A 56,615-nucleotide genomic window follows, 5' to 3' on the forward strand; every position below is an offset into this window, starting at 1 on the left:
GGGGCGTGCGCACCCGGACGTACCCTGGGGGCGTGGACCAACTCGCCGCACTGCTGCCCCCCGCGGGGCTGGCGCTCCTGTTCGTGCTGCTCATGCGCGCGATCCTGCACGCCGACCGCCGGGAACGGGCCGCCGCTCGGCGGGTGGAGGCCGAGCGCCCCGGTTCCGGGCCGCGTCCGGGGAGCGTTCCCGGGGGTGTTCCCGGGGAAGGGGCGGCGGAAAGCGGGCGCGACGACCGCCCGGCGTGAAGGGGCGACACGAAAAGCGGGATTCCGAGGGATTTGACCTGATCCCTGGAAAGCGTCAGAGTGTTCCCGACCGGCGCACCAGCGAATCGGTCGACCACGTCCTTCGAGAGGAATACCCGGAATGGCGCAGAAGGTTCAGGTCCTGCTCGTCGACGACATCGACGCCAGCGAGGCCTCGGAGACGGTGACCTTCGCCCTCGACGGGGTCAACTACGAGATCGACCTCTCGGACGAGCACGCCGCGGCCCTGCGCGACGCTTTCGCCCCGTGGGTGGGGCACGCCCGCCGCGTCGGCGGCCGCGCCAGCTCCGGTCGGCGTTCATCCGGCGCGTCCCGCCCGGCGGCCAAGTCCTCGGACGGGCCCGAGCGCGACACGGGCGAGGTCCGCACCTGGGCCCGCGAGAACGGCTACACGGTCTCCGACCGCGGCCGCATCTCCGCCGAGATCCTCCAGGCGTTCGACGCCGCCCACTGAGGCGGACCCCGCCTCGCAGGATGCAGGGCCCGACCACCGCACCGGTGGTCGGGCCCTGCGTCGTCCCGCCGGTGCTGCGGGTGGACGCGGGACCGGGCGGGACCATCCCTCCGCCCGAGGGCCGGTGCACCCATCGGTGGATGCGCCCGGGCGTGACGGTGCGTGAGGATCGAGGCGTTCGGCTGCGGTGGTCCCCGGCGACGGGGGCCGCCGGGCGACCCACCCGTCCACCACCCGCCACCACGAAGGGGCACCCCATGATCGAGGCGGTCGGCCTGCGCAAGGTCTACGGCAAGAAGGTGGCCGTGCACGACCTCAGCTTCACCGTGCGCCCGGGCATCGTCACCGGGTTCCTCGGGCCCAACGGGTCCGGCAAGTCGACGACGATGCGGATGATCGTCGGCCTCGACCGCCCGACCGCCGGTCAGGCGCTCGTCGACGGCAAGCCGTTCGCCGCCCACCGCGCCCCGTTGTCGACCGTCGGGGCCCTGCTGGACGCCAAGGCCGTCCACACGGGGCGCTCGGCCCACAAGCACCTGCTCGCGATGGCCGCCACCGCCGGCGTCCCGCGCTCGCGCGTCGACGAGGTCGTCGACCTCGTCGGTCTGCGCGAGGTGGCCCGCAAGCGGGCCGGCGGGTTCTCCCTCGGGATGGGGCAGCGCCTCGGCATCGCCTCCGCCCTGCTGGGGGACCCCTCGACCGTCCTGTTCGACGAACCCGTCAACGGCCTCGACCCCGACGGCATCCTCTGGATCCGCAACCTCATGAAGGAGCTCGCCCGCCAGGGCCGGGCCGTGTTCGTGTCCTCGCACCTCATGAGCGAGATGGCGCTGACGGCCGAGCACCTCGTCGTCATCGGCAAGGGGCGGCTCATCGCCGACGAGTCCGTCAAGGCCTTCGTCGACCGCGTCCAGCCGCGCGGGGTGACCGTCCGGTCCCCGCAGGTCGAGCAGCTGCGCGAGCTCGTCGCCGCCGAGGGCGGTCAGCTGGCCGCGATGGACGACGGCAGCTTCGACGTCCGCGGCCTGAGCGCCGAGAGCATCGGGGACGCCGCCGCCCGTCGCGGCGTGGCCCTGCACGAACTGACCACCGTCAAGGCGTCGCTGGAGGAGGCCTTCATGGAACTGACCGCGAACGCCGTCGAGTACCAGGCGCAGGGGCCGGCCGGGGGTGGACCGCTCACGGTCCCCGAACCGTCCGGTCGCGCCCGCGAGGAGGTCGCCCGATGAGCACCGCGACGTCGTCGGCGCAGCCGCTGGAGCAGTACCGCGCACCCGAGCACCGGGTGACGTTCGGCGGGCTGGTCCGCTCGGAGTGGATCAAGTTCTGGAGCGTGCGCTCCGTCGTCGTGACGATGGTCGTCTCCTTCGCCGCGATCGTCGGCATCGGCGTCCTGACGTCGTTCGCGACGCGGGCCGTGCTGTCCTCCGCCGAGGGCGGGCAGGCGATGGCCGCGCAGGGGTTCGACGGGGTCGGGGCCAGCCTCACCGGTGCCCAGCTGGGCACGCTCGTCGTCGCCGCGGTCGGGGTCATCGTCATCGCGGGGGAGTTCTCCACCGGCATGATCCGCACGTCCGTGGTGACCGCCCCGCGCCGCCTGGGGATCATCGGGGCGAAGGCCGTGGTGCTCGCCGTGAACGTCGCCGTCGTCACCGGGGTGGCCGTGCTCCTGGCGTTCCTGCTCGGTCAGGCCGTGCTGGACACCCGCGACCTCGGCGTCTCCCTCGGGGACGACGGGGTGGCCCGGGCCCTGCTGGGCAACGTCGCGATGCTCGTCGGGGTCGCGCTCGCCGGCCTCGGGGTCGGCGCGCTCATCCGGAACGCGGCGGGCGGCATCTGCACCGTGGTCGCGGCCGTCTTCGTGGTGCCGCTGCTGCTCCTGCCGGTCCCGGAGTCCTGGGGCGGGGACCGCATCCGCGAGTTCTGGTTCAGCAACACCTACCTGAACGCCACCACCGTCACCCAGAGCGACGGCTACCTGTCGGCCGGGACCGGGTTCGGCGTGTTCGTGATCTGGGTCGCGGTCCTGCTGGGCCTGGGGGCCCTCGCCCTGCGCAGCCGGGACGTCTGAGCGGGCCCCGTCAGGCCGAGGAGGCCCGGACGACGAGTTCGGGCGGGTAGACGACCTGCCGGTCGGGCAGCACGACCGGCGGGTCGTCCCGCACGTCCACCGTGCGCACCCCCGCGACCCCCTCGGTGGCCCGTCGCAGCAGCAGCTCGACGGCCGACCGGCCGAGCAGGCCCGTCGGCTGCCGCACGGACGTCAGCGGCACGGTCGCCGCCGCCGCGAAGTCGATGTCGTCGTAGCCGACCAGGGCCAGGTCCCCGGGGACCCGCATCCCCCGCCGCGCGACCTCCTGCAGCACCCCGAGCGCCAGCAGGTCGTTGAGGCAGAACACGGCGGTGGGCCGGTCCGGCCGGCCCCAGGAGTCGAGGGTGGCCCCGACCGCCCGCCCGTTCTCCAGGTGCATGGCGGGGACCTCGACCTCCACGAGCGTCCCCGGTGGCAGGCCGGCCTCGGCCACGGCCCGGCGGGCGCCGGTGATCCGGTGCTCCACCTGCACGAACCCGCGGGGACCGCCGACGACGGCGATGCGCCGGTGGCCCGCCGCGAGCAGGTGCGCCACGGCCAGCCGGCCGCCCTCGACGTCGTCCACCGACACCGACGGGGTCGCCCCGTCCGGGTCGCTGCGGTCGAGCAGCACGAGGGGCACCTCCAGGCGGCGCAGCTCGGCCAGCCGCTCCTGCGAGGTGTCGACGGGGGACAGGGCGATCCCCGCCACGCGCTGCTGGCGCAGCACCTCCAGGTGCCGGCGCTCGCGGGCGAGGTCCTCGGCGCTGCTGCACAGCAGGAGCGTGTGCCCGCCGGCCTCGGCCGTCAGCTCGGCGCCGCGGGCCAGTTCGGTGAAGAACGGGTTGGCGATGTCGAGCACGACGAGGGCCAGGAAGCGGCTGCGGCCCATCCGCAGCTGCCGGGCCGACTCGTTGCGGACGTAGCCCAGCGCCTCGATGGCCTCCTGCACGCGGAGGCGGTTGACCTCGGTGACGGTCTCGGGACGGTTGAGGACGTTGCTCACGGTCCCGATGGAGACACCGGCCCGGGCGGCGACCTCCTTGATGCTCACTGCGGTCACGGTCGGATGCTAACCCAAAAGTTCTAGATACATCACGGTCCGTGAAGGCCGCGGACACGGAACCGCAGGGCCGGGGCGCGGTACTCCTCCAGGGCGTGCGCGACCCACCCGGCCGTCCGGGCGACCGCGAAGACGAGCTCCCCGGCGTGCGGCGGCAGCCCCCGGCTCAGGGCGTGCGCGGCCAGCGCCAGGTCGACGTTCGGGTAGGCACCCGCGCCGTGGGTGCGCAGCACGTGCACGAGCAGGACCGGCAGGGCCCGCGCGACCTCCCCCGGGGGCAGGGCGTCCAGCAGGGCGTCGGCCCGCGGGTCGGCGCTCGTGTGCACGACCGTCCCGAACCCCGGCGGCACCCGGCCGTCCAGCCCGGCGAGCACCGCCGCGGGGCCGTCCTGCAGCACCCGGTCGAGGAACCGGTGGGCTCCCACCGGGGCGCCGGCGTGCAACGGCCCGTCCGCCGCCCCCAGCGCCGCCGACAGCACGGCCGGCAGCGGCGCCCGCGCGCTGGCCGCGACCCGCGCCGCCACCGTCGAGACCGCGAGCCCGTGGTCGGCCAGCAGGACCAGCGCCGGTCCCCAGCCACCGGGCGCGCCCAGCACCTCGTCGAGGGTCGCGGCGACCCCGCCCCCGCGGTCCAGGACGGCCGAGAGCAGCGGTTCGGGGTCGAGGTCGGGGTCCGGGCGGGAGGGGAGCAGGGCCCCCGCCGCGGCGACGGCCACGCGCAGCCGCGCGGCCGGCCGGGTGCCCGTCGGCAGCGCCCGCAGGACCGCGTCGACCCCGGCCGCGAGGGCCGGGTCGGGCGCGAACGGGCCCGGGTGCGCCGTCCCCGTCCACAGCAGGCGGGCGACGGCCTCGAAGGAGTGCGTGCGGGACAGCGCGACCGCGTCCTGGCCGCGGTAGCGCAGCCGGTCGTCGTCGAGGGAGGTCAGCTCGCTGCGGACCGTCTCCACCGCCCCCAGCGGGCGGCCCCGGCCCCGGGCGGCGAGGGCCTCGACCTCGGCGGCCTCGAAGAGGCTGCCGCCCGGCGTGCGGTGCGCGTGCAGCAGCCCGCGGCTGACGTAGGCGTACAGCGTCGCGCGCCGCACCCCGAGCCGGTGGGCCGCCTCGGCCGACGACAGGGTGGGGGCGGGTGACGGCGCGGGTGGGGCCACGGTTGATCGGATCAACGTTGACCCGCACCGGTCAAGGTCCGGACGCTCCGGGCATGGACGCACCCACCACCACCACCTCCGCCGGCGACGTGCCCGCGGGTCTGCGCGGCGTCGTCATCACGACCACCGAGCTCGGCGACGTCCGCGGCGAGGAGGGCTTCTTCCACTACCGGCAGCACTCCGCCGTCGACCTCGCGCGGACGCGGACCGTCGAGGACGTCTGGTTCCTGCTGCACCGCGGGCACCTGCCCTCGGCCGCCGAGCTGGCCGCCTTCCGGGCCGAGGTCGCCCCGCTGCGGGTCCTGCCCCCGGCGCTCGCCGACGTCCTGCCGGCGCTCGCGGCCGCGGGCGGCTCGCCGCTGGCCGGGTTGCGGACGGCGCTGTCCCTGCTGGGGGCGGCCGAGGGGGCCGGCCCCGTCCTGGACCTGACCCCGGAGCAGCGGGCGGCCGACGCGCTGCGGGTCTGCGCGCTCGTGCCCACGGTGCTCGCCGCGCTGCACCGGACCCGGGCCGGGCTGCCGGTCGTGGCCCCGCGGGACGACCTGGACGCGGCGGGGAACTGGCTGTGGATGCTCACCGGGACCCCGGCGCCGCAGGCCCACGTCCGGGCCCTGCGGCGCTACCTCGTCGCCACGGTCGACCACGGCTTCAACGCGTCCACCTTCACCGCCCGCGTCGTCGCCTCCACGGGCGCCGACGTCGTCGCGGCGGTCGTGGCCGCCCTCGCCGCCTTCTCCGGCCCGCTGCACGGCGGGGCGCCGGACCGGGCCCTGGCCGCCCTCGACGAGATCGGCCACCCCGACCGCGCCGCGGGCTGGGTGCGCGACCAGCTCGCGGCCGGGCGCCGGGTCATGGGCTTCGGCCACGCCGTCTACCGCACGGCCGACCCGCGCTCGGTGCTGCTGCGCGAGACGGCCCTGGAGCTGGGCGGGGAGCTGGCCGAGCGCGCCGTGGCGGTGGAGGATCGGGTCGTCGCGGCGCTGGCCGAGCTCAAGCCGGGCCGGGCGCTGCACGCCAACGTGGAGTACTACGCCGGGGTCGTGCTGGCCACGTGCGGGGTCGAGCCGGGGCTGTTCACCCCCACCTTCGCCACGAGCCGGGTCGTCGGCTGGTGCGCCCACGTCCTGGAGCAGGCCGCGGACCCGCGCATCATCCGGCCCTCGGCGCGCTACACCGGGCCCGCCGCCCCGGTGCCCGTGCCCTGAGCCGGCGCCGCGGACCGTTGCGCCGACGGCGAACGAAGTGGCGGAACACCCCGTCCGGAGCGCAGGTTGGTCAGGACAACCGGGTCAGGACCAGTTCACGACCGCCGTCAGGTGCCCTCCGGCGCCGCCGGTGGGAGTGAGAGTGTCACAGCTCGGGACTAGCATCGGAATGGTCCGGTCGGGGGACTCCCCCCCGAGCAGTCCGGACTCGACCACCCGCGAGGAGCGCCGCATGTTCGAGAGGTTCACCGACCGCGCCCGACGGGTCGTCGTCCTGGCCCAAGAAGAGGCCCGGATGCTCAACCACAACTACATCGGGACCGAGCACATCCTGCTCGGCCTGATCCACGAGGGTGAAGGCGTCGCCGCCAAGGCCCTCGAGTCGCTGGGCATCTCCCTGGACGCCGTCCGCGAGCAGGTCCAGGAGATCATCGGCCAGGGCCAGCAGGCCCCGTCCGGTCACATCCCCTTCACCCCCCGCGCCAAGAAGGTCCTCGAGCTGTCGCTGCGCGAGGCGCTGCAGCTGGGCCACAACTACATCGGGACCGAGCACATCCTGCTCGGCCTCATCCGCGAGGGTGAGGGCGTCGCCGCCCAGGTGCTCGTCAAGCTCGGCGCCGACCTCAACCGGGTGCGTCAGCAGGTCATCCAGCTGCTGTCCGGGTACCAGGGCAAGGAGCCCGCGACGGCCGGTGGCCCGCAGGAGGGCACCCCCTCGGGGTCGCTGGTCCTGGACCAGTTCGGCCGCAACCTCACCCAGGCCGCCCGCGAGGGCAAGCTGGACCCGGTCATCGGCCGCGACCCGCAGATCGAGCGCGTCATGCAGGTCCTGTCGCGGCGCACCAAGAACAACCCGATCCTCATCGGGGAGCCGGGCGTCGGCAAGACCGCCGTCGTCGAGGGGCTCGCGCAGTCCGTCGTGCGCGGCGAGGTCCCCGAGACGCTCAAGGACAAGCAGATCTACACGCTCGACCTCGGCGCCCTCGTCGCCGGCTCGCGCTACCGCGGCGACTTCGAGGAGCGCCTGCGCAAGGTCCTCAAGGAGATCCGCACCCGCGGCGACATCATCCTGTTCATCGACGAGATCCACACCCTCGTGGGTGCCGGTGCCGCCGAGGGCGCGATCGACGCCGCGAGCATCCTCAAGCCGATGCTGGCCCGCGGTGAGCTGCAGACCATCGGGGCGACGACCCTCGACGAGTTCCGCAAGCACATCGAGAAGGACCCGGCGCTGGAGCGGCGCTTCCAGCCCATCCAGGTCCCCGAGCCGACGCTGCCGCACGCCATCGAGATCCTCAAGGGCCTGCGCGACCGGTACGAGGCGCACCACCGCGTCTCCATCACCGACGCCGCCCTGGTGGCCGCCGCGACGCTGGCCGACCGCTACGTCAACGACCGGTACCTGCCGGACAAGGCGATCGACCTCATCGACGAGGCGGGCGCGCGACTGCGCATCCGCCGCATGACCGCACCGCCGGACCTGCGCGAGTTCGACGAGCGCATCGCCGACGTCCGCCGCGAGAAGGAGAGCGCGATCGACGCGCAGGACTTCGAGAAGGCGGCCTCCCTGCGCGACAAGGAGAAGAAGCTCCTGGCGCAGAAGGGCGAGCGCGAGAAGCAGTGGAAGTCCGGTGACATGGACGTCGTCGCCGAGGTGGACGAGGAGCTGATCGCCGAGGTGCTGGCCACCGCGACGGGCATCCCCGTCGTGCGCCTCACCGAGGAGGAGTCCTCGCGCCTGCTCAACATGGAGGCCGAGCTCCACAAGCGCGTCATCGGGCAGAACGACGCGATCAAGGCGCTCTCGCAGGCCATCCGCCGCACGCGGGCCGGCCTGAAGGACCCCAAGCGCCCCGGCGGGTCGTTCATCTTCGCCGGCCCCACGGGCGTCGGGAAGACCGAGCTGGCCAAGGCCCTCGCGGAGTTCCTCTTCGGCGAGGAGGACGCGCTCATCCAGCTCGACATGAGCGAGTTCTCCGAGAAGCACACCGTCTCGCGCCTGTTCGGCTCCCCCCCCGGTTACGTCGGGTACGAGGAGGGCGGCCAGCTCACGGAGAAGGTGCGCCGCAAGCCGTTCTCCGTCGTCCTGTTCGACGAGGTCGAGAAGGCCCACCCGGACATCTTCAACTCGCTCCTGCAGATCCTGGAGGACGGTCGCCTGACCGACTCCCAGGGCCGCATGGTCGACTTCAAGAACACCGTCATCATCATGACGACGAACCTGGGGACGCGGGACATCTCCAAGGGCGTCGGCACCGGGTTCGCCGCGGGGTCGCAGACCTCGCAGACGAACTACGACCGGATGAAGTCGAAGGTCAACGAGGAGCTGAAGCAGCACTTCCGCCCGGAGTTCCTCAACCGCGTCGACGACATCGTCGTGTTCCCGCAGCTCACCCAGGAGGAGATCGTCCAGATCGTCGACCTGTTCGTGAAGCGGGTCGACGAGCGCCTCAAGGACAAGGACATGGGCATCGAGCTCACCCCGACCGCGAAGGTGCTGCTGGCCACCAAGGGCTACGACCCGGTCCTGGGGGCGCGTCCGTTGCGGCGCACCATCCAGCGCGACATCGAGGACGTCCTGTCCGAGAAGATCCTGTTCGGCGAGCTGCGCGCCGGCCAGATCGTCTCGGTCGACGCCTCCGGCGAGGGCAAGGACGCGACCTTCACGTTCGAGGGGACGTCCAAGGAGGACCTGCCGGTGACCGTCCCCATCGGTGACGGCGGCACGAGCGCCGACGACTGACCCACCCGGTCCGCACGCGCGACGGCCCGGCACCCCTCGGGGTGCCGGGCCGTCGCGCGTTCCCGACCGGCTCCGTCACGGGCTCCCGCGGGTGCGCCGGGCCCGTCTGGGAGGATCACCGGGTGCCGAGCTCCGAGGTCCACCCCCAGGTCCGGGTCCGTCCCGCCCGGACGGGGGACGTCCGCGCCGTCCGCGACCTCGTGGAGCAGTACGCCCGCCAGCGCATCCTGCTGGGCAAGGAACTCATCACCCTGTACGAGGCCGTCCAGGAGTTCGTGGTCGCGGAACTGGACGGCCGCGTCGTCGGCTGCGGTGCCCTGCACGTGCTGTGGGAGGACCTGGGGGAAGTGCGCACCCTCGCCGTCGACCCCGCCGTCCGGGGCGCCGGCGCCGGGCACCACATCCTCGCGGCGCTCCTGCGACGGGCCGACGACCTGGGCCTGACCCGGCTGTTCTGCCTGACGTTCGAGAAGGCCTTCTTCGAACGGCACGGGTTCGTCGAGATCGAGGGGACCCCGGTCGAGCCGGAGGTCTACGCCGAGATGCTGCGCAGCCACGACGAGGGGGTCGCGGAGTTCCTCGACCTGGCGCGCGTGAAACCGAACACGTTGGGCAACAGCCGGATGCTACGTCTGGCAGGAGGAGGGGCATGAGCACGACCGTCATCGTCATGGGGGTCTCGGGCAGCGGGAAGACGACGCTGGCCCAGGACCTGTCCACGGCCCGGGGCTGGACGTACGCCGAGGGCGACGACTTCCACAGCCAGGCCAACGTCGAGAAGATGCGGTCGGGGCACCCCCTGACCGACGAGGACCGCTGGCCGTGGCTGCGCTCCATCGCCGCCTGGATCGGTGAGCGCGAGGCGGCGGGGGAGTCGGCCGTCGTCACCTGCTCCGCGCTCAAGCGCGCCTACCGGGACCTGCTGGCCGAGGGCAACCCCTCCGTCGTCTTCTGCGAGCTGAAGGTGCCCGACGAGGTGCTCCAGGACCGGCTCACCCACCGCGAGGGCCACTACATGCCCGCCTCGCTCCTGCGCAGCCAGCTCGACACCCTCGAGGACCTGCAGCCCGACGAGCAGGGGTTCCGGGTCCAGGTGCAGGACGGTCCCGCCCAGGTCCTCGACGAGGTGCTGAGCCACCTGTGAGCCACCTGTGAGCTGGCGGTCGCCCGCGGTGCCGGTCGTCGGCGTGAGGACGGCGTAGGCGCGGCCGTGGACCTCGTCGTCAACCGCCGCCTCACCGTGCCGGAGGCCGAGCTGCACGAGCGGTTCTCCCGGTCCTCCGGCCCCGGTGGGCAGGGCGTCAACACGACCGACTCCCGCGTGGAGCTGTCCTTCGACCTGCTCCGCTCGCCGTCGGTGCCCCACGACCTGCGCGTCCGCGCCCTCGAACGGCTCGAGGGGCGGCTCGTCGACGGCGTCGTCACCGTGGCCGCCTCCGAGCACCGCGCGCAGCTGCGCAACCGCGCCGCCGCCGCCGAAAGGCTGCGTTCCCTGCTGGCGCTGGCCGTCGCCCCACCCCCGGCCTCGCGCCGCGCCACCCGCCCCACCCGCGGTTCTGAGCGCCGCCGCCTCGACGCCAAGCGCCGGCGCGGGCAGACCAAGCGGCTGCGCCGCTCCTGCGAGGACTGACCCGGCCCGTCCCGGGGGCCGGCTCAGGTGCGGGGCAGGCAGTAGCGGCCGTCGTCGAGGGGCTCGACGAGGCCGTCGGCGACGAGGCCGTCGAGGCAGCGGGCGCGCTGCGGCGCGTCGGGCCAGCACGCCGCCAGCTCCTCGGCGGTGACGGGGTCGGCGCCGGCGCGCAGGACGGCGAGCAGCCTGCCGCGCACCTGGCGGTCCGTCCCCGCCCACGCCTGGCCGCGGCGGGCGGGCCCGTCGTGGGCGGGGCGCCCGGCGAGCACCCAGGCGCACCGGTCGAGCAGGGGGCAGTCGTCGCAGCGCGGTGATCGGGCCGTGCAGACGAGGGCGCCCAGCTCCATGACGGCCACGCCCCACCGGGCGGCCGTGGGCGCCTCGTCCGGCAGCAGGGCGACGGCGAGCCGCTGCTCGGCGGCGGTGAGCGCGGGCGCGGGTTCGGCCGCGCCCGTCACGGCGCGGGCGTGGACGCGGCGGACGTTGGTGTCCACGACGGCGTGCCGTCGGCCGAAGGCGAACGAGGCCACGGCCGCCGCCGTGTAGCTGCCGATCCCGGGCAGGGCGAGCAGCCGGGCGTGGTCGTCGGGCACCTCGCCGCCGTGCTCGTCGCGCAGCGCGACGGCGGCGGCGTGCAGGCGCAGCGCGCGGCGGGGGTAGCCGAGCCGGTCCCACGCCCGCACGGCCTCACCCGGCGCCTCCGCGGCGAGGTCCGACGGCGTCGGCCAGCGCTGCACCCACTCCAGCCACCGCGGCAGGACCCGCGCGACCGGCGTCTGCTGCAGCATCACCTCGCTGACGAGGACGCCCCACGGGGTGCGGTCGGGGGCCCGCCACGGCAGGTCGCGGGCGTGGTCGTCGTACCAGGCCAGGACGCGGGCGTGCAGGTCCCGCAGCGAGGCGGCGCCCAGGGGGGAGGCGGGGGTGGTGCTCATCGCGGTGGATCGTCGCACGGCGGCCGCGGCGCGCCTCCACCACCGTGCCCGGGTCCACGCCTACCTTCGCCCGGTGAGCAGCGTCCTGCACCCGGTCGGACCGGAGGACAAGGGCACGTACTGGCGACGACGCCTCGTGGTCGTGCTCGCACTCGTCGTGGTCGCCGTGCTCGTGGCCCTCGGCGTCCGGGCGCTGACGACCTCCGACGACGCGCAGGCGCAGGGCCCGACGAAGCTGGACCCCAGCACGGTCGCGACCACCGGCGCCACGGCCGACGCGACGACGCCGGGGGCCACCCCGACGGGCACGCCCGGCGCCACCCCGTCCGGCAGCGCCACCGCGCCGACCGCCACGACCGCGGCGGGCGCCTGCTCGGACCAGTCGCTCGCGGTCACCCTCACGACGGCGGCGACGACCTACGGCCCCGGGAAGGCGCCGAACCTCGTCCTGACGGTGGAGAACACCTCCCAGACGCCCTGCACGGTCGAGACCAGCAGCGCCGTGCGCGTCCTGACGGTCACCGACGCGAGCGGGGCGCAGGTGTGGTCCAGCGCCCACTGCCAGACCAGGGGCGAGAGCGTCACCGACCAGCTCGCCCCGGGGCAGACGCGGTCGAAGACGACGACCTGGTCGCGCCAGCGCTCCGAAGCCGGGTGCCCGACCGGTCAGCCGGCCGTGGAGCCGGGGACCTACACGGTGAACGGCACCTGGGACGGCGTCGCGGCCGCGCCCATCACCCTCGCCCTCACGGGCTGACCCGCGGCGGGCCGCCCGGCCTCAGACGTAGCGTTCGAGGATCGAGCTCTCGGCCAGCCGCGAGAGCCCCTCGCGGACGGCGCGGGCCCGCTGCTCGCCGACACCGTCGACGGTCATGAGGTCGTCGATGCTGGCCGCCAGGAGCTTCTGCAGGTCCCCGAACTGGTCCACGAGGCGTTCCACGATCGCCCCGGGCAGGCGCGGGACGCGGTTCAGCAGGCGGAAACCCTTCGGGGACACCGCCGAGTCGAGGGAGTCCCCGCCCACGGAGAAACCCAGGACGCGGGCCACCGAGGCCAGGTCCACGAGGTCGGCCGAGTGCAGGCCGGCGAGGGATTCCAGGACGACCTGCAGCGGCCCCTCGTGGCGGGAGGCCTCGAGGTAGTCGCGGACGACGAGTTCGCGGTCCGGCCCGACACCGCCCACGAGTTCGTCGAGCTGCAGGGACAGCAGCCGGCCGTCGACGCCGAGCTCCACGACGTAGCCGGAGATCTCGTCGGCGATGCGGGAGACCATCTCGATGCGCTGCACGACCGAGCAGACGTCGCGGACGGTCACCAGGTCCTCGATCTCGAGGGCGGACAGCGTGCCCGTCACCTCGTCGAGGCGGGCGCGGTAGCGCTCCAGCGTCTGCAGGGCCTGGTTCGCCCGGCCCAGGATCGCGTCGGAACCCTCCAGGACGTACCGGCGGTTGCCGGTGTAGACGGCGACGATCCGCATCGACTGCGAGACCGAGATGACGGGGAAACCCGTCTGCTTGGCGACGCGCTCGGCGGTGCGGTGGCGGGTCCCGGACTCGCTGGTCTCGATCGAGGAGTCGGGGACCAGTTGCACGGCGGCCCGGACGATGCGCGAGACGTCGCGGTCGAGGACGATCGCGCCGTCCATCTTCGCCAGTTCCCGCAGACGCGTCGCGGAGAACTCCACGTCGAGGGCGAAACCCCCGGTGGACAGGGAGTCCACGAGCCGGTCGAACCCGAGGACGATGAGCGCGCCGGTGCGGCCGCGGAGGATGCGTTCGAGCCCGTCGCGCAGCTCCGTCCCCGGCGCCACGATCGCCAACGTCGCCCGGAGGACGTCCTCGGGGGTGCGGTCCACCACCGGCCACCTCCGAACCTCGCACGTCACGGCCACGAACTCAGGCGGAGTCTAGCGGTGCGACCCGCCGGACACGGCCCACCCCGCGGGAAGAGGTTTTACGAGCGCACTTCACGGGCTCACGAGCCGGGCGGCCACGCAGGCGTCGAACAGCGTCTCGACCTCGTGGACCCGCAACCCGGCCGGCGCGGCGCCGTCGCCCAGCGACCCCTTCGGGACGATCGCCGTGGTGAAGCCCAACCGCGCGGCCTCGCTGAGCCGCCGGGGGACCCCCGTCACCCGGCGCACCTCCCCGGCCAGCCCGACCTCGCCGAGGGCGATGGTGCCCGCGGAGATCGGCCGGTCCTTCGCGGCGCTCGCCACGGCCAGCGCCACGGCCAGGTCCACCGACGGTTCCGTCAGCTTCACCCCGCCGACGGTGGCGACGAAGGTGTCGCGGTTGCCGAGCGCGACGCCGAGGCGGCGCTGCACCACGGCCAGGACCATGGCCATCCGGCTCGACTCCAGCCCGCTGGTGACGCGGCGGGCGTTGCCGGGCGTGGTGTCGGTGGACACCAGCGACTGCAGCTCCGCCAGCAGCGGCCGGCGCCCCTCCAGCGTCACCGTCACGCACGTGCCCGCCACCGGTTCCGGTGTGCCGGAGACGAACAGCCCGCTCGGGTCGGGCAGGCCCACGATGCCGTCCTCGCCCAGGTCGAAGCAGCCGACCTCGTCGGTGGGGCCGTACCGGTTCTTCACCGCGCGCAGCAGCCGCAGCCGGGAGTGCCGCTCGCCCTCGAACTGGCACACGACGTCGACGAGGTGCTCCAGGGTCCGCGGGCCCGCGATCGAGCCGTCCTTGGTCACGTGGCCCACGAGCAGCGTCGCCAGCGCCCGCCGCTTGGCCACCCCGATGAGCGCACCGGCGACCTCCCGCACCTGCGAGACCCCGCCGGCCGCCCCGTCGACCTCGCCCGAGGCGACCGTCTGCACCGAGTCGACGATCAGCAGGTCCGGGTCCGAGCGCTCGACGTGGCCCAGCACCGTCGCCAGGTCCGTCTCCGAGGCCAGCAGCAGCCGGGGTCGCAGCGCCCCGATCCGCTCGGCCCGCAGCCGGACCTGCGCCGCGGACTCCTCGGCCGTCACGTAGAGCACCGTGCGGCCCGTCGCGGCCGCGCGGGAGGCGGCGTCGAGCAGCAGCGTCGACTTGCCCACGCCCGGCTCGCCCGCCATGAGGACGACCGCCCCGGGCACCAGCCCGCCGCCGAGGACGCGGTCGAACTCCTCGACCCCCGTCGGCGTCGCGCGCGCGGCCTCGACGTCGACCTCGGCGATGGGCCGGGCCGGTTCGCGCACGGGGGCGGCGACCGTCGTGCGCACCGGCGCCGTCCCGACCTCCTCGACCGTGCCCCACGCCTGGCACTCCCCGCAGCGGCCGACCCACTTGGCCGTCGTCCAGCCGCACTCGGCGCACTTGTAGGCGGGGCGGGACTTCGCGGACGGGCGGGCGGAGCTCTTGGCGGGCACGTGCTGCACGGTAGGGGCCGGGTACGACACGACCCCCGCACCGGGGCCGGTGCGGGGGTCGGGACGGAGCGGAGGTCACCGGTCGCTCGCCGGTCAGGTGCCGTAGAGGACCTTCATGGTCGTCATGAGGATGCCGAGCGTGGCCATGACGAAGCTGGGCACGAAGGCGAGGATGGCCGCGCCGATGCTGCCGCTCTTGCGGTACAGCAGGTAGGCCGAGAACACCATGACGAGGGCGCCGACGAGGGTGAACGTCAGACCCACCGCGATCCGGCCGCCGGGGGCCGCCTCGTACGGGTCCGACCCCAGCAGCAGCAGCGGCACGACGCCGGACAGGACGAGGCCGACGACCCAGATCGCCAGCGCCGCGACCGTGCCGGCGTTGGGCTTGGGCCACCTGACGGGGTTCAGGGCCCGCTGCTCCTCGTGCTGGACCGGCGGGGTGGCGTGCGCGCTCATGCCTCCATCATCCACGCTCGGACCCCCCGGGGGCGACCCAGGTGCCGCGCGCGCCGCGCCGGGTCGTCTACGCCGCGCGGGTGAGCGGGCTCCGGAAGCCGCCGCGGACCGCCGACACCTCCACCGTGAGCCGACCGCGCCGAGCAGGCAGCCTGCTGTCCCGGCCCTTCGAGGCGCCCCTGGAGCGGGAGTTCCAGGTGGCCCGCAACGCGTCGCGGTCGCGGTGGTTCGTCCCGACGGCCCTGCTCGGCCTCGTCTTCTTCGACTTCTACGTCCTCCTCGACCTCGTGCTGGCCCCGCAGGTGCTCGAGCTGTCCCTGTGGCTGCGCCTGGGACTGGTGACGCCCCTCACCCTCGCGGGGCTGGGGCTGCGCAGGTGGTGGATCGCGGCACGCCCCGGGTCCCGGATCGACGTGCCCCTGGTCGCCGGCGCCGCCTCGCTCGTCGTCGGGACCCTCGCCGTGCTCCAGCGCAGCGCGCCCGAGGCCCTCGGCGGGGCCTACTTCGCCGGTGCCCTCGTCGTCGTCGTGTTCTTCGGCACGCTGCTGCGCAACGACGTGCGGGGAGCGGCGGGCGTACTGGTGACGATGGTCGCCGCGTTCGGGTGCGGTCAGTGGTACGTGGGGTCCGACCCCGTCGCGATCCAGACCACCGCGCTGCTCGCGGTCGCCGTCAGCGGCCTGTTCGGGCTCGTCCTGGCCGGCACCCTCGAGGAGAGCGAACGGGCGCGCTTCCTCGCCGAGCGGCGCGAGCGCCGGCTCGCCGCCGAGCGCGAGGAGCTCATCGCGGCGCTGGCCCGGGCCGCCGTCCGCGACGAGCTGACGGGCCTGCTCAACCGGCGCGGGCTGCTCGAGCACGTCGCGGCGCACCCGCGCAGCGCGGGCCGCGGGGGCGTCCTGCTCGTCGACGTCGACCACTTCAAGGAGCTGAACGACCGGTTCGGCCACCTCGAGGGGGACCGGTGCCTCACGCTGGTGGCGGACGCCCTGGCCTCGGCGTGCCGTCCCACGGACGTGGTGGCGCGCTTCGGCGGGGAGGAGTTCGTCGTGGTGCTCGACGGTGCCGTCGGGGACGACCCGGAGGAGGTCGACGTGCACGTGGCCGCGGAACGAGTGCGCACCGCCGTGCGCGAGCGCCGCCTGCCCCACCCCCGCGGCGGGGTGGTGACGGTGAGCGTCGGCGCCGCCCGCGGGGACTGGGCGGCGGCGCTCGCCGCCGCCGACGAGGCCGTCTACGCGGCCAAGACGGCCGGGCGGGACACCGTCGTCGTCGTCCCCGCCGCCCCCTCCGCGGCAGCGGCCTCGTGAACGGCCGGCCCCTGCTCCGGCTCGGGGAGCGGCTGCGCCGGATGGGGCTGCCCGTCGTCTCGCCCAGCTACGAGGCGCTGGCCCGGCAGGCCGCCGACGAGGTGCTGGTGACCGACCTCGAGGGCACCATCGCCTTCCTCAGCCCCTCCTTCAGCCGTCGCTGGAACCTCGACCGGTGGGCGCTGCTGGGGCTCGACGCCTTCGCCTGGGTCCACCCCGACGACCGCGACCGCGCGCGCGAGCTCCTGCGGCAGGCGTGCCTGCCGGGCGCCGGTCCCGTCGACACCGAGCACCGCTACCTCGTGCGCGCCACGGGGGAGGTGCGCTGGGTCCGGGTGCGGTTCAGCGACGCCCGGCACGAGCGCGGCGTGCGGGGGGTCATCTGGAACTGCGTCGACTCCACCGACGAGCGGCGCGCGCTGGAGGCGCTGCGCTTCACGGCCAGCCACGACCGGCTCACCGGTCTGCCCAACCGGCGCAGCCTGTTCGAGTCCCTCGCCGCCGGGGCCGGGACGACCTGCGGGCTGGTGCTGCTGGGGCTGGACGGGCTGAAGGCCGTCAACGACCGGGTGGGTCACTCCGCCGGTGACGACGTCGTGCGGCGCACCGCCGAACGGCTCACGCAGGTGGCCGGCGGGGACGCGGTCGTCGCCCGTCTCGACGGCGACGAGTTCGCCCTGCTCGTGAGGGGGGAGGAGCGGGCCGTCGGGCAGGCCGTCGCCGTCCTCGCGCAGCGGTGCGTGCGCGCCGTCCGCGAACCGGTCGCCGTGGGCGGGCGGTCCGTCGTCGTGACCGCGGGCGCCGGGACGGCGCTCTCGCCGCCGGGCGCGGCGGGCGCGGCGGGCGCGGCCGACGACGCGCAGGACCGGGTCCGTGCGCTGTTCCAGCACGCCGACGTCGCCCTGTCCGCGGCCAAGGCCGCCGGCGGCGACCGCGTGGTCCCGTTCTCGCGCGGCCTGCTCGACGCCCGGCACGAGCGTGCCGAGCTCGCCGCCGACCTGCGCCAGGCCGTCGCCGCGGGGCAGCTGGACGTCGTCTACCAACCCCTCGTCGACCTCGCCGCGGGGTCCACGGTGGGGGTGGAGGCCCTCGTCCGCTGGCAGCACCCGCGCCGCGGCGCCGTGCCGCCGGACGTCTTCGTGCCCCTGGCGGAGGAGTCCGGCACGATCGGGGACCTCGGGGCGTTCGTGCTCGACGAGGCCCTGGGCGCCGTCTCCCGGCTCCACGCCGCCGCGGGGGCCGGGGTGCTGGTCAGCGTGAACCTCTCGGGCCACCAGCTGCTGCAGCCCGACCTCGTCCCCCTCGTGGCCGACACCCTGGCCCGGCACGGCGCGGCCCCGTCCGCGCTGTGCCTGGAGGTCACCGAGAGCGCCGTGGTCGAGGACCTGTCCGCCGCGCGCGAGACGCTGCTGCGCCTGCGGTCGCTGGGGGTCCGGACGGCGCTGGACGACTTCGGGACGGGGTACTCCTCGTTGTCCTACCTGCGCCGGCTGCCCGTCGACAAGCTGAAGATCGACAAGTCGTTCCTCGACGACGTCGCCGACGAGCAGGGGGTCGCCGTGCTGTCCGGCATCGCGGCGCTGGCCACCGGGCTGGGGCTGACGACGGTGGCCGAGGGCATCGAGACCGACCAGGTCGCCCGGCTCGTCGCGCGGGCCGGCTGCACGTGGGGGCAGGGCTACCACTTCGCGCGGCCGCTGCCGGAGGCGGCGGCCCGCGAGCACCTGGCCCGGCAGGCGGCTCGGGGTGGGGCTCAGAACCCCTTGTGGCGCAGCACGACGGCGTAGTCCACCCGCGTCCCGGCGTGGCTCGCGAGGAACGCCTCGGCCAGCCGGGGGGCGAACTCGACGCGCACGACGGCCTCGAGGTCGGCCCGGGAGTCGAACTCCCACGCGACGTCGAGCCGTTCGACCGCCCAGCCGCGGCGGGCGAAGAACCGGTCGACGGCGACCGGGTCGTACGAGGGCAGCGACGTCGCGAACCAGCGGCCGACCGTCGAGCGGGTGGCGTCGTTGTCGACGACGAACGCCCGCCCGCCCCGGCGCACGACGCGGTCCAGCTCGGCCAGGCCCGGTTCGCAGCCGGGGCCGAAGAAGTAGGCCCACCGGGCGTGCACCACGTCGACGCTCGCGTCCGGCAGCGGCAGCGCGCCCGCCTCCCCCCGCAGCACGCGCACCCCCGGCGTCCCCCCGGTGCGCCGGCGGGCCCGCTCCACGAGCGGGGGGTGCGGTTCCACCCCGGTCACCGAGCGTGCCGTCGCCGCGAACCGGGGCAGGTGGAAGCCCGCGCCGCAGCCGACGTCGAGGACGTCCAGACCCGCCCAGTCGTGGATCGCGCGCATGGCGCCCTCGAGGAGGCCGCCGCGGTCGACGGCGAGGTTCTCCAGCTCGTAGACGTCGGGGGAGTCCCAGATGTTCGGGCTGGGGACGACCCCGCTCACCGGCGGTGGTCGGCCGGGTGCACGGTCAGCGGCAGCAGCCGCCGGTGCGCCGACCCCGCCCGCGTCCGCTTCACGAGCGCCTCGCAGTGCCGGGCCAGCTCCTCGTAGGGCGCGTCGCCGATCATCTCGCGCAGCTCGTTCTCGCAGCTGAGGAACACGGGTCGTTCCCCGACGTGCGCGGCGGGGTTGCCGGTGCAGTACCAGTCGAGGTCGTGCCCGCCCTCGCCCCAGCCGCGCCGGTCGTACTCGGCGATGCTGACCTCCAGGTACGTCGAGCCGTCCCCGCGGGTGACGGTCCGGTAGGAGCGCTTCAGCGGCAGCTGCCAGCAGACGTCGGGCTTGTGGGTCAGCGGGTCGACGCCCTCGCGCAGGGCCTGCAGGTGCAGCGCGCACCCCGCCCCGGCGGGGAACCCCGGCCGGTTGGCGAGGATGCAGCCGCCCTCGTGCACGCGCGTCTTGCGCTCGCCGTCCTCGACCTCCGTCCAGCCGCCCGCGCGGGCCTCGTCGTGGAACTGCCACACCTCCGGCGTCAGCCGCCGGACGACCTCCGCGACGCGCTCCTCGTCCGCCGCCTCCGTGAAGTGCGCCCCCAGCGCGCAGCAGCCGACGTCGGGCCGGTCGGCGTAGATCCCCGGGCAGCCGTCGCCGAAGATGCACGTGTAGTCGCTCGTGAGCCAGGTCAGGTCGACGCGGTACACCGTGTCCGGCTGGTCCTCGGGACCGGTCGCGGCCGCCACGTCCTGCGGGTCGGGGAACTCCAGCCACAGGCGGGCCGTGTCCAGCGGGGTCTCGACGTCCACCGCTGCAGCGTAGGCGGGTCCTGCGGGGCCCGGACCACCCGCCGCCGTCCACTAGGGTCGCCGCGTGCGCTTGGGTGTCCTGGACGTGGGCAGCAACACCGTCCACCTGCTGATCGTCGACGCCCACCCCGGGGCCCACCCGCTGCCGGCGCACTCGACCCGCCGGCTGCTGCGCCTGGCCGAGCACCTGACCCCCGCCGGCGCCGTCGACGACGCCGGGGTCGCAGCGCTCACCGACGCCGTCGCGGCGGCGGCCGCCGCGGCCGAGGACGCGGGCGTCACCGAGATGCTCGCCTTCGCCACGTCGGCGGTGCGCGAGGCCGTCAACGGCGAGGACGTCCTCGACCACGTCGAGCGGGCCACGGGTGTGCGGTTGCAGGTGTTGCCCGGCACCGCCGAGGCCGACCTGACGTTCCTCGCCGTGCGCCGCTGGTTCGGGTGGTCGGCGGGCCGGTTGCTCGTGCTCGACATCGGCGGCGGGTCCCTCGAGGTGGCCACGGGCCTGGACGAGGCGCCCGACGTGTCCTTCTCCCTGCCGCTGGGCGCCGGCCGGCTCACCCGCGACCGCCTCGCCGGCGACCCGCCCCCGCCCGAGGCCGTCCGGGAGGTGCGCCGCTCGGTGCGCCAGCAGGTCGCGGCCCGCGTGCGCGACGTGGCCCGCGCGGGCGCCCCCGACCGCGTCGTGGTGACGTCCAAGACCTTCCGCAGCCTCGCCCGGCTCACCGGCGCGGCCCCCGCGGCGGAGGGCCCGTCGGTCCGCCGCGTCCTGCGCCGCGACGACCTGGCGGCCTGGGTGCCGGAGCTGGCGGGCATGAGCGCCCGCCGGCGGGCCGAGCTGCCGGGTGTCAGCGCCGAGCGCGCGGGGCAGGTGCTCGCCGGCGCCCTCGTGGCCGAGGCCGCCTTCGAGCTCCTCGGCGTCGAGGAGGCGCTCGTGTGCCCCTGGGCGTTGCGCGAGGGCGTCATCCTGCGCCGCCTGGACGCCATCACCGCGGGGGCTGTGGACGGCGACCACGGCGTGGTCGGTGCGGGGAACTAGCGTGGGCGCCGTGGAAGCGACGTCCCCGGCTGCCGGGAACCTGCCCGAGGGCCCGATCCGGGTGGGTCTGTCGACGACGTGCTCCTACCCGGAGTCGACGACGGCCGCGTTCGAGATCGCCGCGCGCCTGGGCTACGACGGCGTCGAGGTCCTCGTGTGGACCGACCCCGTCAGCCAGGACGCGACCGCGCTGCGCCGCCTCGCCGAGCACTTCGACGTGCCCGTCCTGTCGGTGCACGCCCCGACGCTGCTGCTGACGCAGCGCACGTGGGGCCGCGGGGACCCGTGGGGCAAGCTCGAGCGCTCCGCGGAGCTGGCCGCGACCCTGGGGGCGGGCACCGTGGTCGTGCACCCGCCCTTCCGCTGGCAGCGCGAGTACGCCACCGGTTTCGTCGCCGGGATCGAGGCGCTCGAGGCGCGCACGGGCGTGACGATGGCCGTGGAGAACATGTTCCCCTGGCGCGCCCGCGGCCGGGAGCTCGTCGCCTACGCCCCCGGCTGGGACCCGACCGGCCTCGGGTACCGCCACCTCACGCTGGACTACTCCCACGCCGCGACGTCCGGGCAGGACTGCCTGGAGCTGACGCGCGCCTTCGGCGCCCGGCTCGCCCACGTGCACCTGTGCGACGGCACCGGTTCGGCCAAGGACGAGCACCTCGTGCCCGGCGACGGCACCCAGCCCGTGGCCGCCGCCCTGGCCGAACTGGCCCGCAGCGGGTTCGGCGGCACGGTCGTCGCCGAGGTCAACACCCGGCGGGCCCGCGGCCGGGCCGCGCGGGAGGAGTCGCTGGCCCGCACGCTGGCCTTCGCGCGCGAGCACCTCGCGCGGACGCCGGAGGTCACGGCGTGACCGGGCGCGGCGGGACGAGGGTCCGGACGGACGAGGGGGGACGCGCGTGACGCTGGCGCTGGTCGGTGCGGGGGTGATGGGCCAGACCCTGCTCGGGGGTCTGCTGCGCGCGGGACGGTCCGCGGACGACGTGCTCGTCGTGGACCGCCGGGCCGGCCGCGGCCGTGAGCTGCACGAGCGCTTCGGCGTCCGCGTGACGGGCGACGTCGCCGCGGTCCGGGGCGCGCGGACGGTGCTGCTGGCCGTCAAGCCGCAGGACCTGCCCGCGCTGCTGGACTCCCTGGCCCCGCACCTGGACCCCGACGCGCTCGTCGTCTCCCTCGCTGCCGGGGTCACGACCGCGGCCGTCGAGGCCCGGCTCCCGGCCGGGACGTCCGTCGTGCGGGTCATGCCGAACACGCCCTCCCTCGTCGACGAGGGGATGGCGGCGCTCGCGGCCGGGTCCTCGTGCGCCGACGCGCAGCTGGCCGAGGCCGAGGACCTGCTGCGCTCCTGCGGTCGCACGGTCGTCCTGGCCGAGAAGCACCTCGACGCCGTCACCGCGCTGTCCGGGTCCGGTCCCGCCTACGTCTTCTACGTGGTGGAGGCGATGGTCGAGGCGGGGGTCCTGCTGGGCCTGCCGCGCGCCACCGCGACCGAGCTCGTGGTCCAGACCGTCGTCGGGGCCGGGGCGATGCTGCGCGAGACCGGTCAGCACCCGACCGTGCTGCGCGAGCAGGTGACGTCCCCGGCGGGCACGACGGCCGCCGCGCTGCGCCAGCTCGACGACTCCGGTGTGCGGGCCGCGCTGGTCTCCGCGGTGGAGGCCGCCGCGGCCCGCTCCCACCAGCTGTCGGGGGGCTGAGCCGTGGGGGGCGTCGCGGGGGACGCGGCGGGCAGGGACGAGGTGCGCGTCGTCTGGGACCAGGCGTTCACGCGCTACGACTTCGGCCGGTGGCACCCGATGGCCCCCGTCCGGCTCGACCTGACGGCCCGGCTGTGCGCGGACCTGGGCCTGTTCGACCGGCCCGGGGTGAAGGTGGTCGGCGCCGAACCCGCGGACGACGAGCTGCTGCTCTCCGTCCACGACCGCGCGTACGTCGACGCGGTCAAGGCCGCGTCGGCCGACCCGCGGCGGGCCCAGCCGGTCTTCGGCCTCGGCACCGAGGACGACCCGGCCTTCCCGGGGATGCACGAGGCCGCCGCCCGCATCGTCGGCGGGTCCGTCGACCTCGGCCGTGCTCTCGTCGCGGGCCGGACCCTGCACGGCGTGAACTTCTGCGGTGGCATGCACCACGCGAAACCGGGCTGCGCCAGCGGGTTCTGCGTCTACAACGACGCCGCCGCCGCCATCGTCGCGATGCTGCGCGAGGGGGCCGAGCGCGTCGTCTACGTCGACCTGGACTGCCACCACGGCGACGGCACCGAGGCCGTCTTCTGGGACGACCCGCGCGTGCTGACGCTCAGCGTCCACGAGTCCGGGACGACCCTCTTCCCGGGCACGGGGTTCGCCGACGAGCTCGGCGGGCCCGACGCGCTGGGCGGCGCCGTGAACCTCGCGCTGCCGGCCGGGACGGGGGACGCGGGCTGGCTGCGGGCCGTGCACGCCGTGGTCCCGCAGCTCGTGCGCGCCTTCGCGCCCGACGTGCTCGTCACCCAGCACGGCTGCGACACCCACGCCCTGGACCCGCTGGGTCACCTGGCGGTCTCCGTCGACGCCCAGCGGGTGGCGTCGGCGGCGATGCACGCGCTCGCCCACGAGGCGTCCGGGGGCCGCTGGCTCGCCCTCGGAGGCGGGGGGTACGAGGTCGTGGACGTGGTGCCGCGGACGTGGGCCCACCTCGTCGCGGAGGCGTCCCAGCAGCCGCTGGACCCGGCGACGCCGCTGCCGGCGTCCTGGCGCGCGCACGTGGAGGCGGTCCTCGACCGGCGGGCCCCCGCGACGATGACCGACGGTGAGCCCGCCACCTTCACGGGGTGGGAGTCGGGGTACGACCCGGACGACGCCGTGGACCGCGCGATCCTGGCCACGCGGCGGGCCGCGTTCCCCTTGCACGGGCTCGACCCGGACTTCGACTGATCTCCCAGAGAGTTTTTACCGAGCGTAAGTCCTGGTCACAGGCTGTCTAAGTCACTCTGTGTGACTCCATAGACACGCAGACCTTCCACCCGCGTCACACCTGCCCCTACAGTGGTCAGTGAACGCGCCCCCACCGGGCCGTCCGCGGGGGACGGTGCGCAAACGGCGCGCGAACTGAAGGGTGCTGTGGGGATGCCTGAGGATCGCCCGCTGTCCGAGGTCCGGTTCCTGACCGTGGCCGAGGTCGCATCGATGATGCGCGTGTCGAAGATGACGGTGTACCGCCTGGTGCACAACGGGGAGCTGCCCGCCGTGCGGGTCGGCCGCTCCTTCCGCGTGCCCGAGGACGCCGTCCACGAGTACCTGCGGCAGTCGTTCATCGACACCGCCTGAGACGGGGGCGCGCCACCGCGCGGCACGTCGCGGACCCGCGGGCGGGTAGACTCGACGACGGTCTGCCGCTCGCTGAGCGGCACGTCAGCGCGCCGGTCCACCGGGGCGCCGGCACGCAACCAGTCGTATCGAGTGAGCGAGGACCCCTTGGGCTCTGTCATCAAGAAGCGTCGCAAGCGCATGGCGAAGAAGAAGCACCGCAAGCTGCTCCGCCGCACGCGTCACCAGCGTCGCAACAAGAAGTGATGCGCTGAAGGGCGGCTCCCCCGCGGGGGAGCCGCCCTTCGTGCGTTCCGGCCAGCACCTCAAGGCGAGGTGCTGGCCGGGGGCGAGGTGAACTGCGAGCCCTGACCGTCCTGGACCCACGCCAGGCCGGCGACGAAGACCGCGATGGCCAGCGCGCCCGCGACGAGCAGCCGCGGCACCCGCCGGGTCCACGCCGTGATCGCCACCGGGGTCGCGACGAGCGCCGATGCCACGCCCCAGTAGACGAGACTGATGGCGGGGGGCCGCGCAGAGGGGTCGATGCGCTCGCACCCGTCGAACCCGCAGAACGTCAGGACGGCCAGCGTGGTCGGCAGCCAGGCGACGACCGTAAACAGCACCATCAGGACCAGCAGGGTCAGCCAGGGCCGACGGCGACCCGCGGAGGGTGCCGGCTCGGTGTCGTCCATCGGTGTCCTCCCGGTGGTGCGGGGTGAGGGGTGGAGCACCCGGTGGGGCCTCGGGTGCGAGGCACCCACCGGGTGCGTTGTCAAACCGTCCGCAGGGTCACTGCGCCGGTCGCGCTCAGGCAGCCGGTGACGACGGCGCCCCTGAGGTCCGTCTGCCCGTCGAGCCTGACCCGCCCGGGGGTCTCCAGACGGACCGTCACCTGGTCGTCGGCGGTTGTGGGGCCGACCAGCGCGATGTCCCTGCCGGTCGCGCAGCCATCCAAGGTTCCGGGGACGACGATCCGGAGGGTGTGAGCGGCTCCGTCAGCCGACACGACCCGCAGGCCGTTCGTCGACGTCAGGCCCTCCGCCACGATGGTCAGGTCGCCCTCGAGGCGGAGGGTCTGGTCCTGGAGGGACACACTCGAGCACCCGCTCACCGCCCTCGTCGCGTCGATCCGGGTAGCGCCTGCCGTGGACACGACGTTGCCACCCGCGGACCACGAAGCCAAGGTGCAGCCGGGGTTCGCGGACAGACCCTGCGACCAGCTCGGCGCCTGGTTGGCCTGTGCCGTCGCCTTCAGCCACTGACCCCAGCTGAGGTCGGTTGCAGGGGCCGAGCCCGCCACGAGCTCGTCCACGGGGGGGACGACGACGGGCGGTAGTGCTTTCCGTTCGGTCACGACGCCGGTGATCGACCCGATCGAGCGCAGCTGCTCGACGGTCCGCCCGTCCATGACCTGCAGAGTGTCCGCGGTGGCGACGTCGCCGCCGACGCGCACGCTCGACTGCACAGTCACCTGGCCGCTGGCGGTCACATCACCACCCACCCGGACGTTGGAGTCCATCCGCACCGTTCCCCCGGCGGTGATCGACCCGTCGACGGAGCAGTCGTTGGTCAGCGTGACCGAGCCCGTGGCGATGACGTCGCCGCCCACGTGACCGCGCGAATCGCACGTGAAGTCGCCGTCGACGACCGCGTCGGCGGCAGGGCCCACGAGGCTGGTGCTGTTCGTGATCGTGAGGTTCGAGGCGGACCGCACGACGCCGGAGCGTCGCATAGGGGTCGCGTCCTCGGCCGCGACGGGACCCTCGGTGGCGCCGAAGCCCACACCCCCACGGTCGTCCGTCACGACCAGCGCGACCTGGTACAGCCCGGGTTCGGCGAAGGTGTGCTCCACCGTGGCACCCTCACCCGTCGTGCCGTCGCCGAAGTCCCACTCGTAGCGGACGACGCGCCCGCCCACCACGCTGGAGCCGGTCCCGTCGAAGGAGAGGGTCCGACCCGTCCCGGAGGTGCGGACGACCGCGACCGGCAGCGGTGCGAGGACCTCTTCCTCGTACGTGGACAGCGTGACGGGTTCTCCTTCGGGGGCCACGTCGAGGCCGTACGAGGAGATGGTCCACTCACCGGCTTCGGCGTCGGGGACCGTGAAGTACTCGTACGTGGGACCGTTCGCGTGGTCGGCCTCGCGCGGTTCCGAGCGCGTGTACCGGACCCCGCTGGGGGAGATGAGCGTGGTCTCGACATCGCTCCCGGGCCAGGCGACGTTCACGGAGACCGTCCTGCCCGACACGGTGAACTTCCGGACCACGGTCTGCCCCGGGAGGATGTCGTAGGTGGGCCGGGTGATCGTCGCCAGCTGCGACTGGATGCGCGCGGCCATCCGGGCGTGCCCGAGGGGGTTGGGGTGGAAGGACTCGTTGTCCGCGCCCTTGTGCTGCGCGGTGAAGAGGATCCCGTTGATGGCGGGCGCGGGGGCGCAGGCGTCCTGCAGGGTCAGGACGTCGGCCATGTTGACGTGCTCGAAGCCCACCTGCTGTGCGGCCCTGCCGATCGCTGCGTCGGCGCGGTCGATGCTGGAGTTGATCCACTTCTGGTCCGACCCCCTGATGAACTGGCAGTTCTGGTTCAGGAAGTTCGACTGGTTGAAGAAGCGCGGGTAGCTGACCACGACGACGCGGGCGTACGGCGCCTTGGCCCGCACGACGCGGTAGAGGCTGACCAGGTCCGTCCTGAGCTTGCCCTTCTCCAGGCTCGTCAGGTTCCTGTCGACGTCCGCGCCGAAGTTCTTCTGGCAGCTGGGACCGAACGTGTTCAACGGGTTCAGCCCCTGCACGATGCAGTTCTTGAGGGTTCCGGAGAAGTCCAGGTCGTTGCCGCCGATCCCGATGGTGACCAGTCGGGTGTCGTACCCGAGGGAGTCGATCTGCGGGTTCTCGGACTTGAAGGTCGAGACCAGGTCGCCCATCTTCGCCCCCGAGCACGCCTCGAAGTCGAGGTCGAGGCGAACGGTCGTGCTCGCCAGCACCTTCGGGTAGGCCAGGGTCGAGCGGTGGCAACCGCCGAAGGCGCCGGTGCCGTCCTCGTAGAGGTAGGAACCCTCGCCGGACTGGAACGAGTCGCCGAGAGCGACGTACTTGTCGGCCACCACGCCCTGGTTGCGCACCTTGAAGACGTAGCGGCCGGGTACCGAGGATCCCAGTGAACTGTGGACTAGGCCGTTCGGCGAGGAGTCCAGGAAGGCTCCCGACTCCCCGGACCCGGGGAGTTCGGTCCCGGGGCGGGTGGAGGGCTGCTCCGACGTCCCGCCGGGACGGCCGCTGGCGAAACCGATCCGGGCGGGGGTACCCCCGAGGCCGTTCCTGCCCCCGCTGGCGTCCCCGGTCTCCCACTGGACCCCGTCGTAGTTGAAGACGATGTCGAAGGCGCCCCGCCCCTGGTCGGGGCGGGCGACCAGGAGCAGCTGGAACGAGTTCAGCTTGTCCGTCTTGCCGTTGTAGTACCCCACGTTGCGCCAGTCGACGCAGAACGCTTCGTGGCCCTCGTAGACGGTGGTCCCGTACCCGTAGCGAACGACGTCCGAGCCGGTGGGCCGGGTGTCCACGTCGGCGAAGAAGGGGGCGATGATCGCACGAGAGGTGTCCTTCAGGCCGAACGGCGTGAAGGTCGACAAGGCCTGGTCGAAGGTCACGTTGCCGTTGTTGTTGACGAAGACGTGGTCGTGGGTCTGGCCGTAGAAGTTGACCTCGAAGGGCAGGTCGACGCGGGGTCCGGACCCGTCGTCGTTGCGCGGCAGGCTGTTGCGCGAGCAGGCAGCCGCATCGACCATCGCGTGACCGGGCGCGGCGTGAGCGGCGCCCGGTAGCGCGAGCAGCGCGCTCGCTACGGTCAGGGTGGCGACCAGGCCTGCGGCCAGTCGTCTCAATGTGATCGTGCGCCTCCTGTGAGTGATCAGCAGGACGACTGTGTAGGCGGGTCGGGAGGGTGGAGGCTGGTTCGTCACGCGGTCACCCGTTCGCTGCCCCAGGTGTCACCGTTGGGACGCACCCGGAGGTGCTGACCACCTCGGATGGGTGCCCACCTCGCTCCCCGTGACCGGGGACGAGGTGGGCCACCCGGACGGGTGAGGTCAGGAGCAGGTGACCGCGGCCGGCGTCGCGGTGCTGCCCGTCGCGGCGAGCTGGTAGCCGAACGTCGTGGTCGCGCCCGCGGCGAGGGAGCCGTTCCAGGACGCGTTCTCCACCGTCAGCGTCCGTCCCGACTGCGTCCAGGTGCCGTTCCACAGGTTCGTCACCGTCTGACCGGCGGGCAGCGTCGCCACCGTCGTCCAGCCCGTGCGGGCCTGGGCGCCGTTGGTGACCGTGACGGTCTGCACGGCGCCGGCGCCCCAGGCCGAGTCGGTCCGCGGGGTGGCCGAGCACACGGGCCGCCCCGAGGTCGGGCGCTTCGCGCGGGTCACGGTCGGGGTGGGGCTCGCCGTGGGGGTCGGGTTCGCCGTGGGGGTGGGGCTGGTCGCCGCGCCGGTGCCCGCGGAGAACGACGTCACCGCCAGGCCCGCCCCGCCGGTCCACGGCTCGAACCCGGCCTGGACGCTCGTGAGGTACCACGAGCGCTGGACCCAGCCGCGGGCGAGGGCGTCGTCGAAGAAGGTGCTGACGGGCAGGTCCAGCGAGGAGGTCCGGGTGGTCCGCACGTAGGAGACGACGTTCCACCCGGTGTTGCCGAACCAGACGTCCCAGGTCGCACCCGCGAGCGCCACGGTGGCGACCTTGCGGCCCACGGGCTGCGGCCGGCCGGCGTGGCCCAGCCACACCATGACCTCCGCGCCGGTGTTCTGGCCGTCGGTGCGCGGCGTCGGGTCGAACCACAGGTCGTAGGCGGCGTCCCACTCACCGGCCACCGAACCCGGTGCGGGGTAGGTCACGGCGACGCTCGCGCGGACGGAGCCGAAGGTGCTGCCGGACGCAGGCACGGGGGTGAAGCCCGGCGTGCAGTCGGCGTAGTGGCAGCCCCAGTAGATCGACGGGTAGCTCTTGGGCGGGCCGTCGGTGGCCACGGCCCCGTCGGCGCGGGTGAGGCGGAACCCCGTCGCGGTGGGCTCGACGCACTGCGGTTCCGCGGTGCCCCAGCGGTTGTTCTGGATGCGGTACTTCCCGTCCGCCGTCGTCGCTTTGGCGTACTGGTCGCACAGGGCCGCGGCGGCCGCGGCGCGGGGGGTGTCGAGGGTGGTCACCGCGGTGGCGGCACCCGCCACCAGGGCGGTGACGGCCGCGGCCGCCCCGAGCTTGGGTCCGGCGGTGGCGACGAGGGCGCGCAGGCGGGGCACGCCGCTGTCTCGTCCGCCCGGACCGCCGACCTGAGCGTTCCGGCGCGTGGTGTGCGTCACACCTGCGGGTCAGCGGCGGCGCAGCAGCCCGGCGACGACGACGGCCCCCGCGGCCAGGCCCCCGGCGCGGACCGTCCAGCGGGCGAGGTGCTGCCAGGAGCGGAACTCGTGGACGGGCCACCCGTGGGCGACGGCGTGCCGGCGCAGCGCGCGGTCGGGGTTCACGGCGCTGGGGGAGCCGACGAGGCCGAGCAGGGGCAGGTCGTTGGCGGAGTCGGAGTAGGCCGCGCAGCGGGTCAGGTCGAACCCGCGGTCCTCGGCCAGGGCGCGCACGGCGTCGGCCTTGGCCTGCCCGTGCAGCGGCTCGCCGACGAGGCGGCCGGTGTAGGTGCCGTCGACGGACTCGGCGACGGTGCCGAGGGCGCCGGTCAGGCCCAGGCGGCGGGCGACGACGTCGGCGAGCTCGACGGGGGCGGCGGTGACGAGCCAGACGGGCGTCCCGGCGTCCAGGTGCCGGCGGGCGAGCGCCCGCGACCCGGCCCGCACCTCGGCCTCCAGGTGCTCGTCGTAGACCTCCTCGCCGATCTGGCGGATCTCCGCCGTGGAGTGCCCGGCGACGAAGGCGAGCGCGAGCTCGCGGACCTCCCCGAGGTGCCCGAGGTTCTCCCCGCGCAGCGCGAAGTGCAGGGCGCGCCGGCCGAAGCGCTGCAGCTCGCGGCGGGAGAAGAAGCCGCGCGCGGCCAGGCCGCGGGCGAAGTAGAACAGCGAGGCGCCGTGGACCATCGTGTTGTCGAGGTCGAAGAACGCCGCGTCGCACGCCGCGTCCGGTCCGGCCGCGGGAGCGGGGCGGGAGGCGTCGTCGCGGTGCACTGCGGCATCGTAGGACGACCCACCGACAAGAAGGGTGAGCGATGGACCACGCAGAGCGAGTGGGTGCGGGGAGCGCGCGGGTCGTCCTCGTCTCGCGGGTCGGCTGCCACCTGTGCGACGACGGCCGCGAGGTGGTCCGCGCGGTGGCCGCGGCGGCCGGGGTCGGCTGGGAGGAGGTCGACGTCGACGCCGACCCGGAGCTGCGGCGGCGGTTCACGGACAAGGTCCCGGTCGTGCTGGTCGACGGCGCCGAGCGGGACTTCGGCCGTCTGGACGCCGACCGGCTGCGGCAGGCGCTGGCGGGTCGCCGGTGGTGGCGACGGGGGCGCTGACGGCCCCGCGCCCCGATGGTGAGGTGAGGCTCACCTTCCTGTGAAGGTGCAGGTCAGCGGGGGCGTGGTCCTCGTCACGCGGGCCCGTCACGACTTTGTGCGTGGCTTCACAAGAGCCTAGGCTGCTGGCGCACGACCAGGGGTCCCGGCTTCCACCGGGACCCGAGCGACGCGTACGAGGGTGCTGGTCTGACCGCTGTGGACGAGGACGACGTGGGGACGGTCGACGTCCCCGAAGCGACCGTGGCGCGGCTGCCCCAGTACCTGCGGGCCCTGTCCGTCCTGGCCGAGGCCGGCCTGCGGACGGTGTCCTCCGAGGCGCTCGCCGAAGCCGTCGGCGTCGGCTCGGCCAAGCTCCGCAAGGACCTGTCCCACCTCGGCAGCTACGGCACCCGCGGTGTCGGGTACGACGTCACCGAGCTGCACCGGCAGATCGCCGACCACCTCGGGCAGACGACCCCCTGGAACGTCGTCATCGTGGGCATCGGGAACCTCGGGCACGCCCTGGCCGGTTACGGCGGCTTCGCGAGCCGCGGGTTCCGCGTCGTCGGACTCTTCGACGACGGCGCGCACGTCGTCGGTGAGGTCGTGGGCGGCATCCGCGTCCGGCCCCTGGCCCAGCTGCCCGAGGTCGTGCGCCCCGGCGGGACGATGGGCGTCCTGGCCGTCCCCGGTGAGCACGCCCAGGCGGTCTGCGACAGGCTCGTGGCCGCCGGGGTGCGCAGCGTCCTGAACTTCGCCCCGACCGTGCTGCGCGTGCCCGCCGGCGTCGACGTGCGCAAGGTCGACCTCGCCTCGGAGCTGCAGATCCTCGCCTTCCACGCCCAGCGGCGCGCCGCCCGCGTGCCGTCCCTCGTCCCCGTGGCAGCTCCCGTGACCGAACGTGTCGGAGAGGTGGTCTGAGTGGCCCTCATGGTCGTGGGTCTGTCCCACCGGACGGCGTCCCTGGGCGTGCTCGAGCGCGCCAGCTTCGACGCGGCCGCCGCCGGTGAGGTCGTGGCCTCGCTGACGGCCTCCCCGCACGTCGACGAGGTCTTCGTCCTGTCGACCTGCAACCGCGTCGAGATCTACTGCGACGTCACCCGCTTCCACGGCGGGGTCGCCGACGTCGGCGACGCGCTGTGCCGGCGCATCGGCCTGGGGGTCGACGAGCTCGGTGAGCAGCTCTACGTCCACTACGAGGACGCCGGGGTCGAGCACCTCTTCCGCGTCGCCTGCGGGCTGGACTCGATGGCCGTGGGGGAGAGCCAGATCCTCGGCCAGCTCCGCCTCGCGCTGCGCGACCTGCACGACCGGGGCCTGGCCGGCGGGACGCTGGACGGCCTGCTGCAGAACGCGTTGCGCGTGGGCAAGCGTGCCCACTCCGAGACCCGGCTGGACGCCGCGGGCGCCTCCCTCGTCGACGCCGCGGCGACCCGCGCCGCCGCCGTCCTCGGTGGTGAGCTCGCGGGCCGGCGCGCCCTGGTCGTCGGTGCCGGTGCCATGAGCGCCCTCGTCGCGACGACGTTCGCCCGCGCCGGGCTCGACGTCGTCGTCGCCAACCGCACCCCGGACCGCGCCCAGCGCCTGGCCGCGGCCATCGGCGGCCGGGCCGTGGGCCTGGACGACCTGCGGGCCGAGGTGGCCGCTGCCGACCTCGTCGCCAGCTGCACGGGGGCCGTCGGGCACGTCCTGGACGTGGCCACCGTCGCCTCCGCGCTGCTGGACCGCCCGGAGCGGCCGCTGTTCGTCGCCGACCTCGCCCTGCCGCGCGACGTCGCCCCCGACGTGGCGACGCTGCGCGGGGTGCACCTGGCCGACCTCGAGGCCCTGGGCGCCGACCTCGCCAGCACCGCGGTCGCCGACGACCTCCGCTCCGTGCGCGCCATCGTCGCCGAGGAGGTCGCCGCGCACGCGGCCTCGCTGCGGGCGGCCGACGTCGCCCCCACGGTCGTGGCGCTGCGCGCCCAGGCCCGGCACGTCGTCGACGCCGAGATGCGCCGGCTCACCAGCCGCGTCGACCTCGACGACGCGGCCCGCGCCGAGGTCGACCGCACGGTCCACCGCATCGTCGAGAAGCTCCTGCACACCCCGACGGTGCGGGTGAAGCAGCTCGCCGAGGCGCCCGGCGGGGTCGGGTACGCCGCGGCCCTGCGCGCCCTGTTCGACCTCGAGGTCGGGCCCGACCGCTCGCGCGGCGCGGCCCTACCCGGCGACGCGCCGCTGTCCGGGACCGTCGCCGACGCCGTGGGGCGCGTGTCGTGACGCGTGCGCTCCGGCTCGGCACCCGCCGCAGCGCCCTGGCCACCACCCAGAGCTCGTGGGTCGCCGACGCGCTGCGCCGCAACGGGTCCGAGGTCGACCTCGTCGAGGTGACGACCCACGGCGACGTCAACCACGCGCCCCTGGCCCAGATCGGCGGCACGGGCGTCTTCGTCTCCGCCCTGCGCGACGCGCTGCTCGCCGGCGAGGTCGACCTCGCCGTGCACTCCCTCAAGGACCTGCCCACGGCCCCCGCCGGCGGGCTCGCCCTGGCCGCCGTCCCCGAGCGGGAGGACGCGCGGGACGCCCTCGTGGCCTCCGCCGGCCGGACGCTGGCGCAGCTGCCCGCCGGGGCCCGCGTCGGCACCGGCTCGCCGCGCCGCCAGGCGCTGCTCACGGCGCTGCGACCGGACCTGCGGGTCGTCGCGATCCGCGGCAACATCGACACCCGCCTGGGCTTCGTCGCCTCCGGCGAGCTCGACGCGGTCGTCCTCGCCGCGGCCGGTCTGGCGCGCATCGGCCGCGCGGACGAGGTCACCGAGTTCTTCGCCCCCGGCACGTTCGTCCCGGCGCCCGGCCAGGGCGCGCTCGCCGTGGAGTGCCGGGCCCACGACGACGAGGTGCGCGCGGTGCTCGCCCGGATCGACGTCCCCGCCGTCCGCCGCGCCGTCGCCGCCGAGCGCCAGGTGCTCGCCTCGCTGGAGGCCGGCTGCTCCGCACCGGTCGGGGCCTACGCCGACGGTGACGTGCTGCACGTCGCCGTCCAGGACGCCGCCGGCGCCCTCGTGCGCCGCACCCGGTCGTTCGCGACTGTCGCCGACGAGCCCTCGGCGCGTACGTTGGGGGCCGACGTCGCCCGCGACCTGCTGACCCACGAGCTCCCGGGGTCCTCGGACAGCGGTCGTCGTCCCGAGAGCCCCCCCGCGTCCAGACCCGGTGCGCCCGCCGCAGCCCGCAGCGACGGACCGCAGGTCTCGTCGGAGAACCACCCCCAGGACCGTCCGGACGACGGTCCACGTCCCGATCCGGAGAGTGGCTCGTGAGCACGATGACGAACAGCCCCCGCGTCGCCGACCCGGAGCAGGTGCCGGTCGACGCGGTGGCGGCGGCCCCCGAGGTGAGCGTCCTGCCCGACGTGGTCGACGCGAAGAAGAGCCGCGACGAGGTGCCCGCCCAGCCCCGCTCGAAGAGGACGCCGTCGAAGGGGTCGGTCCGCAAGGACAAGGTCGGCGACAAGGACCGCGCCACCAAGGCCGAGAAGGAGCTCGGGCACGTCTCCTTCGTCGGGGCCGGCCCCGGCGACCCCGGGCTGCTCACCGTGCGCGCCGTGGACCTGCTGCGCACCGCCGACGTGGTCGTCCTCGACCAGGACAGCCGCGAGGACCTCGTGGCCCGCTTCGGCCGCACCGGCGTCGAGGTGCTCGACGCCGGGTTCGGCGACGACGGCCAGCCCCTGACCCGCGCCGCGCGCGCCAAGCTCGTCGTGCGGGCGGCCAAGGCCGGTGGCCGCGTCGTGCGCCTCATGGACGGCGACCCCTCGACGTTCACGGGCCTCGTCGACGAGGTGGCGGCCTGCCGCAAGTCCGGGATCGGCTTCGACGTCGTTCCCGGCGTCTCGGCCGTCAACGCCGTGCCCGCCTACGCCGGCGTCCCCATGACCACGACGTCGACCTCGAGCGTCAACGTCGTGCACCCGGCCGGTCGCACCCTGGACTGGTCCCGGCACGCCGACGCCGACGCCACCGTCGTCGTCCTCGGCACCGGGGACGACATCGCCGCCGCCGCCCGCGGCCTGCTCGCCGCCGGCCGGTCCCCGGCCACGCCCGTCGCGCTCACCTCGCACGGCACGACGACCACTCAGACGACGACGACCGCGACCCTCGGCACGCTCGAGGCGGCCGCGACCGTCCTCGACGGCTCACCCACGACGGCCGTCCTCGGCGAGGTCGTCGCCCTGCGCGAGCAGGGCAGCTGGTACGAGACGAAGCCGCTGTTCGGCTGGCGCGTCCTCGTCCCGCGGACCAAGGAGCAGGCCGGCGCCATCACGACCCGCCTGTCCGACCACGGCGCCACCGCCGAGGTCGTGCCCACCATCTCCGTCGAGCCGCCGCGCACGCCGCAGCAGATGGAGAAGGCCGTCAAGGGCCTGGTCACCGGCCGGTACGAGTGGATCGGGTTCACCTCCGTCAACGCCGTCCGCGCCGTGCGGGAGAAGTTCACCGAGTACGGCCTCGACGCCCGCGCGTTCTCCGGCCTCAAGGTCGCCGCCGTCGGCGGGGTCACCGCGGAAGCGTTGCGCGAGTGGGGGATCGAACCCGACCTGTTGCCCGAGACCGAGCAGTCGGCCGCCGGGTTGCTCGAGGCGTGGCCCCCCTACGACGAGGTCCTGGATCCCATCGACCGGGTGTTCCTGCCGCGCGCCGACATCGCCACCGACACCCTCGTGGCGGGGCTGCAGGAGAACGGCTGGGAGGTCGACGACGTCACGGCCTACCGGACCGTGCGCGCCGCGCCGCCCGCCGCGCCCGTGCGCGACGCCATCAAGACGGGCGCGTTCGACGCGGTCGTCTTCACGTCGAGCTCGACGGTGCGCAACCTCGTCGGGATCGCGGGCAAGCCGCACCCCTCGACGGTCGTCGCGTGCATCGGCCCGGCCACGGCCAAGACGGCCGAGGAGCACGGCCTGCGGGTCGACGTCCTCGCCGCCGAGCCGAGCGCCGGTGCCCTCGTCGAGGCGCTCGCGGCCTACGGCCAGGGCCTGCGGGCCGGTGCGCTGGAGGCGGGGGAGCCCGTCCTGCGGCCCAGCCAGAAGAAGTCGTCCGCGCGCCGCCGCGCGCGCTGAGGTCGGCGCGCTGCGCGCGCTGGAGAGGTCCCACCGTGGTGCAGCTGCCCGTCCGTCCCCGCCGCCTGCGTTCCACCCCGGCGATGCGCCGGCTGGTGACCGACGTGCACCTGCACCCGGGGGACCTCGTCCTGCCCGTCTTCGTGCGGGAGGGCATCACGCAGGACCAGCCCGTCCGCACGCTGCCGGGCGTCGTGCAGCACACCCGCGCCTCGCTCGCGGCCACGGCGAAGGAGGCCGCGGCGGCCGGGCTCGGCGGGATCATGCTGTTCGGCGTGCCCGAGCGGCTCGACGCGACCGGGTCCGGTGCCGACGACCCCGACGGGATCCTCAACGTCGCGCTGCGGGACGTGCGGGACGCGGTGGGCGACGACCTCGTCGTCATGGCCGACCTGTGCCTGGACGAGTTCACCGACCACGGCCACTGCGGCGTCCTCGACGACCGCGGTCGCGTCGACAACGACGCCACCCTGGAGCGGTACGCCTCGATGGCGCTGGCCCAGGCGGCCGCGGGGGCGCACGTGCTGGGGCCCAGCGGGATGATGGACGGCCAGATCGGCGTGCTGCGCGGCGTCCTGGACTCCGGCGGGTACGACGACGTCGCCCTGTTCGCCTACGCGGTGAAGTACGCGAGCGGGTTCTACGGCCCGTTCCGCGAGGCCGTGAACTCCCAGCTCAAGGGCGACCGCCGCACCTACCAGCAGGACCCGGCCGCGAACGTGTCCGAGGCGCTGCGCGAGGTGCGGCTCGACCTCGACGAGGGCGCCGACATGGTGATGGTCAAACCCGGTCTGCCCTACCTCGACGTGCTGCGCGCGGTCGCGGACGTGGCGGACGTGCCCGTCGCGAGCTACCAGGTGTCGGGGGAGTACGCGATGGTCGAGTTCGCCGCGCAGGCGGGCGCGATCGACCGCGAGCGGGTGGCGTTGGAGTCGCTGCTGGCGCTGCGGCGGGGTGGGGCGCAGATCGTGCTGAGCTACTGGGCGCTGGAGGCGGCGCGGGAGTGGCTGGGCTGATCGTCCTGACGGTTCGCTCGGAGGGGTGAGATTAGACCCTCATCCTCACGAAGATCCCCTTCATCCTAAATATGGGATGAGAAGTTTCATATCGAGGATGATGAGTTGGTGACTGTGCTGGTGAGGCGGTAGCGGGTGTTCCGGCTTCGTGGCGGAGAAGACGTCTCGATGAGTCCATCCCTCTTGAGGAGACGCAACCAGTGCTCGACGGTCTTGGTGCCCAGACCCAGCTCCTCGACCACCTCGGCCTTGCTGAGCTCCCGGCGGAGCTGCAGGAGCTCCACGATCTGCCGGCCGCGATCGGGGTGCGGGCGTCGTCCGCCTGGGCCGCTCGTCCGGGCGAGCTGCGACAGGGCGTAGGAACTCCCCCGGCGGGTGCCGTGCTGCTCGACCAGCTCTCGTGCGACGAGGTCCTGGAGTTCGTACGTCGCGGTACGGCTGTCGGTCACGCCGGTCAGTCGCCGGTAGGTGCTGTTGTCCAGGCGGTCTCCCCGTCGCATCGCGGCGAGAGCGAGTCGTTGGGTGTCACGGAGGCGGTCAGTGGTCAACCGCCCCAGCCAGCGGATGGTGTCGTCGTCGAGCAGCGTGTGGTTGGGGAACTTGACGCTGAAGGTGGTCACCCCGTCCGTGAAGGACGGCAGTCCCATGCCCGCTCGACGGAGAGCCGCGACCATCGTCCGCACCCCGGAGCCCCGGTTCTCGCAGACGACACCGCCGTGGGGCAGCGGGACGTCCTCGAGGATGCGCAGCAGGCGTGCGTTGCGGGCCGACGAGCGGCCGTCGTCGCCGAGGTGCGCGATGTCCACCGCACCGAACAGGCCACCCGGGTTCTTGATGACGAGGCGGTCGGGGTACATCTCCACCTGCACCTGGGTACCGCGGGATCCAGAGCTGAGGTCGCGGTGGACGAGGGCGTTGACGATCACCTCGCGCAGGGCTGTCTCCGGGAAGTCGGGGACGTCGACCCGTCCTGCTCCCTGCACCACAGCTCGGCGGGCCGAGTTGCGCTGGACGGCGGTGAGCACCGCCAAGACCATCTCGGGGATCGAGCCGTCGGCCGCCACGTTGTCCAGGAACCGGACCCCGCCGGAGTCGTCCGCTCCGGCCGGTGTGGGGTAGCTGACGAAGGTCGTGTTGACCTGCGGCAGGAACTGCTGCGGGTACCTCCCCAGGGCCAGGAGACCGGCGATGGTCGGGCGGGGCGTCCCGTCGGCCTCGACCGCGAGAACCCCCGTCATGGTCAGCACCGTGTGGTCGTCCACGCCCGTGAAGGCTCGTGCGCTCCGCGCTCGAACCCGGCGGAGGTAGGCCGCGACCACGTCCTCATCGAGGTCGGTGACCGCTGCGCCGGGCACGACCTCCGTGTCGAACGTGGGTTGACCACGTTCGGCCACGAGTTGCTGCACTTCCTCGGCGGTCAGTCGGCGGTCGCTCTCCCCGACACGCAGGTAGCAGCCGCGCACCATTCCCTGCGCGGAGACGTAGCACGGCTTCTCGCTGCGGGGGAGCTCCTCGACGTCGACGATCACCACCGAGCGTCCGGCGTCGGTCTCGATGCTCACGGTCGGGCGCAGCGGAGGCGTGAAGCGGTCGGCGCACCAGGAGACGACATCGGCTTGCGTCTTGGCGGCATCGGCCACCCCCACGACGTCGAACGACTGGTTCTCCACGATGCCGAGCAGCAGCGTCCCGCCCCCGGGGGTGTTGGCGAAGGAGCAGAGCGTCTCGAGGGCGTCCTTGGGGACGGCGTCGCGAGCGGCTTTGGCCTCGAGGGCGCCTGACTCCGCTCGGTGCTCACGGAGGTCCGCCAGGAGCGTCGGCAGACGTGCATCGACCACGGATCGAGTCCTCATCCTCAGAGCCAGTGCCTTCATCCCAATCATAGGATGAGGACGATGCTGAGGTCACGGGCCTGGCTACCGTGTGTGACAGCAACTCGACGATGGGGGCGCAGCAGTGACGCAGGTCGAAGGCTTCGGGGACAAGGTCGGCTTCATCTGGTCGATCGCCGACCTGCTTCGTGGGGACTACCGGCCCCACGAGTACGGGCAGGTCATCCTGCCGTTGACGGTGCTGCGCCGCCTCGACTGCGCTCTCGCCCCGACGAAGACGAAGGTCCTCGAACGTGACGCCGCGCTCACGGTGCAGAACAAGGACCGCATCCTCAAGGGGGCGGCGAAGCAGCCGTTCTACAACACGAGCCCTCTGGACTTCACCCGTCTCCTCGACGACCACGAGAACCTCGCTGCAAACCTCCTGCAGTACGCCTCGGCGTTCTCGGCGGGCACGGCCGAGGTGCTGGAGAAGTACAACTTCGCCAACCACGTGGAGCGCCTCGACGCGGCGGGGCTCCTGTACCAGGTGGTGAGCCGGTTCCACGACGTGGACCTCGGGCCGGACGCGGTGCCGAACGAGGCGATGGGCTACATCTTCGAGGAACTGCTGCGGCGGTTCAACGAGATGAGCAACGAGACCGCGGGTGAGCACTTCACCCCGCGCGAGGTCATCAAGCTCATGGTCAACATCCTCTTCTCCGAGGACGACGAGGCGCTGCGGGGCAGCGCTCCGGTCCGGTCGATGTTCGACCCCGCGTGCGGCACGGGCGGCATGCTCATCGGCGGGCAGGAGCACCTGCACGACCTGAACGAGAACGCCACCCTGGAGATCTTCGGGCAGGAGCTCAACGGCGAGACGTGGGCCATGGCCCGTTCGGACCTGATGATCAAGCAGCAGGAACCGGAGAGCATCCAGCTGGGCAACAGCCTGTCCGCGGACGCGTTCGGAGGCCGCACGTTCGACTACCTGCTGGCCAACCCGCCGTTCGGGGTCGACTGGAAGCGGATCCAGAAGACCATCACGGACGAGCAGGCCAACCTGGGGATGGCCGGCCGCTTCGGGGTGGGCCTGCCGCGGGTCTCCGACGGCAGCCTGCTGTTCCTGCAGCACATGATCTCGAAGATGAAGCCCGTGGAGAAGGGCGGGAGCCGGCTGGCGATCGTCTTCTCCGGATCCCCCCTGTTCTCCGGCGGCGCCGGGTCGGGGGAGTCGGAGATCCGCAAGTGGATCATCGAGAACGACTGGCTGGAGGCCGTCGTCGGCCTGCCGGACCAGTTGTTCTACAACACCGGGATCTCGACGTACTTCTGGGTCCTGACGAACCGCAAGGCGCCCGAACGCAAGGGCAAGGTCCTGCTGCTGGACGCGCGCGAGTCGTGGACGAAGATGCGCAAGTCCTTGGGCGACAAGCGCAAGTACGTCAGCGACGAGCAGATCGCCGACGTGACCCGGCTCTACCACGACGCGCTGGCGGGCGACCTGAGCGACGAGCGGGTGCGGGTGTTCGCCAACGAGGACTTCGGGTACCAGCGCATCACGGTCGAGCGTCCCCTGCGACGGAGGTGGGACGTGACCGAGGAGGCCGTCGCCGCCGTCGAGATCGCCAAGCCGTTCCTCAAGGCGGACATCGACCACGACGCGATCCGCGGGGTGCTGCGGGGGCTGGTCGGGACCTCCGAGACGACCGAAGCCGGCTTGTGGAAGGTGTTCTGGAGGGAGGCCTCCGCGGCGGGGTTGCCGACCCTCGCGGCGCCGGTGCGCAAGGCGATCCTCGCGGCGTGCGCCGTCCCGGACCCGGAGGCCGAGCCGCAGCTGGACGGCAAGAAGCAGGTGCTGCCCGACCCTGACCTGCGGGACAACGAGAACGTGCCGTTGACCGAGGAGATCGGCGAGTACGTGGCGCGGGAGGTGCTGTCGCACGTGCCGGACGCCTGGGTGGACGAGAGCAAGACGCGGGTGGGATACGAGATCCCGTTCACGCGGTTCTTCTACGAGTACGTGCCGCCACGTCCGCTGGAGGAGATCGACGCGGAAATCCTTCAAGTGGAGGTCGAGATCCAGCGGCTGCTGACGGGGGTGGCGCGATGAAGACGCAGCCGCTGCGCCTTGCTGCTGAAGTGACTCTTGGGCGAATGCGTAACCCGTCCAGTGAAACAGGCCCGAATCAGACTCCTTACCTTCGAGCTGCGAATGTGCGGGACGGCGAACTCGTTCTCAAAGACATCAAGATGATGCACTTCGACCAAGCGGAGCAGGTCCGGTACTCGCTCCGGTCAGGAGACGTCCTAGTTACGGAGGCGTCGGGTAGTCGAGCTCAAGTCGGGCAGACCGCGATGTGGGACGCATCCGTTCCCGGTGTCGCGTTCCAGAACACGCTTGTGCGGCTGCGGGCGAGACCAGGTACACATCCGCGTTTCCTGTACTGGTGGTCGCGTCATGCGCATGGATCGGGACTATACGGTGCTACAGCCCAGGGCTTGGCGATCTGGCATCTGAGTTCTGAGCGCGTCAGGCCGTTGCCTTTTCCGTGTTTGTCGATATTTCAGCAAGGCCGTACTGCTGACTTCCTCGACGTCCAGGTTGGCCTTGTCGATCAGGCAATCCGAATGCGACACAAGCAGCGTATTAAAATTGCACAGCGTAGCGACACGCGAGTGTCCTGGCTATTGACGAACCCGCGCTTGCCGGGGGGCGGCTCGCGGGCAAACTATCCGTGGCTGAGGGATGACGGCGCCAGTTTCATGAAGCTCGCATGGGTTGCTGACCTTCAGTCAGGTCTGACTATTGATGCCCAACGTGCAGGTTCCGTCGAATACCCGTACCTTTCGGTGGCCAATGTGCAAAGCGACCGACTGGACCTCTCGGTAGTCAAAACCGTCAAGCTCGATCCGCGGGTCGCCGCAAGATTCATGCTCAGGTCGGGGGACGTCCTGGTGACCGAAGGAGGCGACCTCGACAAGCTGGGGCGGGGGACGGTGTGGCGAGGAGAGATCGATCCGTGCCTACACCAGAACCACGTCTTCGCTCTGCGCCCTCACCCTGACCGGCTCCTCCCCGAGTACCTGGCTGCACTGACGCGAACTCACCACGCGCGACGGTACTTCGAGATCACGGGCAGTCGAAGCACCAACCTGGCGTCCACGAACAGCAGCAAAGTCCTCGGTTTTCGCTTCCCGCTCCCTGACGTCGCCAGACAGCGACAGATCCTCGATGAGCTGCAACTAGCGGAACAGGACGACGCCGCGCTCGACGCGGCACTCGAACGGCAGATCGCCTTGCTCCAGGAACGCAAGCAAGCCCTCATCACCGCCGCCGTCACCGGCCAGTTCGACGTCACCACTGCCCGAAAGGTCTCGACGACATGAGCGTCCACTCCGAGGCCGCGTTCGAAGCCACCATCGAGGCCCACCTCCTCGCCCACGACTGGCACCGAGGTGACCCGAGCGCATACCGTCGCGGCCTCGGCCTGGACACGGGGGAGCTGTTCACCTTCATCGGCGCTACCCAGGCCGCGAAGTGGGCGAAGGTCGTCGCGCAGTACGCCGACGTCGACACGGCGCAGAAGCAGTTCGCGCAGTGGGTGGCGAGCGAACTCAGCACCCGCGGCGTCATCGACGTCCTCCGCCACGGGGTGAAGAACAAGGGGCAGCTGATCAAGATCGCCCAGTTCAAGCCCGCTCACGGCATCACCGCGAGCCTGCAGCAGGCCTACGCCGCCAACCGCCTCACGGTGACGCGCCAGGTCCACCACTCCGAGTCGCACCCGCACGACTCCCTCGACCTGCTGCTCTCCCTCAACGGCGTCCCCGTCGCGACGGCCGAGCTGAAGAACCCGTTGACCGGTCAGGGCGTGGAGCAGGCGAAGAAGCAGTACCGGGAGCAGCGGTACCCGACCGACCTCATCTTCGCTAAGCGGACGGTCGTGCACTTCGCCGTCGACCCCGACCTCGTCTTCCTCTCCACGACCGTCGGTCCGCAGGCGTACTTCCTACCCTTCAACCAGGGCTCGAACGGTCCGGGCCGGCACGGGGGACAGGGCAACCCGTCCTCCACCACCGGCTACCGCACCCGCTACCTGTGGGAGCAGGTCTGGCAGCGCGACGCCTGGCTGGACCTCCTGCACCGCTTCGTCCACGTCGAGCACGAACCCGGCACGAGCAAGAAGGCCGCGAAGACCACGACGATCTTCCCCCGCTACCACCAGTGGGACGTCGTGAAGAAGCTCGACGCCCACGCCTCCACCCACGGGCCGGGCCGGGCGTACCTGCTGCAGCACTCGGCGGGCTCGGGGAAGTCCAACAGCATCGCGTGGCTCGCCCACCGGCTCTCCACCCTGCACACCGCCACCGACGCGAGTTCGCTGCAGGGGGCGGCGAAGAACCTCGGGCCGGACACGAAGGTCTTCCACAAGGTCGTCGTCGTCACCGACCGGGTCGTCCTGGACCGGCAGCTGCAGGAGACCATCGCGCAGTTCGACCACACCCCCGGCGTCGTCGAACGCATCGACAAGAACTCCCAGCAGCTCGCGGACGCGCTCACCGGGTCCACGGCGCAGATCGTCATCACCACCCTGCAGAAGTTCCCCGTCGTCAAGAAGGCCGTCGGGGCGGTCGGCGGCGGCAAGCGGTACGCCGTCATCGTCGATGAGGCGCACTCCTCGCAGTCGGGGGAGGCCGCGAAGGGGCTGAAGTCCGTGCTCGGGACCGGCCCCGACGCGCTGGCCGCCGCCGAAGCGGCGGACGCGGCGGAGGAGCAGGCGAGCGACCCGGAGGACGCGCTGAGCGCGGACGTCGGTGACCTCCTCCTGGCCAGCGCACGTGACCGGGGCCGACAGGCCAACCTCTCGTTCTTCGCCTTCACCGCCACCCCGAAGCAGAAGACGCTGGAGCTGTTCGGCGAGAAGATCCCCGACCCGACCAGGGACAGTGGGTTCCGCCACGAGGCGTTCCACCTGTACTCGATGCGGCAGGCCGTCGACGAGGGGTTCATCCTCGACGTGCTCGCCAACTACGTCACCTACACGACGTACTACCGCCTCGCCAACGGTGCCCAGACCGTCGAGGGGTCCGCCGGGAGCGACCCTGAGGTCGACAAGCGCAAGGCCAGCCAGAAGCTCGCCCGGTTCGTGAGCCTGCACCCCTCCAACCTGGCCCAGAAGGCCGAGATCATCGTGGAGCACTTCCGCACGGTCACCGCGGGCAAAATCGGCGGTCGCGCCAAGGCGATGGTGGTCACCCGATCCCGCCTGCACGCCGTGCGCTACCACCAGGCGATCGAGAAGTACATCGCCGGCAAGGGGTACCAAGACGTCAAGGCCCTCGTCGCGTTCTCCGGGAAGGTCGAAGACCCCGACGTCCCCGGCGAGGAGTGGACCGAACCCCGGCTGAACCGCGACCGCGCCGGCAACCCCATCCCCGAGACGGAGACCGCGGCCCGCTTCAAGGGCGAGGACCCGTTCGACGAGTCCGACTACCAGGTGCTCATCGTCGCCGAGAAGTACCAGACCGGTTTCGATGAACCCCTGCTCCACACCATGTACGTCGACAAGAAGCTGGACGGGGTCAAGGCTGTCCAGACCCTGTCCCGGCTCAACCGGACGACACCTGGCAAGGAGGGGACCTTCGTCCTCGACTTCGCCAACGACGCCGAGGACCTCAAGGAGGCTTTCCGGCCGTTCTTCGAGACGACCTGGACCGAACCGACCGACCCGAACCTGCTCTACACGCTGCAGCAGCGCATCGAGAGCCACGCGATCGTCCACCCCGCCGACGTCAGCACCTTCGTCGCGGCCCTCCTCAAGGGCGAACTGAGCGGCAACGAAGTCCTGTACGCCACGACCGACGCCGCGCTCGAACGCTACCGGGCCATGCCGGAACCAGCGGACCAGGAGGACTTCCGCACCGCACTGCGCGACTTCGTCCGCATGTACGCCTTCCTCGGGCAGGTCATCACCTGGCACGAGGTGGACCTCGAGGAGCTCTTCTACTACGGCAGCGCCCTCCTCACGCGTCTGCCGAAGCTGGAGGGGGAGGACGGTGACGTCGACGTCAGCGACGCCGCCACCTTGACCCACCTGCGCACGCAGATCACCGGCGAACACGACGTGTCCCTCGCCGCCGGGGACGGAGAGGACGGCCTCCCCCCGGCCACGGGCGGCGGGGCGGGAGCCCAGAACGACCCGGAGAAGGTGCGGCTGTCCGAGATCATCGCCGCCCTGAACTCCAAGTTCGGGCTCGACCTCGGGGAGGCGGACACCCTCCTCGTCGAGCAGTACGTGGTGCAGAGCACTCTGGACCCGGAGATGCGTGCGGTGGCGATGGAGAACTCCGAGGAGAACTTCGGGTACCGCTTCGACAAGCGGGTCGACGACTTCGTCATCGACCGGCAGAACGCCAACGAGGCGCTGTTCACCAAGTACTTCGACGACCCGGCCTTCCAGACGGTGCTCGTGGAGTTCATGCGCAAGGAGGCCTACCGGCGCATCCGAGGTGGTGAGGCGGCGTGAACGCGCCCCGGATCCGCTACCAGGACGTCGTGCCCTACGACGTCCCGCCTTCCTCGACCTCCTGACCGGGCCCACCGGCGGCCACCTCGCACTGCCCCACTCCGTCCACTGGGGGCCGAGCCGCGTCGTGGACCTCGACGACCCTTCCGAGCTGGTCTGGGCCTACCAGGCCGTGGTGCGCGAGGGAACGGTGCGGCAGCAGCGCGAGCTCCTCGACGCCGCCACGCTGGTCCGCGTGTGGCGCGACCTGACCCTCCCCGTGCGCTGCCGGACCCTGTGGGAGGAAGCGTTCCCCGTGTTGGTGTGGACCGCCTCGGCGGACGTGGTCGGTTGATGGACCTGCTCGCGCACCAGCGGTACGTCACGCGCCTGCTGCTCGCAGCGACCGCCGGCAAGGGGTTCGTCCTGGCGGGGTCGGGTGCCATCCGCGAGCACGCGATGATCGACCGGCCCACCGAGGACGTGGACCTCTTCACCGATTCCCTGGACGCCGACGGGTTCGACCGTCGTCTGCTCGCCGAGCAGTCGCGTCTCGCAGTGACCCTCGCGCCGCGACGGGTCGAGCAGCACGGCACCGGTGAGGTGGAGCTGCCGGCCGTCCAGGACCGGCTCGGAGCGTGGGCTCGCGCGCTGCGCGGCTGACGCGCCGCCTGTCCGGCGGAGAAACCCTCCGGGCTCCGCTCACTCCAGCGGGGTCACCGTCACCACCATCGCCACGTCCGCGACGACGGGGTGACCACCGTCGTACAGCGCCCCGGCCCGCACCGTCGGCTCGCTCAGCACCACCGCGTCCTCGTAGAAACCCCCGAACAGCACGGTCAGGTGGACCGGGCTCCGGTGCACGACGGCGTGGGCGAGTTGGCGGACGTCGCCCTCGGGCAGGAGTTCGGCCCGCTTGCGCAGCGAGCGGGCGAGTTTCTCCACGGCGGGGTCGGGGGCCGGCGGAGCGCCGGCGCGCAGCCGCAGCGCGTGCGCGACCGGGTCGCGGTCCACGTCCTGCGCGCCCGCGACGTCCGGGGAGGCGTCCGGCCCGCCGGGAGCGGCGGGTTCGTCGAGGTGGGGCCGGGCCCGCGTCACCGCGTGGCCGACGGGTTCTCCGGCGAGGTTCTCCTCCCGCGGCAGGTACCCCGCCGCGCGCACGCCGGCGAGCACGTCGGCCGGCGCGGCGGCCGAGGCCAGCACGGTGGGGGCCAGCGCGACCAGGGCGAACCGGCGCAACCCGGAGTGGGTGCGGAGTTCGGCCAGCAGGGCTTCCTCACCGACCAGGACGGTGCCCGCGGGCCGGATCCCGACCTTGCCGTAGCGGCGGCCGACGTCGCGGGCGAGGTACTCCAGCGTCTGCGGCAGCGGTTTGTCGCTGAGTTCGCGCAGGCCGTCCAGGAGGTCCTCGACGGTGTGCCCGGCGTCGAGGGCGGCCCGGAAGGTGGCGTCGGTGAACCGCCAGGAGTTCGCCGCGCCGCGGGCCTCGCGCTCCGCGACGGTGTCCAGCACGTCGACGACGTGGGCGGCGGGGTCGCCGGCGACCAGGACGGTCAGGTCGGAGCCGAAGCTGGCGCGGGCGTTCACGGCGGGCAGGAGCAGGTCGGCGTCGCGGACCAGGGCGTCCCGGTCGTCCCCGACGAGGGCGTGGCCGGCGCCGCTGAGGGTGCCCACGGCCACGGCGCCGACGAGTTCGGCCTCGGCCAGCACGTCGGCGACGTCGTCGGCGTCGTGGGGTTCCAGAGCGCGAGGCCGGGCCCAGGCGAGGTGCGCAGAGAGGTCCCCGGCGGAGGTGACGCCCCGTCCGGCGGGCAGCCGGCCCAGGTGGCGCAGCAGTTCCCGGCGGATCTCGGCGGCCCGCGGCGCGGTCGTCCCCCCGCCGATCGCGGCGGGCCTGTCGTCCAGGTCGCGGTCGCGCACGACGAGGGTCGGCCAGTCCCACCAGGTGCGCAGCAGGTCGGCGTAGCGCTCGGCCGGCGGACGCCGCCGCCACTGCGGAGCGCGGTGGGAGGCGGTGATGGAGGTCTCACCCGCCCGGGCCAGCAGACCCAGCTGGTTCGCGGCGGTCAGGGCGAACCGCACGAGCCGGGCGTCGGTGGCCAGGGTCTTGGCGGTCCGGCCGATCTCCCGGGCCCCGATGGAGCCGTCCTTGCGGGTGGGCACGGGGGCGCGGGCGAGGAGCTCGACGACGGCCGAGACGGCGGTGAGGGTCTCGACCGCCGCGCCGGCCGCGGCGCGGTGGGCGGTCTCGGGGGCGACCGGGACGGTGGGCAGGTCGGGGCCGCGGACGGGGAGGGGCACGCGCACCGAGCCCTCCAGCAGGGCGAGGGCCACCTCCCGGGGCAGGACGCGGGCACCCTGGGAGAGGTCCCAGGCGAGCCCGTGCTCCAGCGCCCAGGCCACGGCGTCGGCCGTCGCCCTGCGGTCCGGTCGGAACTGCTCGTGGGGTCGCAGGACGGCCTCGGCCAGTTCCCGCAACGCGGCACCGGTGCGCGCGTCCGCGCGGGCGGTCAGCCGCCGGACCAGGTCGGGGTCGTTCAGGACGTTCCGCACCCGGTGGACGGCACCGGCGGGGTCGGTGGGCAACCCCCAGGCGCGCAACCGCCGCGCCAGGTCCGGCGCGTCGGTGCGTTCCAGCAGGTCGTCCAGGGGGATGCCGCCCAGCAGCGGGACCAGCACCCGCTGGGCGCCCGGGGTCGTGCGCAGCCCGTCGGGGTGCGCCGGGGTGGGGGCGGGCACCACGAGCCCGACCCGCAGCAGGTCCTCGACCCGGGCCCGCACCGCACCGGCGGGGTCGTCCACGGGACCGTCGGGGGCCAGCAGTGCGACCAGCCGGCCGAGCCGGGCGCCACGACCCAGGAACGAGAGAGCTTCCAGGACGACCGAGGTGGGGGCGTCGAGCCGGTCGACGGCCTCCGCCACGTACCCGGGGGCGGCCAGCCGCTGCGCGAGGTCGTCCAGGTCGGCCGGGGCTGCTCCGCGCAGCAGTTCCGGCCGGTCGGTCAGCAACCCGACCAGCGCCTCCTCGCTCAGGGAACGGAGGTGGTCGCGGACCAGGTCCTGCTCGTCCGGTCCGGTGGCGGCGACGTCGGGGAGGGGCTCGTGGGACGGCACGGCCAGAAACTACGCGACACCGGGAGCGCTCCTCCGTCGGCGGGCCGGGAGCCCCCGGCGACGACCGCCGTGCCCGGGCCGTCGCCGAGCTGGCTGCCGACGTGGTTCCCGGTGCAGTCGTCGACGTGGTCGTGGCCGCAGGACACGCCCTCGACGTCACCGTGCTCGGGGGCGGCGTGGAGGAGGCCGGGGTCGAACCGGGCGGTGTGCTCCCGCTCGTCGCGCTCGCCCACGGTGCCGTGCTCGACGACCGCCGCCGCGTGCGCCTCCTGCGTCGACCCGGTGGGGGAGCCGAACCGCAGGCGGCGGAACCCCCGCAGCGGGACGCGGAAGAACACGAACCCGGGTCGTTCGGCGTCGAGGACGCGCTCGATGAGCTGGACCGCGCGCACGTCCGTGCGAGGGCCGTGCTCGGGATCTCCAGGACGACCGGGGTGGGGCGTCGAGCCGCTCGAACGCCTCCACCACGTACCCGGGGGCAGCCACGGTCCGAACCCGTGCTCGCGAGGCGTGGACGCCGCGCGGTGGCCGGACCACACTCGGGGGGTGCCCCCGTCCCGCGACGACCTGGTCCGGCTGCGGCGGGTCCGCGACCGCATCGACCGCGACCACGCGCAGCCGCTGGACGTCGCGGCGCTGGCCCGGCAGGCGCTCATGTCACCGGGCCACTTCTCCCGCAGCTTCAAGGCGGCGTGGGGCGTGACGCCGTACGACTACCTGATGACCCGCCGGATCGAGCGGGCCAAGGCGCTGCTGCGCCGCGGTGACGTCTCGGTCACGCAGGCCTGCTTCGCCGTCGGCTGCTCCTCGCTGGGGTCGTTCAGCGCGCGGTTCTCCCGCCTGGTGGGGGAGAGCCCGAGCTCCTACCGGGCCCGCGACCACTCCGCCGCCGCGTTCATCCCCAGCTGCGTCCTGGCGCGCGCGTCCCGACCGGGCAGGATCGGAGAAGCGCGACCGGGGGCCGCCGCCCTAGCGTCGTCCACGTGCTGACCGTCACCAACGTCGTCCTGACCGTCCACGACCACGACGAGGCCCTGGCCTTCTACCGCGACCGGCTCGGGTTCGCGGTGACCCAGGACGTCTCCTACGAGGGCATGCGGTGGGTCACGGTGACCCCACCCGACCAGCCCGACCTCCACGTCGTCCTGGAGACCCCGCAGTCCTGGCCCGACGCCCCGCAGGCCGACCGTGACGCCGCGCTGGACCTGCTCGCCAAGGGCCTCATGTCCCGGATCATCCTCACGACCGACGACGTGGACGCGCTGCACGACGCGTTGTCGGCCGCCGGGGTGGAGATCACCTCCGAGCCCGTCGACCAGCACTACGGCGTGCGGGACTTCGGGGTCCGGGACCCCTCGGGCAACCAGCTCCGGTTCAACCAGCCGCTGACCTCGGCCCCCTCGCGGGCCTGACGGGCGGCCGGCTCAGCGGAGGGGGTCGGTCCCGGGACCGCGGTCCTCGCGCGCGGAGCGGATGCCGTCCCGGACCCCCGCCCTCACGGCGCGGTAGACGACGTACGCGGTGACGGCGAGGCCCACGGCCCAGAGGACGAGCGGGATGCCGAGGGCGAAGAGGCCGGTGAGGCCGGGTTCACGGAACATGCCGGGACGGTAGCGACGCCGGCCGGTCCGCGTCTGCCTGTCCCCGGTCCCGGACGTCGTCGCCCCGCGCGCGGTGCCGACGCACCAGCACGGCGCGACCCCCGTGCCCCACGACGAGCGCGCCGAACAGGCACCAGAGGCGGGCCCACCCCGTGCCGCGGTGCACGACCTCCGCAGCGAGCACGAGGACCAGTGAGAACCCCAGTTCGACGGTCAGCTCCCTGAGTGCGCCGCCGACCCGGACGGTCACGACCGACCCACCGGTCGCAGGCACCAGGGAGCGGCCACCCAGGCCAGTCCTGCCGCGACCCCGCCCGCCAGGAGAGCCTGCCCGAGCGCCGGCACCTAGACGGTCAGGAACGCGAGCGCCGTCAGCGCGGTCAGGGCACCGGCCACCGCGGCGAGCGCGGTCCGGGCCGCCCGGTCGTGCCCGGCGCGGGCCAGGGCGGCCGCCAGGCAGCCGCCGAGCGCGCCGGCCACGGTCCCGAGGAGGGCGCCCACGAGGGCCCCGACGATCCCGCCGTAGAAGAGGGCGGCACTGAGGGGGAAGCCCTGCGGCGACAGGAGGAAGAGGATGCCGGTGACCGCGCCGCCGGCCGCGCCCAACCCGGCCCCGGCCCCGGTCGTCCGGCCCGTGCTGCGGCAGCGGGCGTCCGCGCAGCGGTCGACGGTGCTCTCCACGCGTCCTCCTCCGACGTCCTCCGGTGGTCCTCGGCCGGTCCTCCGGTGGTCCTGCGTCGATCGTGGCACCGCCCGACCCGGCCGGGGACCTGCTCGCGACCTCCGGGACCCGGTCCCGCCCGGCGGGGACGGTCAGCTGCGGTACAGCCCCTCGGCGTAGCTGGGGCCGTAGTACCGCTCGAGCTCCTCCAGCGGCGTCTCCGGCCGCTCCAGCGCCTTCGCCAGCTGGGCCCGGGGCGGGGCCGCCCGGGGTGTCCACGTCTGCGGGTCCCACAGCTGCGAGCGCAGGAACGCCTTGGAGCAGTGGGAGAACACCTGCTCGACCTCGACGACGACCGCCAGCAGCGGCCGGTGGCCCTTCACCACCATGTCGTCGAGGAAGGGAGCGTCGGTGACGAGCCGGGCGCGGCCGTTGACGCGCAGGCTGTCGCCGCGGCCGGGGAGCAGGCTCAGCAGGCCCACGTGCGGGTTGCCGAGGACGTTGCGCAACCCGTCGACCCGCCGGTTGCCCGGCCGCTCGGGCAGCGCGACGGTCCGGTCGTCGAGGACGTGGACGACGCCGGGCGGGTCGCCGCGCGGTGAGACGTCGCACGTGCCGTCGGGGGCGGACGTGGCCAGCAGGCAGAACGGGGAGGCCGCCAGCCACGCCCGGTCCAGCTCGTGCAGGTGGTCGCGCTCCTTGGCCAGCGCCTGGGGCGCCGGGTCGCCGACGAGCTGCCGCAGGTCGTCCTCGTCCGTGATCTCGCGCACACCGGCAGTGTCCTCCTCCCCGGTGGACGGTGGTCGTCCGTGCCGTCCCGGGACACCCAGGCCGGGCCCGGCGGCGTGTCGTCCACAGCCCGGACCGGGCGGGGGCCACGGCCGGTCGTTCCCGCGCAGGGTCGGGGCATGAGCCTGCGCGCCGTGCCCGCCCCGTCCCCGACCCGTGACCGCGAGACCCTCGAGCAGTGCTGGCGCCGCCTGGCCGCCGGCCGGCCGAGCTGGACGCTGGACCTCCTCGACGTCGTGGGGCCCCACGTCCCGGTCCCGCCGTCGGGCGAGGGGGACGTCGCCCGGTACCGCGACCTGCCGTGGCCGGACGCGGCGGCGCTCCTGGCCCGGCTGCCGGCCGAGCGCCTGCTGGACCACCAGAACGCGGCCCCGTCCCTGGGCTCGCTCCTGCGGGCGGCCGTCGCGCACCCCGGCGAGGTCGAGCTGCACGGGTACCTCGTCCCGCCGAACCGCGCCGACGAGCGCCTGAGCGCCGAGGGGCTCGTCGTCTACGACCACCCCGAGCTCGACGCGTTCCGGCTCGTGGAGTCCGACGCGCCCTGCACCGGGACGGGGTGCGAGTGCCGGGCGTTCTGGGCGTCCGTGCAGGCCTCGTTCGGGCTGGAGGACGCCGGGGGCGGACCCCAGGTCATCGACCCGTGCACCTGTCGGCGCACCGGGCGGCGGGGCTGGTGGTTGTGGTGGACCTGAGGGCCCACCGTGAGGTCGCCCGGGCGCCGGCGGGCTCGTGGACGTGAGGTCCGTCACGCCAAACCTCCGACACGCCGTCGTAGACGCCCCTGGGGCGGACGCACCCCCCGGAGCTTGCGACACTGGGCCTCGTGACCGCGTCGACGCCTGCCCCGACGACCCTCCCCGACCCCGCTCCCGCCTCGGCCGCCCTCTTCGAGCGCGCGGCCGCGGTCATCCCCGGTGGGGTGAACTCGCCCGTCCGGGCCTTCCGGGCCGTGGGGGGCACACCGCGGTTCGTGGCCTCGGCGCGCGGGCCGTGGCTGACCGACGTGGACGGGCGCGAGTACGTCGACCTGCTCTGCTCGTGGGGTCCGATGATCCTCGGGCACGCCCACCCCGACGTCCTGGCCGCCGTGCAGGCCGCCGTGCTCGACGGCTTCTCCTACGGCACCCCGACTGAGCGCGAGGTGCTGCTGGCCGAGGAGATCGTCGCCCGCGTGGAGCCGGTGGAGCAGGTGCGCCTGGTCAGCTCCGGCACCGAGGCGACCATGAGCGCCATCCGCCTCGCCCGCGGTTTCACCGGCCGCCCGGTCGTCGTGAAGTTCGCCGGCCACTACCACGGGCACGTCGACGCCCTGCTGGCCTCGGCCGGCTCGGGCCTGGCGACGTTCGCCCTGCCCGACACCCCGGGCGTGACGGGGGCGGCCGCGGCCGACACCCTCGTCATCCCCTACAACGACCCCGAGGCGCTCGAGGGGGTCTTCCGCGAGCACGGCGACCGCATCGCCTGCGTCATCACCGAGGCCGCGGCCGGCAACATGGGCGTGGTCCGCCCGCAGCCCGGGTTCACGGCCCTGCTGCGGCGCCTCACCCGCGAGCACGGCGCGCTGCTGGTCTCCGACGAGGTGATGACGGGCTTCCGCGTCAGCGCCGCCGGCTGGTACGGGTACGAGGGCCTGGGCCTGGAGCACGCCCCCGACCTGCTGACCTTCGGCAAGGTCATGGGCGGCGGCTTCCCCGCCGCGGCCTTCGGCGGTCGCGCCGACGTCATGGCCCACCTGGCCCCGGCCGGTCCCGTCTACCAGGCAGGCACGCTGTCGGGGAACCCGATCGCGACGGCCGCCGGGCTCGCCACGCTGCGCGGCGCGACGCCGGAGGTCTACGCCGCCGTCGATGCGAACGCGGCCACGGTCCGCGACGCCGCCAACGCCGCCCTGAGCGCCGCGGGCGTCCCGCACGTCGTCAACACGGCCGGCTCGATGTTCAGCGTCTTCTTCACCGGGCTGGACGCCGTGCGGAACTACGACGAGGCCCGCCGGCAGGACCTCGGCGCCTTCCGGGCGTTCTTCCACAGCATGCTCGACGCGGGGGTCCACCTGCCGCCGAGCGCCTTCGAGGCGTGGTTCCTGTCCGCCAGCCACGACGAGGACGCGATCGGCCGCGTCCTGGAGGCGCTGCCGGGGGCTGCGCGCGCCGCGGCGCAGGGGAGCGGGTCGCTGTGAGCGGGACGACCACGACGGGGACGACGCGCACGACGGTCCACCTCGTGCGCCACGGCGAGGTCTTCAACCCCGAGCGGGTCCTGTACGGCCGCCTGCCGGGGTACCGGCTGTCCGAGCGCGGCCAGCGGATGGCGACGCGGCTGGGGGAGTTCTTCGCCGACCACGACATCGCCTCGGTGACGGCCTCGCCGCTGCAGCGCGCGCAGGAGACCGCGACACCCGTCGCGCGCACCCACGACCTCGACCTCGGCACGGACGCGCGGCTCATCGAGGCCGGCAACAGCTTCGAGGGCCACCGCGTGACCGACGGGGCGGGCTCCATCCGCGACCCGCGCGTGTGGCCGCGGCTGTGGAACCCGTTCCAGCCCAGCTGGGGCGAGCCGTACGAGCAGCAGATCGCGCGCGTGACCGCCGTCGTGCGCGACGCCCGGGACGCGTTCCCGGGCCGGGAGTCCGTGCTCGTGAGCCACCAGCTGCCCGTCTGGGTGACCCGGTTGCGCGCCGAGGGCCGGCCCCTGGTGCATGACCCGCGCCGGCGGCAGTGCGCCCTCGCCTCGGTGACCTCGCTGGAGTTCTCCGGCCGCACCCTCGTCTCGGTCGCGTACACCGAACCCGCCGCCGACCTGCTCGTCGGCGCCGACCCGGTCCCGGGGGCCTGATGGGGCTCTCGCGCAGGGCGTTCGGCGTCGCCGCGTTGTCGACGCTCGTCGTCGCGGGCTGCTCCGGCGGGGACGGGCTGCCGGAACCGCAGGGGAAGAACTACATCGACGGGGACGGCACGATCGTGCAGTTCGATCCCGAGCAGCGGCGCGAACCCGTCGACTTCAGCGGCACCACCGTCGACGGGTCCACCGTCGACCTGGCCCAGTACCGCGGCAAGGTGGTCGTGCTCAACGCCTGGTACGCCGGGTGCGCCCCGTGCCGGGAGGAGGCCGCGGACCTCGAGGCGGTCTGGCAGGAGTACTCCGGTCGCGACGTGCAGTTCCTCGGCATCAACACCCGCGACACCGCGGCGATCGCCGAGTCGTTCCAGAAGAGCTTCGGCATCACCTACCCCTCGGTCCTGGACGCGGAGTCCGGTTCCGCGATGCTGGCGCTGCGGACGTACTCGGCGCAGGCCACCCCCACCACCCTCGTGCTCGACGCCGAGGGCCGGGTGGCCGCCCGCGCCTCCGGCATCGTCCGCCGCCTGGACCTGTCCGGCATGCTCGACGACGCGGGCGCCGCCCCGGCCGACACCGCGTCGACCCCTCCGGCGAGCGCCCCCGCATGACGTCCGCGCTGACGACGGCCACGACGCTGCCGGACTACGTCCAGAGCGGGCCGCTGCTGCTGGCGGTGCCGTTGGCCGCGCTCGCCGGGCTCGTGTCGTTCCTGTCGCCGTGCGTGCTGCCGCTCGTGCCCGGGTTCCTCGCCTACGTGACCGGGTTGTCCGGTGGCGGGCTCGAGCAGCAGCGACGCGGGCGGATGTTCCTCGGTGCCTCGCTGTTCGTGCTGGGGTTCTCGGTCGTCTTCGTGCTCATCGGCTTCACCGCCGGCAGCGTCGGGGGCTGGCTCTACGGGTTGCGCTACGCCCAGGCGTTCCAGCGCGCCGTCGGGGTGCTGGTCATCGCCGGCGGTCTCCTCCTGCTCCTGTCGCCCCTCTGGGCGCAGCGGGAGTTCAAGGTGCGTTGGCGCCCCCGCGCTGGGCTCGTCGGAGCACCCGTCCTGGGGGCCCTCTTCGGCATCGGCTGGACGCCGTGCATCGGGCCGATCTTCGCGGCCATCTCCGCGATGGCGCTGACGACCGGGCGCGGTGACCGGGCCGCGGGGCTGAGCCTCGTGTACTGCCTCGGCCTGGGGATCCCGTTCGTCCTCGTCGCCCTGGCCTACGGCCGGGGCATGAAGGTGCTCGGCGTCCTGCGCCGGCACCGGGTCGCCATCGACCGCTTCGGGGCCGTGCTGCTGCTCGTGATCGGGGTCCTGCTGGCGACCAACCAGTTCCAGCCCCTCGTGAGCTGGCTGCAGGTCCACCTCGTGTCCGACTTCGAACCGGTGATCTGATGGCCCGCACCGACGAGACCCACCTCGACGACCTCCGCGACGCCTACCGCGACGCGGGGCAGGGGACCGAGCGCCCGCCGAAGCCGAAGCGCGAGCTGGCCTCGGAGATGACGCCGCTGGAGTTCGCCCGGTTCTGCTGGCGGCAGCTGACGAGCATGCGCACCGCGCTGTTCCTGCTCATGCTGCTCGCCGTCGCGGCCGTGCCCGGCTCGACGTTCCCGCAGGAGAACAACGACCCCTCCGGTGTGGCGACGTTCCTGCGCGACCACCCCACCGCGGGCCCGTGGGTGGAGCGGTTGCAGGGGTTCCACGTGTACTCCTCGGTCTGGTTCTCGGCGATCTACCTGCTGCTGTTCATCTCCCTCATCGGGTGCGTGCTGCCCCGCGTCGGGGTGCACTGGCGCTCGCTGCGCTCGAAGCCCCCGCGTACCCCCGCACGGCTGGACCGGCTGCCCGAGCACCGCGAGACGACGCTGGGGGCGCCGCCGCAGGAGGTGCTCGACGCGGCCCGCGCGGTGCTGGCCAAGCGGCACTTCCGGGCCGAGCGGCGCGAGGGGTCGGTCGCGGCCGAGAAGGGGCACCACCGCGAGAGCGGGAACCTGCTGTTCCACCTCTCCCTCGTCGGCCTGCTCGTCGCCATCGCCTCGAGCTCGCTGTTCTCCTACGCGGGCCAGCGGATCGTCACGACCGGCAGCACGATGGTGGGCACCCAGCTCGACAGCTTCTCCGGCGGGACCTGGACGACCATCGACGACGTCCCGCCGTTCACGCTGGGCCTCGACGCGATGGACGTCGCCTTCGAGGCGCAGCAGTCCTCCCAGCGCGGCGAACCGCGCCGGTTCGCGGCCTCGGTCACCCTCACCGACTCCCCGGGGGACGAGCCGCGCCGGGAGACGATCCGGGTCAACCACCCCGGCAAGGTCGGGCACACCCAGATCTCGCTGTCCGGCAACGGCTACGCGCCCGTCGTCGTCGTCCGGGACGGGCAGGGGAACGTCGTGCAGGACGGGGCGACGCCCTTCCTGCCGCAGACCTCGAACTACGACTCCACCGGCGTCGTCAAGGTGCCCGACGCGGTGGCCGCGGACGGTGCGCCCGTCCAGCTCGGCGTCCAGGGCGTCTTC

The 56,615-nt window shown here is 73.7% G+C and carries 55 protein-coding genes (1 of these 55 running past the window's edge); 37 read left to right on the plus strand and 18 right to left on the minus strand.

Going from position 1 to position 56,615, the window contains the following annotated elements:
• Positions 1–32: 32 nt before the first annotated feature.
• The 4 genes from AB2L28_RS09665 (at position 33) to AB2L28_RS09680 (ending at position 2,794) form a co-directional block, all read left to right on the plus strand.
• The gene (locus AB2L28_RS09665; protein ID WP_370718549.1) at positions 33–248 is read left to right on the plus strand and encodes a hypothetical protein; all 216 of its coding nucleotides are present in this window, start codon (positions 33–35) and stop codon (positions 246–248) included.
• Between the two features lie 121 nt (positions 249–369).
• Positions 370–723, plus strand: a complete 354-nt coding sequence (locus AB2L28_RS09670) for a histone-like nucleoid-structuring protein Lsr2 (protein ID WP_370718550.1) — start codon at positions 370–372, stop codon at positions 721–723.
• 257 nt (positions 724–980) lie between these two features.
• A complete protein-coding gene (locus AB2L28_RS09675; RefSeq protein WP_370718551.1) occupies positions 981–1,952 on the plus strand; it encodes an ATP-binding cassette domain-containing protein in 972 nt (323 codons plus the stop codon).
• Entirely contained in the window at positions 1,949–2,794 is an 846-nt protein-coding gene (locus tag AB2L28_RS09680; RefSeq protein ID WP_370718552.1) for a hypothetical protein, read from the plus strand. The genes AB2L28_RS09675 and AB2L28_RS09680 overlap by 4 nt, the downstream gene beginning before the upstream one ends.
• Before the next feature lie 10 nt (positions 2,795–2,804).
• On the opposite strand, the gene AB2L28_RS09685 is transcribed toward AB2L28_RS09680, so the two are convergent.
• The gene (locus tag AB2L28_RS09685) at positions 2,805–3,857 is read right to left on the minus strand and encodes a LacI family DNA-binding transcriptional regulator (protein ID WP_370718553.1); all 1,053 of its coding nucleotides are present in this window, start codon (positions 3,855–3,857) and stop codon (positions 2,805–2,807) included.
• Positions 3,858–3,889: 32 nt separating this feature from the next.
• Positions 3,890–5,005 (minus strand): citrate/2-methylcitrate synthase, encoded by a 1,116-nt coding sequence (locus AB2L28_RS09690; RefSeq protein ID WP_370718554.1) that lies wholly within the window; start codon positions 5,003–5,005, stop codon positions 3,890–3,892.
• Positions 5,006–5,058: 53 nt separating this feature from the next.
• On the opposite strand from AB2L28_RS09690, the gene AB2L28_RS09695 reads away from it, so the two are divergent.
• The 5 genes from AB2L28_RS09695 to arfB all read left to right on the plus strand — a co-directional run bounded on the left by AB2L28_RS09695 (position 5,059) and on the right by arfB (position 10,583).
• Positions 5,059–6,210, plus strand: coding sequence for a citrate/2-methylcitrate synthase (locus tag AB2L28_RS09695; RefSeq protein ID WP_370718555.1), 1,152 nt, complete (start codon positions 5,059–5,061; stop codon positions 6,208–6,210).
• Between the two features lie 232 nt (positions 6,211–6,442).
• The gene (locus AB2L28_RS09700; RefSeq protein ID WP_370718556.1) at positions 6,443–8,953 is read left to right on the plus strand and encodes an ATP-dependent Clp protease ATP-binding subunit; all 2,511 of its coding nucleotides are present in this window, start codon (positions 6,443–6,445) and stop codon (positions 8,951–8,953) included.
• 122 nt (positions 8,954–9,075) lie between these two features.
• Positions 9,076–9,606: an amino-acid N-acetyltransferase gene (locus AB2L28_RS09705; protein ID WP_370718557.1), complete on the plus strand. Its 531-nt coding sequence runs from the start codon at positions 9,076–9,078 to the stop codon at positions 9,604–9,606.
• Complete coding sequence (locus tag AB2L28_RS09710; RefSeq protein WP_370718558.1) at positions 9,603–10,097, plus strand: gluconokinase; 495 nt, start codon at positions 9,603–9,605, stop codon at positions 10,095–10,097. Before AB2L28_RS09705 ends, AB2L28_RS09710 begins: the two co-directional genes overlap by 4 nt.
• A 66-nt stretch (positions 10,098–10,163) precedes the next feature.
• Positions 10,164–10,583 (plus strand): alternative ribosome rescue aminoacyl-tRNA hydrolase ArfB, encoded by a 420-nt coding sequence (arfB, locus tag AB2L28_RS09715; protein WP_370718559.1) that lies wholly within the window; start codon positions 10,164–10,166, stop codon positions 10,581–10,583.
• A 23-nt stretch (positions 10,584–10,606) separates the two neighbouring features.
• On the opposite strand, the gene AB2L28_RS09720 is transcribed toward arfB, so the two are convergent.
• Entirely contained in the window at positions 10,607–11,518 is a 912-nt protein-coding gene (locus tag AB2L28_RS09720; RefSeq protein ID WP_370718560.1) for an iron-sulfur binding domain-containing protein, read from the minus strand.
• A gap of 73 nt (positions 11,519–11,591) precedes the next feature.
• Between AB2L28_RS09720 and AB2L28_RS09725 the strand changes: the two genes are divergently transcribed.
• Positions 11,592–12,275: a hypothetical protein gene (locus tag AB2L28_RS09725; RefSeq protein WP_370718561.1), complete on the plus strand. Its 684-nt coding sequence runs from the start codon at positions 11,592–11,594 to the stop codon at positions 12,273–12,275.
• A 21-nt stretch (positions 12,276–12,296) separates the two neighbouring features.
• On the opposite strand, the gene disA is transcribed toward AB2L28_RS09725, so the two are convergent.
• The 3 genes from disA to AB2L28_RS09740 form a co-directional block, all read right to left on the minus strand.
• Complete coding sequence (disA, locus tag AB2L28_RS09730) at positions 12,297–13,376, minus strand: DNA integrity scanning diadenylate cyclase DisA (RefSeq protein WP_370718562.1); 1,080 nt, start codon at positions 13,374–13,376, stop codon at positions 12,297–12,299.
• 108 nt (positions 13,377–13,484) lie between these two features.
• The gene (gene radA / locus AB2L28_RS09735) at positions 13,485–14,879 is read right to left on the minus strand and encodes a DNA repair protein RadA (protein ID WP_370718563.1); all 1,395 of its coding nucleotides are present in this window, start codon (positions 14,877–14,879) and stop codon (positions 13,485–13,487) included.
• Between the two features lie 93 nt (positions 14,880–14,972).
• Positions 14,973–15,338: a hypothetical protein gene (locus tag AB2L28_RS09740; RefSeq protein ID WP_370718564.1), complete on the minus strand. Its 366-nt coding sequence runs from the start codon at positions 15,336–15,338 to the stop codon at positions 14,973–14,975.
• Positions 15,339–15,418: 80 nt separating this feature from the next.
• Between AB2L28_RS09740 and AB2L28_RS09745 the strand changes: the two genes are divergently transcribed.
• Together AB2L28_RS09745 and AB2L28_RS09750 are read left to right on the plus strand one after the other, a co-directional pair.
• Positions 15,419–16,645, plus strand: a complete 1,227-nt coding sequence (locus AB2L28_RS09745; protein ID WP_370718565.1) for a GGDEF domain-containing protein — start codon at positions 15,419–15,421, stop codon at positions 16,643–16,645.
• A complete protein-coding gene (locus tag AB2L28_RS09750) occupies positions 16,642–18,432 on the plus strand; it encodes a putative bifunctional diguanylate cyclase/phosphodiesterase (RefSeq protein WP_370718566.1) in 1,791 nt (596 codons plus the stop codon). Before AB2L28_RS09745 ends, AB2L28_RS09750 begins: the two co-directional genes overlap by 4 nt.
• Here the strand turns inward: AB2L28_RS09750 and AB2L28_RS09755 are convergent.
• Positions 18,399–19,085 carry a class I SAM-dependent methyltransferase gene (locus AB2L28_RS09755; protein WP_370718567.1) on the minus strand — a complete coding sequence of 229 codons (687 nt, stop codon included), beginning with the start codon at positions 19,083–19,085 and terminating at the stop codon, positions 18,399–18,401. The two genes, AB2L28_RS09750 and AB2L28_RS09755, sit on opposite strands and share 34 nt — an antisense overlap.
• Complete coding sequence (locus tag AB2L28_RS09760; RefSeq protein ID WP_370718568.1) at positions 19,082–19,885, minus strand: DUF3109 family protein; 804 nt, start codon at positions 19,883–19,885, stop codon at positions 19,082–19,084. Before AB2L28_RS09760 ends, AB2L28_RS09755 begins: the two co-directional genes overlap by 4 nt.
• A gap of 64 nt (positions 19,886–19,949) precedes the next feature.
• On the opposite strand from AB2L28_RS09760, the gene AB2L28_RS09765 reads away from it, so the two are divergent.
• The 6 genes from AB2L28_RS09765 (at position 19,950) to AB2L28_RS09790 (ending at position 24,469) form a co-directional block, all read left to right on the plus strand.
• Positions 19,950–20,921, plus strand: a complete 972-nt coding sequence (locus tag AB2L28_RS09765; protein WP_370718569.1) for a Ppx/GppA family phosphatase — start codon at positions 19,950–19,952, stop codon at positions 20,919–20,921.
• Positions 20,922–20,931: 10 nt separating this feature from the next.
• Entirely contained in the window at positions 20,932–21,771 is an 840-nt protein-coding gene (locus AB2L28_RS09770) for a sugar phosphate isomerase/epimerase family protein (protein WP_370718570.1), read from the plus strand.
• Between the two features lie 46 nt (positions 21,772–21,817).
• Positions 21,818–22,615: a pyrroline-5-carboxylate reductase gene (proC, locus tag AB2L28_RS09775; RefSeq protein ID WP_370718571.1), complete on the plus strand. Its 798-nt coding sequence runs from the start codon at positions 21,818–21,820 to the stop codon at positions 22,613–22,615.
• Positions 22,616–22,714: 99 nt separating this feature from the next.
• Positions 22,715–23,830, plus strand: coding sequence for an acetoin utilization protein AcuC (locus tag AB2L28_RS09780; protein ID WP_370718836.1), 1,116 nt, complete (start codon positions 22,715–22,717; stop codon positions 23,828–23,830).
• 192 nt (positions 23,831–24,022) lie between these two features.
• Positions 24,023–24,223, plus strand: a complete 201-nt coding sequence (locus tag AB2L28_RS09785) for a helix-turn-helix domain-containing protein (RefSeq protein WP_106210166.1) — start codon at positions 24,023–24,025, stop codon at positions 24,221–24,223.
• 147 nt (positions 24,224–24,370) lie between these two features.
• A complete protein-coding gene (locus tag AB2L28_RS09790) occupies positions 24,371–24,469 on the plus strand; it encodes a 30S ribosomal protein bS22 (RefSeq protein WP_012085056.1) in 99 nt (32 codons plus the stop codon).
• Between the two features lie 59 nt (positions 24,470–24,528).
• Here AB2L28_RS09790 and AB2L28_RS09795 read toward each other — a convergent pair whose 3' ends face one another.
• The 4 genes from AB2L28_RS09795 to AB2L28_RS09810 form a co-directional block, all read right to left on the minus strand.
• The gene (locus tag AB2L28_RS09795) at positions 24,529–24,897 is read right to left on the minus strand and encodes a hypothetical protein (RefSeq protein WP_370718572.1); all 369 of its coding nucleotides are present in this window, start codon (positions 24,895–24,897) and stop codon (positions 24,529–24,531) included.
• Between the two features lie 80 nt (positions 24,898–24,977).
• Positions 24,978–27,989 (minus strand): nidogen-like domain-containing protein, encoded by a 3,012-nt coding sequence (locus AB2L28_RS09800; RefSeq protein ID WP_370718573.1) that lies wholly within the window; start codon positions 27,987–27,989, stop codon positions 24,978–24,980.
• Between the two features lie 300 nt (positions 27,990–28,289).
• Complete coding sequence (locus tag AB2L28_RS09805; RefSeq protein WP_370718574.1) at positions 28,290–29,486, minus strand: GH12 family glycosyl hydrolase domain-containing protein; 1,197 nt, start codon at positions 29,484–29,486, stop codon at positions 28,290–28,292.
• 69 nt (positions 29,487–29,555) lie between these two features.
• Positions 29,556–30,356 carry an HAD family hydrolase gene (locus AB2L28_RS09810; protein ID WP_370718575.1) on the minus strand — a complete coding sequence of 267 codons (801 nt, stop codon included), beginning with the start codon at positions 30,354–30,356 and terminating at the stop codon, positions 29,556–29,558.
• 41 nt (positions 30,357–30,397) lie between these two features.
• Here AB2L28_RS09810 and AB2L28_RS09815 point away from each other — a divergent pair, with 41 nt between their 5' ends.
• The 6 genes from AB2L28_RS09815 to hemB all read left to right on the plus strand — a co-directional run bounded on the left by AB2L28_RS09815 (position 30,398) and on the right by hemB (position 36,787).
• Complete coding sequence (locus tag AB2L28_RS09815) at positions 30,398–30,688, plus strand: glutaredoxin family protein (RefSeq protein WP_370718576.1); 291 nt, start codon at positions 30,398–30,400, stop codon at positions 30,686–30,688.
• A gap of 198 nt (positions 30,689–30,886) precedes the next feature.
• On the plus strand, positions 30,887–31,591 hold the full coding sequence (locus tag AB2L28_RS09820) for a redox-sensing transcriptional repressor Rex (RefSeq protein WP_370718577.1): 705 nt from the start codon (positions 30,887–30,889) through the stop codon (positions 31,589–31,591).
• Positions 31,592–32,932, plus strand: coding sequence for a glutamyl-tRNA reductase (locus tag AB2L28_RS09825; RefSeq protein WP_442490334.1), 1,341 nt, complete (start codon positions 31,592–31,594; stop codon positions 32,930–32,932).
• Positions 32,929–33,972 (plus strand): hydroxymethylbilane synthase, encoded by a 1,044-nt coding sequence (gene hemC / locus AB2L28_RS09830; protein ID WP_370718578.1) that lies wholly within the window; start codon positions 32,929–32,931, stop codon positions 33,970–33,972. The genes AB2L28_RS09825 and hemC overlap by 4 nt, the downstream gene beginning before the upstream one ends.
• A gap of 5 nt (positions 33,973–33,977) precedes the next feature.
• Positions 33,978–35,771, plus strand: coding sequence for a bifunctional uroporphyrinogen-III C-methyltransferase/uroporphyrinogen-III synthase (locus AB2L28_RS09835; protein WP_370718838.1), 1,794 nt, complete (start codon positions 33,978–33,980; stop codon positions 35,769–35,771).
• A 35-nt stretch (positions 35,772–35,806) separates the two neighbouring features.
• Positions 35,807–36,787, plus strand: a complete 981-nt coding sequence (gene hemB / locus AB2L28_RS09840; RefSeq protein ID WP_370718579.1) for a porphobilinogen synthase — start codon at positions 35,807–35,809, stop codon at positions 36,785–36,787.
• Positions 36,788–36,873: 86 nt separating this feature from the next.
• Here the strand turns inward: hemB and AB2L28_RS09845 are convergent, their stop codons facing one another.
• Positions 36,874–38,625 carry an ATP-binding protein gene (locus AB2L28_RS09845; RefSeq protein ID WP_370718580.1) on the minus strand — a complete coding sequence of 584 codons (1,752 nt, stop codon included), beginning with the start codon at positions 38,623–38,625 and terminating at the stop codon, positions 36,874–36,876.
• Positions 38,626–38,743: 118 nt separating this feature from the next.
• Here AB2L28_RS09845 and AB2L28_RS09850 point away from each other — a divergent pair, with 118 nt between their 5' ends.
• The 5 genes from AB2L28_RS09850 to AB2L28_RS09870 all read left to right on the plus strand — a co-directional run bounded on the left by AB2L28_RS09850 (position 38,744) and on the right by AB2L28_RS09870 (position 45,770).
• Positions 38,744–40,711: a type I restriction-modification system subunit M gene (locus AB2L28_RS09850; protein ID WP_370718581.1), complete on the plus strand. Its 1,968-nt coding sequence runs from the start codon at positions 38,744–38,746 to the stop codon at positions 40,709–40,711.
• Positions 40,708–41,988, plus strand: a complete 1,281-nt coding sequence (locus AB2L28_RS09855) for a restriction endonuclease subunit S (RefSeq protein ID WP_370718582.1) — start codon at positions 40,708–40,710, stop codon at positions 41,986–41,988. The genes AB2L28_RS09850 and AB2L28_RS09855 overlap by 4 nt, the downstream gene beginning before the upstream one ends.
• Complete coding sequence (locus AB2L28_RS09860; protein ID WP_370718583.1) at positions 41,985–45,128, plus strand: type I restriction endonuclease subunit R; 3,144 nt, start codon at positions 41,985–41,987, stop codon at positions 45,126–45,128. The genes AB2L28_RS09855 and AB2L28_RS09860 overlap by 4 nt, the downstream gene beginning before the upstream one ends.
• 127 nt (positions 45,129–45,255) lie before the next feature.
• A complete protein-coding gene (locus tag AB2L28_RS09865; RefSeq protein WP_370718584.1) occupies positions 45,256–45,462 on the plus strand; it encodes a hypothetical protein in 207 nt (68 codons plus the stop codon).
• Positions 45,462–45,770 carry a hypothetical protein gene (locus AB2L28_RS09870; RefSeq protein WP_370718585.1) on the plus strand — a complete coding sequence of 103 codons (309 nt, stop codon included), beginning with the start codon at positions 45,462–45,464 and terminating at the stop codon, positions 45,768–45,770. Before AB2L28_RS09865 ends, AB2L28_RS09870 begins: the two co-directional genes overlap by 1 nt.
• Positions 45,771–45,809: 39 nt before the next feature.
• On the opposite strand, the gene AB2L28_RS09875 is transcribed toward AB2L28_RS09870, so the two are convergent.
• Positions 45,810–48,221: a helicase-associated domain-containing protein gene (locus AB2L28_RS09875; protein WP_370718586.1), complete on the minus strand. Its 2,412-nt coding sequence runs from the start codon at positions 48,219–48,221 to the stop codon at positions 45,810–45,812.
• The gene (locus tag AB2L28_RS09880; RefSeq protein ID WP_370718587.1) at positions 48,137–48,613 is read right to left on the minus strand and encodes a metallophosphoesterase family protein; all 477 of its coding nucleotides are present in this window, start codon (positions 48,611–48,613) and stop codon (positions 48,137–48,139) included. The genes AB2L28_RS09875 and AB2L28_RS09880 overlap by 85 nt, the downstream gene beginning before the upstream one ends.
• A 154-nt stretch (positions 48,614–48,767) precedes the next feature.
• Here AB2L28_RS09880 and AB2L28_RS09885 point away from each other — a divergent pair, with 154 nt between their 5' ends.
• Together AB2L28_RS09885 and AB2L28_RS09890 are read left to right on the plus strand one after the other, a co-directional pair.
• Entirely contained in the window at positions 48,768–49,211 is a 444-nt protein-coding gene (locus AB2L28_RS09885; RefSeq protein ID WP_370718588.1) for a helix-turn-helix transcriptional regulator, read from the plus strand.
• Positions 49,205–49,633, plus strand: coding sequence for a VOC family protein (locus AB2L28_RS09890; RefSeq protein WP_370718589.1), 429 nt, complete (start codon positions 49,205–49,207; stop codon positions 49,631–49,633). Before AB2L28_RS09885 ends, AB2L28_RS09890 begins: the two co-directional genes overlap by 7 nt.
• Positions 49,634–49,645: 12 nt before the next feature.
• Here the strand turns inward: AB2L28_RS09890 and AB2L28_RS09895 are convergent, their stop codons facing one another.
• The 3 genes from AB2L28_RS09895 to AB2L28_RS09905 form a co-directional block, all read right to left on the minus strand.
• Positions 49,646–49,822, minus strand: a complete 177-nt coding sequence (locus AB2L28_RS09895; RefSeq protein WP_370718590.1) for a hypothetical protein — start codon at positions 49,820–49,822, stop codon at positions 49,646–49,648.
• A gap of 345 nt (positions 49,823–50,167) precedes the next feature.
• Positions 50,168–50,503 carry a hypothetical protein gene (locus tag AB2L28_RS09900; protein WP_370718591.1) on the minus strand — a complete coding sequence of 112 codons (336 nt, stop codon included), beginning with the start codon at positions 50,501–50,503 and terminating at the stop codon, positions 50,168–50,170.
• Positions 50,504–50,635: 132 nt separating this feature from the next.
• Complete coding sequence (locus tag AB2L28_RS09905) at positions 50,636–51,253, minus strand: pyridoxamine 5'-phosphate oxidase family protein (protein WP_370718592.1); 618 nt, start codon at positions 51,251–51,253, stop codon at positions 50,636–50,638.
• A 138-nt stretch (positions 51,254–51,391) separates the two neighbouring features.
• Here AB2L28_RS09905 and AB2L28_RS09910 point away from each other — a divergent pair, with 138 nt between their 5' ends.
• The 6 genes from AB2L28_RS09910 to resB form a co-directional block, all read left to right on the plus strand.
• A complete protein-coding gene (locus tag AB2L28_RS09910) occupies positions 51,392–51,964 on the plus strand; it encodes a hypothetical protein (protein WP_370718593.1) in 573 nt (190 codons plus the stop codon).
• Between the two features lie 131 nt (positions 51,965–52,095).
• Positions 52,096–53,448, plus strand: coding sequence for a glutamate-1-semialdehyde 2,1-aminomutase (hemL, locus tag AB2L28_RS09915; protein ID WP_370718594.1), 1,353 nt, complete (start codon positions 52,096–52,098; stop codon positions 53,446–53,448).
• Positions 53,445–54,107: a histidine phosphatase family protein gene (locus tag AB2L28_RS09920; protein ID WP_370718595.1), complete on the plus strand. Its 663-nt coding sequence runs from the start codon at positions 53,445–53,447 to the stop codon at positions 54,105–54,107. The genes hemL and AB2L28_RS09920 overlap by 4 nt, the downstream gene beginning before the upstream one ends.
• Positions 54,107–54,721, plus strand: coding sequence for a TlpA family protein disulfide reductase (locus AB2L28_RS09925; RefSeq protein WP_370718596.1), 615 nt, complete (start codon positions 54,107–54,109; stop codon positions 54,719–54,721). Before AB2L28_RS09920 ends, AB2L28_RS09925 begins: the two co-directional genes overlap by 1 nt.
• A complete protein-coding gene (locus AB2L28_RS09930; protein WP_370718597.1) occupies positions 54,718–55,491 on the plus strand; it encodes a cytochrome c biogenesis CcdA family protein in 774 nt (257 codons plus the stop codon). The genes AB2L28_RS09925 and AB2L28_RS09930 overlap by 4 nt, the downstream gene beginning before the upstream one ends.
• Positions 55,491–56,615 carry the 5' portion of a cytochrome c biogenesis protein ResB gene (gene resB, locus AB2L28_RS09935; RefSeq protein ID WP_370718598.1) on the plus strand. The gene runs 603 nt beyond the window's last position, so the window shows 1,125 of its 1,728 coding nt (coding positions 1–1,125); it begins with the start codon at positions 55,491–55,493; its stop codon lies off the right edge, out of view. The genes AB2L28_RS09930 and resB overlap by 1 nt, the downstream gene beginning before the upstream one ends.

The sequence above is a fragment of the Kineococcus mangrovi genome, from assembly GCF_041320705.1.
GTDB lineage: Bacteria > Actinomycetota > Actinomycetes > Actinomycetales > Kineococcaceae > Kineococcus > Kineococcus mangrovi.

Coding starts and splice junctions, on each gene's coding strand:
- AB2L28_RS09680 (WP_370718552.1), top strand. CDS start 1,949: ATGAGCACCGCGACGTCGTCGGCGCAGCCGCTGGAGCAGTACCGCGCA.
- AB2L28_RS09925 (WP_370718596.1), top strand. CDS start 54,107: ATGGGGCTCTCGCGCAGGGCGTTCGGCGTCGCCGCGTTGTCGACGCTC.
- AB2L28_RS09710 (WP_370718558.1), top strand. CDS start 9,603: ATGAGCACGACCGTCATCGTCATGGGGGTCTCGGGCAGCGGGAAGACG.
- AB2L28_RS09785 (WP_106210166.1), top strand. CDS start 24,023: ATGCCTGAGGATCGCCCGCTGTCCGAGGTCCGGTTCCTGACCGTGGCC.
- AB2L28_RS09860 (WP_370718583.1), top strand. CDS start 41,985: ATGAGCGTCCACTCCGAGGCCGCGTTCGAAGCCACCATCGAGGCCCAC.
- AB2L28_RS09695 (WP_370718555.1), top strand. CDS start 5,059: ATGGACGCACCCACCACCACCACCTCCGCCGGCGACGTGCCCGCGGGT.
- AB2L28_RS09835 (WP_370718838.1), top strand. CDS start 33,978: ATGACGAACAGCCCCCGCGTCGCCGACCCGGAGCAGGTGCCGGTCGAC.
- AB2L28_RS09795 (WP_370718572.1), bottom strand. CDS start 24,897: ATGGACGACACCGAGCCGGCACCCTCCGCGGGTCGCCGTCGGCCCTGG.
- AB2L28_RS09870 (WP_370718585.1), top strand. CDS start 45,462: ATGGACCTGCTCGCGCACCAGCGGTACGTCACGCGCCTGCTGCTCGCA.
- AB2L28_RS09910 (WP_370718593.1), top strand. CDS start 51,392: ATGAGCCTGCGCGCCGTGCCCGCCCCGTCCCCGACCCGTGACCGCGAG.
- AB2L28_RS09700 (WP_370718556.1), top strand. CDS start 6,443: ATGTTCGAGAGGTTCACCGACCGCGCCCGACGGGTCGTCGTCCTGGCC.
- AB2L28_RS09720 (WP_370718560.1), bottom strand. CDS start 11,518: ATGAGCACCACCCCCGCCTCCCCCCTGGGCGCCGCCTCGCTGCGGGAC.
- AB2L28_RS09675 (WP_370718551.1), top strand. CDS start 981: ATGATCGAGGCGGTCGGCCTGCGCAAGGTCTACGGCAAGAAGGTGGCC.
- AB2L28_RS09930 (WP_370718597.1), top strand. CDS start 54,718: ATGACGTCCGCGCTGACGACGGCCACGACGCTGCCGGACTACGTCCAG.
- AB2L28_RS09895 (WP_370718590.1), bottom strand. CDS start 49,822: ATGTTCCGTGAACCCGGCCTCACCGGCCTCTTCGCCCTCGGCATCCCG.
- AB2L28_RS09780 (WP_370718836.1), top strand. CDS start 22,715: ATGGCCCCCGTCCGGCTCGACCTGACGGCCCGGCTGTGCGCGGACCTG.
- AB2L28_RS09740 (WP_370718564.1), bottom strand. CDS start 15,338: ATGAGCGCGCACGCCACCCCGCCGGTCCAGCACGAGGAGCAGCGGGCC.
- AB2L28_RS09670 (WP_370718550.1), top strand. CDS start 370: ATGGCGCAGAAGGTTCAGGTCCTGCTCGTCGACGACATCGACGCCAGC.
- AB2L28_RS09815 (WP_370718576.1), top strand. CDS start 30,398: ATGGACCACGCAGAGCGAGTGGGTGCGGGGAGCGCGCGGGTCGTCCTC.
- AB2L28_RS09855 (WP_370718582.1), top strand. CDS start 40,708: ATGAAGACGCAGCCGCTGCGCCTTGCTGCTGAAGTGACTCTTGGGCGA.
- AB2L28_RS09800 (WP_370718573.1), bottom strand. CDS start 27,989: ATGGTCGATGCGGCTGCCTGCTCGCGCAACAGCCTGCCGCGCAACGAC.